The sequence below is a fragment of the Micromonospora sp. LOL_021 genome, from assembly GCF_048060215.1.
In the GTDB taxonomy this organism is placed as follows: Bacteria; Actinomycetota; Actinomycetes; order Mycobacteriales; family Micromonosporaceae; genus Micromonospora_E.
Genome location: NZ_JBHMIN010000037.1, coordinates 1 through 56,465 on the forward strand (window position 1 = coordinate 1; position 56,465 = coordinate 56,465).

The 56,465-nt window shown below is 70.9% G+C and carries 52 protein-coding genes and 3 pseudogenes (1 of these 55 running past the window's edge); 19 read left to right on the forward strand and 36 right to left on the reverse strand.

Annotation, left to right across the window (positions count from 1 at the left end; all coding sequences use genetic code 11):
- Positions 1-277: pseudogene (locus ACFHWT_RS21795) on the reverse strand (hypothetical protein); the annotation flags it as partial.
- Between the two features lie 130 nt (positions 278-407).
- On the reverse strand, positions 408-1,691 hold the full coding sequence (eno, locus tag ACFHWT_RS21800; protein WP_416596521.1) for a phosphopyruvate hydratase: 1,284 nt from the start codon (positions 1,689-1,691) through the stop codon (positions 408-410).
- Here eno and ACFHWT_RS21805 point away from each other — a divergent pair.
- From ACFHWT_RS21805 to nudC, 3 genes are read left to right on the forward strand one after another with little or no spacing between them, the layout of a single operon-like run.
- Positions 1,681-1,854, forward strand: a complete 174-nt coding sequence (locus tag ACFHWT_RS21805) for a hypothetical protein (protein WP_416596522.1) — start codon at positions 1,681-1,683, stop codon at positions 1,852-1,854. The genes eno and ACFHWT_RS21805 overlap by 11 nt on opposite strands.
- A gap of 53 nt (positions 1,855-1,907) precedes the next feature.
- Positions 1,908-2,618: a hypothetical protein gene (locus ACFHWT_RS21810; RefSeq protein WP_416596523.1), complete on the forward strand. Its 711-nt coding sequence runs from the start codon at positions 1,908-1,910 to the stop codon at positions 2,616-2,618.
- Positions 2,619-2,673: 55 nt separating this feature from the next.
- Positions 2,674-3,477, forward strand: coding sequence for an NAD(+) diphosphatase (gene nudC, locus ACFHWT_RS21815; protein WP_416596524.1), 804 nt, complete (start codon positions 2,674-2,676; stop codon positions 3,475-3,477).
- 7 nt (positions 3,478-3,484) lie between these two features.
- Here nudC and ACFHWT_RS21820 read toward each other — a convergent pair whose 3' ends face one another.
- From ACFHWT_RS21820 to ACFHWT_RS21830, 3 genes and pseudogenes are all read right to left on the reverse strand, one after another.
- Positions 3,485-5,101, reverse strand: coding sequence for a DUF885 domain-containing protein (locus ACFHWT_RS21820; RefSeq protein WP_416596525.1), 1,617 nt, complete (start codon positions 5,099-5,101; stop codon positions 3,485-3,487).
- A 185-nt stretch (positions 5,102-5,286) separates the two neighbouring features.
- Positions 5,287-5,412, reverse strand: a pseudogene (locus ACFHWT_RS21825) (zinc ribbon domain-containing protein); the annotation flags it as partial.
- Positions 5,413-5,442: 30 nt separating this feature from the next.
- Positions 5,443-6,882 carry a PLP-dependent aminotransferase family protein gene (locus ACFHWT_RS21830; RefSeq protein ID WP_416596526.1) on the reverse strand — a complete coding sequence of 480 codons (1,440 nt, stop codon included), beginning with the start codon at positions 6,880-6,882 and terminating at the stop codon, positions 5,443-5,445.
- Positions 6,883-6,955: 73 nt separating this feature from the next.
- Between ACFHWT_RS21830 and ACFHWT_RS21835 the strand changes: the two genes are divergently transcribed.
- Complete coding sequence (locus ACFHWT_RS21835) at positions 6,956-7,915, forward strand: DMT family transporter (RefSeq protein WP_416596527.1); 960 nt, start codon at positions 6,956-6,958, stop codon at positions 7,913-7,915.
- Between the two features lie 21 nt (positions 7,916-7,936).
- Here ACFHWT_RS21835 and ACFHWT_RS21840 read toward each other — a convergent pair.
- Positions 7,937-8,728 (reverse strand): annotated as a pseudogene (locus ACFHWT_RS21840) (Brp/Blh family beta-carotene 15,15'-dioxygenase); the annotation flags it as partial.
- A gap of 68 nt (positions 8,729-8,796) precedes the next feature.
- Positions 8,797-9,495, reverse strand: coding sequence for a bacteriorhodopsin (locus ACFHWT_RS21845; protein WP_416596528.1), 699 nt, complete (start codon positions 9,493-9,495; stop codon positions 8,797-8,799).
- 61 nt (positions 9,496-9,556) lie between these two features.
- Here ACFHWT_RS21845 and ACFHWT_RS21850 point away from each other — a divergent pair, with 61 nt between their 5' ends.
- On the forward strand, positions 9,557-9,910 hold the full coding sequence (locus tag ACFHWT_RS21850) for a hypothetical protein (protein WP_416596529.1): 354 nt from the start codon (positions 9,557-9,559) through the stop codon (positions 9,908-9,910).
- A gap of 52 nt (positions 9,911-9,962) precedes the next feature.
- A complete protein-coding gene (locus ACFHWT_RS21855) occupies positions 9,963-10,625 on the forward strand; it encodes a signal peptidase II (protein ID WP_416596530.1) in 663 nt (220 codons plus the stop codon).
- On the opposite strand, the gene ACFHWT_RS21860 is transcribed toward ACFHWT_RS21855, so the two are convergent.
- The 3 genes from ACFHWT_RS21860 to mfd are packed head-to-tail and all read right to left on the reverse strand — an operon-like array spanning position 10,569 to position 16,019.
- Positions 10,569-11,576, reverse strand: a complete 1,008-nt coding sequence (locus ACFHWT_RS21860; protein WP_416596531.1) for a MazG family protein — start codon at positions 11,574-11,576, stop codon at positions 10,569-10,571. The two genes, ACFHWT_RS21855 and ACFHWT_RS21860, sit on opposite strands and share 57 nt — an antisense overlap.
- On the reverse strand, positions 11,573-12,256 hold the full coding sequence (locus ACFHWT_RS21865; protein ID WP_416596532.1) for a hypothetical protein: 684 nt from the start codon (positions 12,254-12,256) through the stop codon (positions 11,573-11,575). Before ACFHWT_RS21865 ends, ACFHWT_RS21860 begins: the two co-directional genes overlap by 4 nt.
- A 13-nt stretch (positions 12,257-12,269) precedes the next feature.
- Complete coding sequence (gene mfd / locus ACFHWT_RS21870) at positions 12,270-16,019, reverse strand: transcription-repair coupling factor (protein ID WP_416596533.1); 3,750 nt, start codon at positions 16,017-16,019, stop codon at positions 12,270-12,272.
- A 154-nt stretch (positions 16,020-16,173) separates the two neighbouring features.
- On the opposite strand from mfd, the gene ACFHWT_RS21875 reads away from it, so the two are divergent.
- Entirely contained in the window at positions 16,174-16,899 is a 726-nt protein-coding gene (locus ACFHWT_RS21875; RefSeq protein ID WP_416596534.1) for a cyclase family protein, read from the forward strand.
- Positions 16,900-16,961: 62 nt separating this feature from the next.
- Here ACFHWT_RS21875 and ACFHWT_RS21880 read toward each other — a convergent pair whose 3' ends face one another.
- The gene (locus ACFHWT_RS21880; RefSeq protein WP_416596535.1) at positions 16,962-17,336 is read right to left on the reverse strand and encodes a hypothetical protein; all 375 of its coding nucleotides are present in this window, start codon (positions 17,334-17,336) and stop codon (positions 16,962-16,964) included.
- 209 nt (positions 17,337-17,545) lie between these two features.
- Between ACFHWT_RS21880 and ACFHWT_RS21885 the strand changes: the two genes are divergently transcribed.
- The 3 genes from ACFHWT_RS21885 to ppc all read left to right on the forward strand — a co-directional run bounded on the left by ACFHWT_RS21885 (position 17,546) and on the right by ppc (position 21,990).
- On the forward strand, positions 17,546-17,770 hold the full coding sequence (locus ACFHWT_RS21885) for a winged helix-turn-helix domain-containing protein (protein ID WP_278173860.1): 225 nt from the start codon (positions 17,546-17,548) through the stop codon (positions 17,768-17,770).
- A 54-nt stretch (positions 17,771-17,824) separates the two neighbouring features.
- Positions 17,825-18,790 carry an endonuclease domain-containing protein gene (locus ACFHWT_RS21890; RefSeq protein WP_416596536.1) on the forward strand — a complete coding sequence of 322 codons (966 nt, stop codon included), beginning with the start codon at positions 17,825-17,827 and terminating at the stop codon, positions 18,788-18,790.
- Positions 18,791-19,065: 275 nt separating this feature from the next.
- A complete protein-coding gene (gene ppc, locus ACFHWT_RS21895) occupies positions 19,066-21,990 on the forward strand; it encodes a phosphoenolpyruvate carboxylase (RefSeq protein ID WP_416596537.1) in 2,925 nt (974 codons plus the stop codon).
- Between the two features lie 128 nt (positions 21,991-22,118).
- On the opposite strand, the gene ACFHWT_RS21900 is transcribed toward ppc, so the two are convergent.
- The 4 genes from ACFHWT_RS21900 to ACFHWT_RS21915 form a co-directional block, all read right to left on the reverse strand.
- Positions 22,119-22,817, reverse strand: a complete 699-nt coding sequence (locus ACFHWT_RS21900) for an ABC transporter permease subunit (protein WP_416596570.1) — start codon at positions 22,815-22,817, stop codon at positions 22,119-22,121.
- Positions 22,818-22,837: 20 nt separating this feature from the next.
- Positions 22,838-23,842, reverse strand: a complete 1,005-nt coding sequence (locus ACFHWT_RS21905; protein ID WP_416596538.1) for an ABC transporter ATP-binding protein — start codon at positions 23,840-23,842, stop codon at positions 22,838-22,840.
- Complete coding sequence (locus ACFHWT_RS21910; RefSeq protein WP_416596571.1) at positions 23,839-24,699, reverse strand: ABC transporter permease; 861 nt, start codon at positions 24,697-24,699, stop codon at positions 23,839-23,841. The genes ACFHWT_RS21905 and ACFHWT_RS21910 overlap by 4 nt, the downstream gene beginning before the upstream one ends.
- A 79-nt stretch (positions 24,700-24,778) precedes the next feature.
- Positions 24,779-25,702 carry an ABC transporter ATP-binding protein gene (locus tag ACFHWT_RS21915; protein WP_416596539.1) on the reverse strand — a complete coding sequence of 308 codons (924 nt, stop codon included), beginning with the start codon at positions 25,700-25,702 and terminating at the stop codon, positions 24,779-24,781.
- Between the two features lie 259 nt (positions 25,703-25,961).
- Here ACFHWT_RS21915 and cysC point away from each other — a divergent pair, with 259 nt between their 5' ends.
- From cysC to galT, 4 genes are all read left to right on the forward strand, one after another.
- Positions 25,962-27,491: an adenylyl-sulfate kinase gene (gene cysC / locus ACFHWT_RS21920; RefSeq protein ID WP_416596540.1), complete on the forward strand. Its 1,530-nt coding sequence runs from the start codon at positions 25,962-25,964 to the stop codon at positions 27,489-27,491.
- A 154-nt stretch (positions 27,492-27,645) separates the two neighbouring features.
- Complete coding sequence (locus ACFHWT_RS21925; protein WP_416596541.1) at positions 27,646-28,587, forward strand: sulfotransferase domain-containing protein; 942 nt, start codon at positions 27,646-27,648, stop codon at positions 28,585-28,587.
- A 118-nt stretch (positions 28,588-28,705) separates the two neighbouring features.
- Positions 28,706-29,485: a DeoR/GlpR family DNA-binding transcription regulator gene (locus ACFHWT_RS21930; RefSeq protein ID WP_416596572.1), complete on the forward strand. Its 780-nt coding sequence runs from the start codon at positions 28,706-28,708 to the stop codon at positions 29,483-29,485.
- 7 nt (positions 29,486-29,492) lie between these two features.
- A complete protein-coding gene (gene galT, locus ACFHWT_RS21935) occupies positions 29,493-30,584 on the forward strand; it encodes a galactose-1-phosphate uridylyltransferase (RefSeq protein ID WP_416596542.1) in 1,092 nt (363 codons plus the stop codon).
- Positions 30,585-30,840: 256 nt separating this feature from the next.
- Here galT and ACFHWT_RS21940 read toward each other — a convergent pair whose 3' ends face one another.
- The 10 genes from ACFHWT_RS21940 to purN form a co-directional block, all read right to left on the reverse strand.
- Positions 30,841-31,032, reverse strand: a complete 192-nt coding sequence (locus ACFHWT_RS21940) for a hypothetical protein (protein ID WP_416596543.1) — start codon at positions 31,030-31,032, stop codon at positions 30,841-30,843.
- A 98-nt stretch (positions 31,033-31,130) separates the two neighbouring features.
- Positions 31,131-31,586, reverse strand: a complete 456-nt coding sequence (locus ACFHWT_RS21945) for a hypothetical protein (protein WP_416596544.1) — start codon at positions 31,584-31,586, stop codon at positions 31,131-31,133.
- A 28-nt stretch (positions 31,587-31,614) separates the two neighbouring features.
- On the reverse strand, positions 31,615-31,857 hold the full coding sequence (locus ACFHWT_RS21950; RefSeq protein ID WP_416596545.1) for a hypothetical protein: 243 nt from the start codon (positions 31,855-31,857) through the stop codon (positions 31,615-31,617).
- 480 nt (positions 31,858-32,337) lie between these two features.
- Positions 32,338-33,183: a helix-turn-helix domain-containing protein gene (locus tag ACFHWT_RS21955; protein WP_416596546.1), complete on the reverse strand. Its 846-nt coding sequence runs from the start codon at positions 33,181-33,183 to the stop codon at positions 32,338-32,340.
- A gap of 498 nt (positions 33,184-33,681) precedes the next feature.
- The gene (locus ACFHWT_RS21960) at positions 33,682-34,899 is read right to left on the reverse strand and encodes an NADP-dependent isocitrate dehydrogenase (RefSeq protein WP_416596547.1); all 1,218 of its coding nucleotides are present in this window, start codon (positions 34,897-34,899) and stop codon (positions 33,682-33,684) included.
- A 151-nt stretch (positions 34,900-35,050) separates the two neighbouring features.
- Positions 35,051-36,001 (reverse strand): malate dehydrogenase, encoded by a 951-nt coding sequence (mdh, locus tag ACFHWT_RS21965; protein WP_416596548.1) that lies wholly within the window; start codon positions 35,999-36,001, stop codon positions 35,051-35,053.
- Between the two features lie 128 nt (positions 36,002-36,129).
- Positions 36,130-37,002 carry a bifunctional methylenetetrahydrofolate dehydrogenase/methenyltetrahydrofolate cyclohydrolase gene (locus tag ACFHWT_RS21970; protein WP_416596549.1) on the reverse strand — a complete coding sequence of 291 codons (873 nt, stop codon included), beginning with the start codon at positions 37,000-37,002 and terminating at the stop codon, positions 36,130-36,132.
- 84 nt (positions 37,003-37,086) lie between these two features.
- On the reverse strand, positions 37,087-37,686 hold the full coding sequence (locus ACFHWT_RS21975) for a pentapeptide repeat-containing protein (protein WP_416596550.1): 600 nt from the start codon (positions 37,684-37,686) through the stop codon (positions 37,087-37,089).
- 16 nt (positions 37,687-37,702) lie between these two features.
- Positions 37,703-39,283: a bifunctional phosphoribosylaminoimidazolecarboxamide formyltransferase/IMP cyclohydrolase gene (gene purH / locus ACFHWT_RS21980; protein ID WP_416596551.1), complete on the reverse strand. Its 1,581-nt coding sequence runs from the start codon at positions 39,281-39,283 to the stop codon at positions 37,703-37,705.
- Positions 39,280-39,894: a phosphoribosylglycinamide formyltransferase gene (gene purN, locus ACFHWT_RS21985; RefSeq protein WP_416596552.1), complete on the reverse strand. Its 615-nt coding sequence runs from the start codon at positions 39,892-39,894 to the stop codon at positions 39,280-39,282. The genes purH and purN overlap by 4 nt, the downstream gene beginning before the upstream one ends.
- Before the next feature lie 164 nt (positions 39,895-40,058).
- Here purN and ACFHWT_RS21990 point away from each other — a divergent pair, with 164 nt between their 5' ends.
- Positions 40,059-40,649, forward strand: a complete 591-nt coding sequence (locus ACFHWT_RS21990; RefSeq protein ID WP_416596553.1) for a DUF4190 domain-containing protein — start codon at positions 40,059-40,061, stop codon at positions 40,647-40,649.
- A gap of 24 nt (positions 40,650-40,673) precedes the next feature.
- Here the strand turns inward: ACFHWT_RS21990 and ACFHWT_RS21995 are convergent, their stop codons facing one another.
- Positions 40,674-42,020: a DUF6350 family protein gene (locus ACFHWT_RS21995; protein WP_416596554.1), complete on the reverse strand. Its 1,347-nt coding sequence runs from the start codon at positions 42,018-42,020 to the stop codon at positions 40,674-40,676.
- Positions 42,021-42,184: 164 nt separating this feature from the next.
- On the opposite strand from ACFHWT_RS21995, the gene ACFHWT_RS22000 reads away from it, so the two are divergent.
- The gene (locus tag ACFHWT_RS22000) at positions 42,185-42,433 is read left to right on the forward strand and encodes a hypothetical protein (protein ID WP_416596555.1); all 249 of its coding nucleotides are present in this window, start codon (positions 42,185-42,187) and stop codon (positions 42,431-42,433) included.
- Positions 42,434-42,493: 60 nt separating this feature from the next.
- On the opposite strand, the gene sucD is transcribed toward ACFHWT_RS22000, so the two are convergent.
- From sucD to ACFHWT_RS22020, 4 genes are all read right to left on the reverse strand, one after another.
- A complete protein-coding gene (sucD, locus tag ACFHWT_RS22005; protein WP_416596556.1) occupies positions 42,494-43,381 on the reverse strand; it encodes a succinate--CoA ligase subunit alpha in 888 nt (295 codons plus the stop codon).
- A 5-nt stretch (positions 43,382-43,386) separates the two neighbouring features.
- Positions 43,387-44,583 (reverse strand): ADP-forming succinate--CoA ligase subunit beta, encoded by a 1,197-nt coding sequence (sucC, locus tag ACFHWT_RS22010; protein ID WP_416596557.1) that lies wholly within the window; start codon positions 44,581-44,583, stop codon positions 43,387-43,389.
- Between the two features lie 59 nt (positions 44,584-44,642).
- Complete coding sequence (locus ACFHWT_RS22015; protein WP_416596558.1) at positions 44,643-44,810, reverse strand: hypothetical protein; 168 nt, start codon at positions 44,808-44,810, stop codon at positions 44,643-44,645.
- Between the two features lie 206 nt (positions 44,811-45,016).
- Complete coding sequence (locus ACFHWT_RS22020) at positions 45,017-45,439, reverse strand: cobalamin B12-binding domain-containing protein (RefSeq protein ID WP_416596559.1); 423 nt, start codon at positions 45,437-45,439, stop codon at positions 45,017-45,019.
- 387 nt (positions 45,440-45,826) lie between these two features.
- On the opposite strand from ACFHWT_RS22020, the gene ACFHWT_RS22025 reads away from it, so the two are divergent.
- Both ACFHWT_RS22025 and ACFHWT_RS22030 read left to right on the forward strand, forming a co-directional pair.
- Positions 45,827-46,591 (forward strand): M23 family metallopeptidase, encoded by a 765-nt coding sequence (locus tag ACFHWT_RS22025; protein ID WP_278173823.1) that lies wholly within the window; start codon positions 45,827-45,829, stop codon positions 46,589-46,591.
- 284 nt (positions 46,592-46,875) lie between these two features.
- Positions 46,876-47,820, forward strand: coding sequence for a peptidoglycan DD-metalloendopeptidase family protein (locus ACFHWT_RS22030; RefSeq protein WP_416596560.1), 945 nt, complete (start codon positions 46,876-46,878; stop codon positions 47,818-47,820).
- Between the two features lie 22 nt (positions 47,821-47,842).
- Here the strand turns inward: ACFHWT_RS22030 and pcrA are convergent, their stop codons facing one another.
- Entirely contained in the window at positions 47,843-50,332 is a 2,490-nt protein-coding gene (gene pcrA / locus ACFHWT_RS22035) for a DNA helicase PcrA (RefSeq protein WP_416596561.1), read from the reverse strand.
- Between the two features lie 333 nt (positions 50,333-50,665).
- On the opposite strand from pcrA, the gene ACFHWT_RS22040 reads away from it, so the two are divergent.
- Entirely contained in the window at positions 50,666-51,052 is a 387-nt protein-coding gene (locus tag ACFHWT_RS22040; RefSeq protein ID WP_416596562.1) for a chorismate mutase, read from the forward strand.
- A gap of 114 nt (positions 51,053-51,166) precedes the next feature.
- On the opposite strand, the gene ACFHWT_RS22045 is transcribed toward ACFHWT_RS22040, so the two are convergent.
- The 5 genes from ACFHWT_RS22045 to ACFHWT_RS22065 form a co-directional block, all read right to left on the reverse strand.
- Positions 51,167-52,177: an ABC transporter ATP-binding protein gene (locus tag ACFHWT_RS22045; protein ID WP_416596563.1), complete on the reverse strand. Its 1,011-nt coding sequence runs from the start codon at positions 52,175-52,177 to the stop codon at positions 51,167-51,169.
- Positions 52,170-53,213: an ABC transporter ATP-binding protein gene (locus ACFHWT_RS22050; RefSeq protein WP_416596564.1), complete on the reverse strand. Its 1,044-nt coding sequence runs from the start codon at positions 53,211-53,213 to the stop codon at positions 52,170-52,172. Before ACFHWT_RS22050 ends, ACFHWT_RS22045 begins: the two co-directional genes overlap by 8 nt.
- A gap of 8 nt (positions 53,214-53,221) precedes the next feature.
- Positions 53,222-54,154: an ABC transporter permease gene (locus ACFHWT_RS22055; protein ID WP_348775294.1), complete on the reverse strand. Its 933-nt coding sequence runs from the start codon at positions 54,152-54,154 to the stop codon at positions 53,222-53,224.
- Between the two features lie 71 nt (positions 54,155-54,225).
- The gene (locus tag ACFHWT_RS22060; protein ID WP_416596565.1) at positions 54,226-55,236 is read right to left on the reverse strand and encodes an ABC transporter permease; all 1,011 of its coding nucleotides are present in this window, start codon (positions 55,234-55,236) and stop codon (positions 54,226-54,228) included.
- A 104-nt stretch (positions 55,237-55,340) separates the two neighbouring features.
- A protein-coding gene (locus ACFHWT_RS22065) for a peptide ABC transporter substrate-binding protein (RefSeq protein ID WP_416596566.1) crosses the window boundary here: on the reverse strand, positions 55,341-56,465 show its 3' portion. 477 nt of this gene lie beyond the right edge of the window; only the last 1,125 of its 1,602 coding nucleotides appear in the window; the start codon falls outside the window, past its right edge; the stop codon is at positions 55,341-55,343.

A 56,465-nucleotide genomic window follows, 5' to 3' on the forward strand; every position in this document is an offset into this window, starting at 1 on the left:
CGGTCAGACAGAGCGGGCAGTTGCCGCACGAGGTGAAGCTCATCGCCACGTGATCGCCGGCAGCGGACCGGGGCGTGCCGGATCGGGGCGCGGCGGGCCGGTCGGCACCGGCCGACCGGGTCGGTCGGCCGCGCTGGTCGGCCCGGGATCCGCTGTCGGGACCGGTGTCCCGGCCGGCGAGCCGCAGTGGCCCGCGCGAGCCGGACCGACCGGGCTGTCCTGGCCGGCGGGCCGGGCCCTGACCACTCGGTGTGCGCCGTTGCGGCACCGTCGTCACACCCCTCCCCGGGCGGTTGGCTGTACGGGACCGGTCGCGGTGCGCCGACGGCTGGTCGAACCGTCGGCGCGCCGGGACCGGTCGGACCGGACCCGGTCACCAGGACCGGGCCGGTCGAACCGGCGGGACGCTAGGCGGAACGGTACCTCGGGAACGCGCCCGCCCCGGCGTAGCGCGCCGCGTCGGCCAGCTCCTCCTCGATCCGCAGCAGCTGGTTGTACTTGGCCACCCGCTCGGAGCGGGCCGGCGCACCGGTCTTGATCTGGCCGCAGCCGGTGGCCACCGCGAGGTCGGCGATCGTGGTGTCCTCGGTCTCGCCGGACCGGTGGCTCATCATGCAGCGGAAGTTGCTGCGGTGGGCCAGCTCAACCGCATCGAACGTCTCGGTCAGCGAGCCGATCTGGTTGACCTTGACCAGGACGGCGTTCGCCGCCTGCTCGGCGATGCCCCGGGCGATCCGCTCCGGGTTGGTGACGAACAGATCGTCGCCGACGATCTGGATCCGGTCGCCGAGCGCGGCGGTCATCGCCGACCAGCCGGCCCAGTCGTCCTCGCCCAGCGGGTCCTCGATGGACACGATCGGGTACTCGCCGACCAGCTTGGTGTAGTAGGCGACCATCTCGTCGGAGCTCTTGCCGGCGCCTTCGAAAACGTACGCGCCGTCACGGTGGAACTCGGTGGCGGCGACGTCGAGCGCCAGCACGATGTCGGTGCCGAGCTGGTAGCCGGCGGCGCCGACCGCCTCGGCGATCAGGTCCAGCGCGGCGGCGTTGGTGGGCAGGTCCGGGGCGAAGCCACCCTCGTCGCCGAGGCCGGTGGCCAGGCCCTTCTTCTTCAGCACCGACTTGAGCTTGTGGTAGACCTCGGCACCGCAGCGCAACGCCTCCCGGAAGGTCGGCGCGCCGATCGGGGCGATCATGAACTCCTGCACGTCGACGTTGGAGTCGGCGTGCGCGCCGCCGTTGAGGATGTTCATCATCGGCACTGGCAGCAGGTGGGCGTTCGGCCCGCCGAGGTACCGGAAGAGGCTCAGCTCAGCGCTGTTCGCGGCAGCCTTCGCGACCGCCAGGGAAACGCCGAGAATGGCATTCGCACCCAGCCCGGACTTGTCCGCGGTGCCGTCCAGATCCAGCATCTTCTGGTCGATCAGCCGCTGCTCGCTCGCCTCGAAACCGACCAGCTGGTCGACGATGCGCTCCTCGATGTTGGCCACCGCCTGCTCGACGCCCTTGCCGGAGTAGCGGTTCGCGTCGCCGTCACGCAGCTCGATCGCCTCGAAGGCCCCGGTGGACGCGCCGGACGGCACTGCGGCGCGGGCGATGGTGCCGTCGTCGAGCCCGATTTCGACCTCGACGGTCGGATTACCGCGCGAATCGAGAATCTCCCTGGCGACGATTCCCTCGATGGTAGCCACTGTGTCGCTCCTCGTGATCAAGTCCCGCAAGGCCGCGACGGTGCGGCCGACCGTTCCGGTGGCAGCGTATCGGGCGACGGTGACGCTGCGGGCGCTGGCTTCCGAAACGCGGGATGTACGCGTCGGGAACCACCCGGATCCGGCATCGATCCCCATTTACTGACATTGATGGCAATCGGTTTGCGGCGGGTGGACAGGATCGGTCACCCTGTCACCATGCGTGCAACGGAGAACTGGTTCCGCCGCGCCGCGGCGGCCATCGCCGCCGGCACGCTGCTGCTGGTCACCGGCTGCCAGACCATCGCCGACGCCGGCCAGACCATCGAGCCGGCCGACCTGGTCAACGAGCTGGCCGCCCGACTCGACGGGGCCAGCGCGTTGACCTACTCGGCCGAGTACCAGTTGGTCGGCGGGGCCAGTGCCAGCATCGTGCAGGCGCAGACCCCGCAACGTACGGCGTACGTCTACCCGGGCGGCAAGCTGATCGTCACCGACGAGACCACCACCGAGTGTGACACCGACGACTCCCCGCCGGTCTGCACCCTGACCAGCGGGCCGTCCCCGTCCGCCCAACCAGATCCGGAGCTGTTCACCGACGCCAACGCCGGCGGCCTGGTGACCCCGCCGGTGGTGATCACGCTCCTCAACGCCGCCGCACTGGATCCGGCGGCTGTGGTGAGCCAGAACGACACCACGATCGCCGGCCGACACGCCACCTGTGTGCAGGTCAGCCAGGTGCAGGGGGCGGCGGCGTCCCGGTTCGACGTGTGTGTCACCACCGAAGGCGCGCTGGGCAGCTTCACCGGGGTGGTCGATGGACAGGCCGTCGAATTCGCGATAAGCCGGTACAGTGACACTGCCGACGAGACCGCCTTCACGCTCCCCCGCGGGGCCCGGTCCGTCGACCGTCGACCCGGCCCGGCGTAACGGGTCGTCCGCGGCCGATCCGGCCCCGCCTACCCGATTCGTACCCGACGCCCGGGTGGGCTCGGGTGCCGCTCCAGCCGATCCGTGTCTGGTGGTGGCCGGCCGCCGACTGCTGGTCGGCGCCGACGGCCGACTACCGTCGGTGGCCGATCTACCAGCCAGCACCGAGTGGGTGCCGCTGGGCAGCCTGGACGGCACCCGGGTGTGGGCAGCCGGCCTGCCCGCCGTCGACGACCAGCTCGGCGGCTGGCGAACCTGGCCGGCGATGGCCGACGAGCTGGGTGAACCACTCGCCGCGCTCGCCGGACGCGCCCTACAGGTAATCACCTGGCGGCGTACCCACCGGTTCTGCGGAGCCTGCGCCACCGAGTTGGCCGAGGTGCCCGGCGAGCACGCCCGCCGCTGCCCCGGCTGCGACCTGTACGTACCGATGCAGCTCTCCCCCGCCGTGTTGGCTGCGGTCACCCGCAGCCCCGGCCCCGACGGTGACGAGTTGCTGCTGGTCCGGCACACCTACGGGCCGACCGCCGTCTGGGCCCTGGTCGCCGGGTTCGTCGAGGCCGGCGAGACGCTGGAGGAGGCGGTGCACCGCGAGGTCGCCGAGGAGGTCGGCCTCGACGTGCACGAGGTGGAGTACTTCGGCAGCCAGCCGTGGGCGATGTCCGGCCCCGGCGTGGTGCTCGCCGGGTTCACCGCCCGCGCCGCGCCGGACGCCGAACCGGTCGTCGACGGCCGGGAGATCGCCGAGGCCCGGTGGTTCGCACTGGACGACCTGCCGGTCGAGCTGCCGGCGACGTACTCGATCTCCCGCTGGCTGATCGAACATCAGCGCAACGGCCGGCCTCCAGCGGCCCGTTAACCGTGCCTCAGCAGCCCAGTAGCGCCGACAGGTGCCGCGGCGGCGGGGATCCGTGCGCCAGCATCGCGTCGTGCCACTGCCGTGCCGGTACGCCGGCCGGCCGCGCCGCCGCCACCTGCGCCACCTCGGCGTACCCCACGAAGTACGTGGACAGCTGGGTGGAGGTCAGCAGTGCCCGACGCCACTTGCCGGCCGCCTCGCCCTCCTCCTGGAATCCCCGGCCGGTCATCAACGCCATTGCCTCGGCCTGCGGCAGCTCCTCGCAGTGCGTCAGCTGGTCCAGGATCGCGTTGATGGTCATCCGCAGCTGCATCTTCAACTGCTGCAGCCGTACCGGTAAGCCACCGAAACCGGCGTCGACCATCATCTCCTCGGCGTACACCGCCCAGCCCTCGACGAACGGCCCGGACCGCCCCACCGCACGCGTCCGGGTGGTGCCGAGGAACCGGCGGGCGTGCGCCAGCTGCAGGAAGTGCCCCGGCACTGCCTCGTGCACGGTCAGGTTACGTACCATGTGGTCGTTGTACTCGCGGTAGAACGACTCGACCCGCTCGGGCGGCCAGTCCGTCGGCGTCGGCGCGATGCAGTAGAACGTCGGCACGTCGGCCCGCTCCAGCACCCCGGGCGGGTCACAGTAGGCCACCGCGACGCCCCTGGCGAACTCCGGCATCTCCTGGATCACGCACCGGTCGTCCACCATCGATACCAGGTCGTGGGCGGCGACGAACTCGATGGTCTCCCGCATCGCGCTTTCCGCCAGCGGCACGATGGACGAGTCGTCCGGGTGCTCGGCGCCCAACCGGGACAACGCTGCGCGCACCGTGTCGTCGGTGGCTGGCCCACCGGTCAGCTCGGCCGCCGCCGCCCGGATCTCGTCCGACACCCGCTCCAGATTCGCCCAGGCCCGGTCCAGCACGTCGGTGGCTGTCAGCTCGGTGTCCAGAGTGTGCCACAGCTGGGCCTCCCACAGCCGCCGACCCAGCCGCGGATCCCGCCGGTCGACGTCGCGCTCCAGGCCGTCGCGCAGCCAGCCGGCGAACTCGTCCAACGCGTACGCCGCCTCGGTCGCCAACGGCTCGACCTGGTCGCGCAGCCCAGGCTCCTCGGCCAGCAGCACCGGCACCTGGTCACGAACCAGTGCGGCGGTGCCGGCGAACTGGCCGGCGGCGGTCTCGGCGTGGATGGCTGGCACGCCGCGCAGCGTCTCGCGGGCGGTGGCCAGCACGTCCGGTACGGCGCCGAGCCGCCCGGCCAGACTGGTCAGCCGCTCGGCGGCCGGTGCGAACGGGCGGGCGATCAGCCCGTGCAGCAGCGGCCCCGGGTTGTAGATCAGCGGATTCCACTCCCGGGCACGCACCTCGGTCAACTCGAACAGCCGCCGGTCGACGATCGCCGACAGGATCGCATGGTCGACACGTTCCTGAGTGGATAGCGCGTCCGCGTCGACCTCGGCGAGCGCGTTGGTGGCGTCCAGCAACATCGTGGCGGTGGCGGCAACCCCGTCGACCGACAGGTCCGGCAGCCGGTCGTCGTGGCGGTGGTCGCCGGTCGACGACGCCAGGGCGGGGTCGCTGGCCAGCAACGCGTCGATGATGCGTTCAGCCAGAGGTACGAACGACGCCATGCCACCGACAATATGCCATCCCACCGACACCGGCGCGGAGGTCGGTTCGGCCCCGGGCCCTTCGCCAACCGCTCCGTCACGCGATACGGCTCGGCGAGGACGGGCGTCGGTCCGGGATCCCGGCGTGGATGTCCCACGTCGTCAGCGCTGGCACGGTCGCGTTCGGCCGTGCCGAGGACCGTCCTCGCGGCGTCGAGTTCACGGTCGGCGGTGAACCCGCAGACCGCGCACTCGAAGTCGCGTACGCCCAGTCCGAGGCGGTGATTGGCTCTCGTGCCACAGCCGGAACAGGTTGCTCGGACCGGGTGCAGCGCTCCTCACCGCCACGATTCCGGTCCTGATCAGGCCATCAGCCCGGCGAGCAGCTGGACCGCCGACGCCAGTTCACCCGGTGAGTGTGCGGCGTAGCCGAGCACCAGGCCCGGTTCTGCGGCTGTCGTCCGCCCGCCGGACGGGCGGCCGGCGGGCGACAGGTCGAGCCGGGTGGCCGACAGTGGGACCGGCCCCAGGCCGGCCCGGGTGGCGGCCGCCGCCAGTGCCGTGTCGTCGACTCCGGCCGGCAGCCTCAGCACCAGGTGCAGACCGGCGGCGATGCCGGAGACCTGAGCCTGCGGCAGGTGTCGACGCAGCGCAGCGATCAGGGCGTCCCGTCGCCGCCGATGCACCAGTCGGGAGCGACGCAGATGCCGGTCGTACCCGCCGGAGCCCAGCAGTTCGGCGAACGCGAGCTGCTCCAGGACCGGTCCGCCGAGGTCGGCCGCTGCCTTGCCGGCCAGCACCGCCGGCCCAAGATCCGGCGGTACGCTGAGCCAGCCCAGCCGCATCCCAGGTGCCAGGGCCTTGCTGACCGAGCCGATGTGCGCCACCAGGTCCGGTGCCAGCCCTTGCAGGCAGCCGACCGGGTCCCGGTCGTAACGGAACTCGGCGTCGTAGTCGTCCTCGATGATTAGCCGGCCGCTGCGCCGAGCCCAGGCGAGCAGTTCATGACGGCGGTGCGGGGCCAGCACCACCCCCGTCGGAAACTGGTGCGCCGGAGTGACCAGCACCGCCGCCACGCCACTGGCGGCGAGCGCTGCGACGTCCAGGCCGTCGGCGTCGACCGGCACCGGCACCAGCCGCAGTCCGTTCGCCGTCAGGTGGCCGCGGACGCCGGGGCTGCCCGGGTCCTCGATGCCGACCGTGGTCGCGCCCCGCTGCCGCAGCGCTCCGGCGAGTAGACCGAATGCCTGCGCGGCACCGGTGGTGACGAACAGGTGGTTGGGATCGATCCGGGCGGCTCTGACTCGACCGAGGTAGCCGGTCAGTTCGGCACGCAGCTGAGGTGCCCCGCGCGGATCGCCGTAGTCGAGGTCAGCGTCGCGGGCGGTGCGCAGTGCCCGCTCGTATGCCCGCCGCCAGTCGGCGCGCGGGAACATCGCCAAGTCCGGCACGCCGGGCCGCAGCACCGCCACCGGGTCTGCCCGCGGCGATCTTTCCGTCCCACCCGACGGTGATTGCGGCTCCGCTGTCCCGGAAAGCGTCCCGGCTGTTCTCGGCGGTCTCCCGGCGACCGTGGTGCCCGCACCACGCCGGGCCAGCAGCCAACCCTCGGCGCTCAGCTGCTCGTACGCCTCGACGACGACGCCCCGGGACAGCGCCAACTCACCGGCAAGGTCACGGCTGGACGGCAATCGGGTGCCGGCGCTGAGCCGCCCGTCGCTGATTGCCGCCCGCAGGGCACATGTCAATTGACCGGCGAGCCCTGGACGGGTCCGGTCCAGCTCGACCAGCACCTCCGGCATCCAGATTGGTCCTCTCTCAAGCACTGCAAATGGCACTCAAGATTGGACCACTTGCTGCGTAGCGTCAACCGTCGTGAACCTCACCGGAGCGCTGCTCTGCACCGCCGGCATGATCGTGCTCGGCAGTTCGGTCGCGATCAGCCGGCTCGTCCTGGACTACCCGACGCTGACCGGCCAGACCCTGCGGTACGCCGTCGCCGCCGCGCTACTGGCGGCGCTGGTCCGCTATGTTCCCTGGCTGAACGACGGCCACCGCCCGGTAAGGCACAGGCGACTCACCCGTCAGGACTGGACACTGCTGGCCGCGCTCGCCGCCAGCGGCCTCGTCGCGTTCAACATCTGCGTGCTGACCGCACTGCGGCACGCCGACGCCGCCACCGTCGGCACCGTCGTCGGCGCTGCCCCGCTCGCGTTGGCGCTACTCGGCCCGCTGCTGCGCGGCGTCCGACCGGCCGGCCGACTGGTGCTCGCCGCCGGGATCGTGGTCGCCGGCACAGCAGCGGTCCACGGCTCCGGCACGGCGGACGCCCTCGGGCTGGTCGCCTGCTTCGGGGCGCTCGCGGGTGAGGTCGCGTTCTCGCTGTTCGCCGCGGTCCTGCTGGACCGGCTCGGGGCGGTACGGGTCTCCGCGTACAGCTGCGGCTTGGCCGTGCCGATGTTCGCGCTGGCCGCGCTGGTCGCCGGCGAGGCGGACCGCTGGCGGCTACCGACGGCGGCCGAAGCTACGGCGCTGGCCTACCTGGCGGTGATGCTGACCGTGGTGGCCTTCCTGGCCTGGTTCACCGGGCTGCGCCGGCTCGGAGTGGAACGAGCCGGCATGTTCATCGGCGTACTGCCCGCCACCGCACTCGCCTCGGCCGCCCTACTCGACCAGGTGCCCCCATCGGCCGGGCAGAGCGTCGGCGTACTGATCGTCGCGGCCGGCCTTGCCATCGGGATGAGTTGGAAGCCGCCGGTCCGGGACCCGTCCCGCCAGGTCGTCGACGCCGCACCGGTCGAGCCAGAACACCAGCATGGCGTGCGGTACGGTTAGCCCGGCCAACACCGCGAAGCTGGTGGACAGCCCTACTTCCGGCGTGGCCGAGACGGCGAACGGCACCAGCACAGCCAGCACGATCCCGGTGGGGATCGCCGCTTGGGCCGTGAACCGCAGCAGCGCCGGGCCGAGTCGCCCGGCGGCCAGGGCGGCAGCGTTGCCGGGGTCGGCCAGCAGCAGCCGAGCCACATGCCGCACCGAGTGACCCGCCGCGAAGTACGTACCGAACGCCCACGCGGGCGGCACCAGCACGAACACGGTGATCAGCAGCCCGAGGTATCCGGCGTCACCGCAACGCCCAGCCCGCAGGTCGTTGACCATGGTGGCGACCACCGCCGCGCTCGCGAGCGCGACGGCCATCACCCGGGCCTCGGTGTTCAGCAGGTACGCCGAACCGGCGCCGAGGCTCTCCAGCAGCGGATCAACCTGGTCCTGCCAGAGCGTCAACGGCAGCAGCACCGGCGGCGCTCCGTAGGCGAGCACGGCGTACGGCCGAATCCGGCTCCGTCGTGCGTCCCGTTGCTGGTGGAACGCCTCGTCACCGGCGCCGAAGTGGACGATCGCGAGGATCAGGAAGGTGACGAGCGCCGGACCGGGGGCGCGGTGGCAGATCCACCAGACGAGGACCACCGTGCCGGCGTACCCGGCCAGCAGGCACATCCGTGGACGCCAGCCGCCGGCTCCGGATCTCAGCCAGGCCGGTACCAGGTGATCGACGGCGCCGTGGGGTAGGCCGAGCAGCAGCCCCGCCAGCAACGGCAGCGGCGAATCAGCGGCCGGTCCGGCGTGGCTCAGCACAGGCAGGTGCATCAGCAGCACCGCGCCGAACGCCAGCACGGCGACCCACCCGGCGCGACGCAGCAGCCATTGACCGCCGTTCACACGACTTGCAGATGGTCACGGTCGGCAAGTAGGCGCAACTGCCGCAGGTCGAGCGCGCTCCAGACGACTTTCATCAGGACCGTCAGAACGACGAACACCGCGGTCGTCGTCGTCTCGTCGACCATGCCGAGGCCGGGATGCCCCAGCAACCAGACCAGGGTGAAACCGAGCCACAGTGCGCTGAGCAACGCGGCCAGTGGGACGAAGTGTGCCGCCATCGGCGCCGGCTGCCGGATCGCAGCCCTACGCAGCGGCCCCCAGATCACCACGAAGTTGGCCACGAGCGCGAGAACGCCGACTCCGTAGGCGAGATACCGTGTGGTCGGTTCAAGTGCCAGGTCACCGACCAGTCCGCAGACGATCATGGGGACGCTGGTCACTGCCACGAGCGCCGCCAGATCGGTTCTCTTGCCGGTCAGAGCGTGCGTCCCAGTCCGGATCAGCGCGTAGCCGAGCAACGGTGCGGTGACGATCCAGTCGGCGTAGTACCCCCAGTGCACGTCATGGTCGCCGACGGTCGTGTGTGCGCCGCCGAGTGCCATCACGGCGTGCCAGATGGCGGACCAGATCAGGATCACGATCGCGAGCAGGTACACGGTGATGGGTACGCCCTTAGGTTCCCGCGACCAGCGGACGAAGTACAGCACGGCGCCGAGCGCGACCACCACGAAGGACCACAACCACCACTGCGACACCACGAACCCCCTGAGGTCGGAGAGACTACCGAAGGTACTGTCGCACTATTTCCCTGTTTTCTTGCTTGATGAGCTGTTTCAGCCACCGGACGACGGTCGTGTGTTCAGCCCGAACCCCGTTCAGCGCTTCGCGCTCGACGTCGATGCCGTGACCGGTCCAGACGACGGCGACGAGGAAGGCGAGAAGGGCAGCCGCGAAGAGCGGCGTGAACAGCCGGATGAGGACGGCGCGAGGTTCTCGACGACAATCTGCTTGGCCTTGACGAGCTACCCGGCCGCGAGGGCTGCGGCCGCGGCACCGCAGGGCAAACGCCTCGTCCGGGCTCAAGCCCACAACGGCGAGCACGTCCACGACCTTGTTCCACTGCCTGCGCCGCTCGGCCAATGCAGCCAAGCCCCTGTTCACGACGAGTAGTGACCCTTACCCACCGAACGCCACCGGCATTCGTCGGGGAGAATCACCGATCATGAGCGAGCAGGCTGGCACCGACGAGACCATCCACGAACCGACCGACGGCGGTACGGCAGCACGTGCGCCCCGGCGGCAGCGGTGGACCCGCCGCGCCCCATGGCTCGCCTTCGGCATCGCCGCCACGGTGCTCGTCGTCGACCAGCTGACGAAGATGTGGGCGGAGGCGACGCTGACCCGGGGCGAGCGGACCCCGCTGATCGGCGACGCCCTCGGCATCCAGTTGATCTACAACCCGGGTGCGGCGTTCTCCTTCGGTGGAAACACCACCTGGATCTTCACCATCGCCGCCGCGATCGGTGTCGGCGTGACCGCCTGGTTCGCGTGGCGGGCCCGCTCCCGGGCCTGGGCGACGGCGCTCGGCCTGGTACTCGGCGGGGCGTTCACCCACCTGCTGGACCGGCTGTTCCGCGAGCCGTCGTTCGGGCAGGGCCACGTCGTCGACTTCATCGCATACTTCGACTGGTTCATCGGCAACGTCGCCGACATCGCGCTCTTCTTCGGGGTCGTCACGTTCCTCACCCTGGAACTGATCGGCATCCGGCTCCGACCCGAGCCGTCCGAGTCGGCAGAGCCGTCCGAGTCGTCGGTGCCGCCGAAGCCGTCAGTCGCTGGCGGCGGCGCGGACGGCGGCGACGTACGCGACGGCGACGCGGCGTAGCGCGCCCTCGGCGTCGAGACCCTCGGCGCGGGCCTGGGCGACCAGCGCGAGCAGGTTCGCGCCGAGCCGCGTCGACGGGTCCGGGGCCGCGCCCGGCTCCGGCAGCGGCACGTCGATCCCGGCGCGCCCGACCCGCTGCAGCACCTTGTCGGCCAGCGACAGCGCCGGCTGGGCGAGCACGATCCCGTCCATCGGTGACGGGCGGTCGCCCACGCCGGAGGCGGCACCCGACGCGGCCCGCTCGGCGGCCTTGATTCGCTCCCAGTTGTCGACGATGTCGTCGATGCCGTCGACCTGCGCGCCGGCGAAGACGTGCGGGTTGCGGCGGATCATCTTCGCCACCAGGCCACCGGCCACGTCGTCGACGTCCCACCGTTCGCCGTCCGGCAACTCCTGCGCCAGCCGGGCGTGCAGCACCACCTGCAGCAGCACGTCCCCCAACTCGTCACGCAGCGCCGTCAGGTCACCGGCGGCGATCGCGTCGTACGCCTCGTAGCTCTCCTCCAGCAGATACCGCGCCAACGAGTCGTGGGTCTGCTGACGCTTCCACGGATCGCCGCCGGGTGAGACGAGCCGGTCAATGACCTCGACCGCGTCGAGCAGCCGGGCACCGGGCGGATCCCAGGAGCCGTACATCAGCTCCAGCTCGGCCAGGCCGGGCTCACGGGCCAGCCGCAGCCCCAGCCGGCGGGCCAGGTCCGCGTCACCGGCCGGACCGGCCAGCCAGACCGCCGTACCGTGCTCGGCGGCCGCCGCCAGCAGCGTCTCCTCAGCGGGCTCCGGAGCCGGCGCGGTCACCGGCGAGCCACCGGCGACACGGATCGCCGTGGCCAGCTCACTGTCCGCGCCGGCGAACACCGGAAACCGGCGTACGACGTCCCAGGCCTGCGCCGTCAGCAGCCCGGCCGGCAGCCGGGGCGAGGTGACCAGCAGGACGATCCGGGCGGTCACTGCCGTTCGGAAACCGTGCCCGAGTCGCCGTCGCCCAGCGGGATGCCGACCGCGATCACGTTGCCCTGAGGCGCCTGGAAGCTGAGCACCGGGAACTCCAACGGGCGGTAGCGCGGGTTGACCGTGACGTCCTGCTCGGCGACCGCGTCGGCGACCACGTCGCGGGCGGCCAGCGAGGACCGCAGCTGCTCACCGTCGAGCTGACCGGCGGCCTCCTCGTCGGTCACGTCGTCCGGGATCACCCCGGCGGCCCGGCCCTTTTCGACCAGGTCGAACAGCTCCTCCTGGGTCGGCTGCACCTGACCGCCGGCCTGCAGCCCGGTGATGCAGGTCCAGGCCTGCGCCGCCGTCTGCGCGTACTCCGATTCGGGCGGCAGGCCGAACTGGTCCGGGGAGATCGGCTGTGCGCCGCCTGGCACGTCGAGCTGGGCGCAGACTTCGGCGAGCACCAGGGCGCTGACCACCTGTTGCCGGGTCGGCAGCGGCGGGGCGCCCTGCTGACCGGCCTGCTCGCCGAGCCGGTCGCTCAGGTCGTCGATGACGCTGGTCACCTGCTCCTCGGTGTACTGCTCGTCGCCGACGTAGGCGGCGACCCCGGGCTGCGACCGGCAGGCGGACAGTGCGGCGACCCCGAGAAGGGCAATGGCGGTGATCGACGCCAGGCGACGGACACGCTGCATGGACGACACTCTCTCACGCACCCCTGCCGGCCGGTGCACCGACCCGGGCACTGTCCGTCGACGGTGCGGCGCCGGAAGCCGCCTGGGCCGGCGGGTCACCGAGTACGTCGCGCAGCAGCTGGGCGCACCAGTCCAGCAGCGTCTGGTCGCGCAGCGGCTCGCCGCCGATTCGCCGGGTCGTCGGCCGGGGCACGCTGACCTGGTCGGCGGCCGACTTGTAGACCGAGTCCGGGTGGTAACGCTTGAGCCGCAGCTGCTTCGAGTCGGGCAGCACCAGCGGGGCGAACCGGACATGCTTGCCCTGCATCGACACGTCGGTCAGTCCGTACGACTTCGCCAACAGCCGGAACCGCGCCACCGCGACCAGGTTGCCGACCTGCGTCGGTGGTTCGCCGTACCGGTCGGTCATCTCGGCGGCGATCTCCTGCAGCGCGGCGGCGTCGCGGGCCCCGGCAAGTTTGCGGTACATCTCCAGACGCAGCCGCTCCACCCCGATGTAGTCGTGCGGCAGGTGCGCGTCGACCGGCAGGTCGACCTTCACCTCGGCGGTCTCGGCGTCGTCGGGTGTCTCACCCTTGAAGTTCTGCACCGCCTCGCCGACCATCCGTACGTACAGGTCGAACCCGACGCCTTCGATGTGGCCGGACTGCTCGCCGCCGAGCAGGTTTCCGGCACCCCGGATCTCAAGGTCCTTCATCGCCACGTACATGCCGGCGCCCAGCTCGGTGTGCTGGGCGATGGTGGACAGCCGCTCGTGGGCGTGCTCGGTCAACGGCTTCTCGCGCGGGTAGAGGAAGTAGGCGTACGCCCGCTCCCGGCCCCGGCCGACCCGACCCCGGATCTGGTGCAGCTGGGCCAGGCCGAGCAGGTCGGCCCGCTCCACGATCAGCGTGTTCGCGTTCGGGATGTCGATGCCGGATTCGACGATCGTGGTGCAGACCAGGACGTCGAACTCCTTTTCCCAGAAGCCGACCATCACCTTCTCCAGGGCGTCCTCACCCATCTGCCCGTGCGCCACCGCGACCCGCGCCTCCGGCACCAGCTCGCGCAGCCGCCGCGCCGCCTTGTCGATCGACTCGACCCGGTTGTGCAGGTAGAAGACCTGGCCGTCGCGGAGCAGCTCACGGTGGATCGCGGCGGCGACCTGCTTGTCGTCGTACGCGCCGACGGCGGTCAGCACCGGATGCCGCTCCTCCGGCGGGGTGGCGATGGTCGACATCTCCCGGATGCCGGTGATCGCCATCTCCAGGGTCCGCGGGATCGGCGTCGCCGACATGGTCAGCACGTCCACCGAGGTACGCAGCGACTTCAGGTGCTCCTTGTGCTCCACCCCGAACCGCTGCTCCTCGTCGACGATGATCAGCCCGAGTGCCTTGAAGCGGGTGGCCGACTGCAGCAGCCGGTGGGTGCCGATGACGATGTCGGCGGTGCCCTCGGCGGCCATGGTCAGCGTCTGCTCGGTCTCCTTCGGGGTCGCGAACCGGGACAGTTGCCGGATCTCGACCGGGAACTGGGCCATCCGCTCGGCGAACGTGTTGAAATGCTGCTGGGCGAGCAGCGTCGTCGGCACCAGCACCGCCACCTGCTTACCGTCCTGCACCGCCTTGAACGCCGCCCGTACCGCGATCTCGGTCTTGCCGTAGCCGACGTCGCCGCAGATCAGCCGGTCCATCGGAGTCGACTGCTGCATGTCGCCCTTGACCTCGTCGATCGCCGCCAACTGGTCCGGGGTCTCGGTGTACGGGAAGGCGTCCTCCAGCTCCCGCTGCCACGGGGTGTCCGGGCCGAACGCGTGCCCCTTGGCGGCCTTGCGGGCCGCGTACAGCTGGATCAGCTGGGCGGCGATCTCCCGGACCGCCTTGCGGGCCCGGGTCTTTGCCTTCTGCCAGTCCGAGCCGCCCATCTTGTGCAGCGTCGGCTGCTCCCCGCCGACGTAGCGGGACAGCTGGTCCAGCTGGTCGGTCGGCACGAACAGCCGGTCGCCGGGCTGGCCGCGCTTGGCCGGGGCGTACTCGATGACCAGGTACTCCCGGTCGGCACCGTTGACCTTGCGCTGCACCAACTCGACGTAGCGGCCGATGCCGTGCTGCTCGTGCACCACGTGGTCGCCGGCGCGCAGCTCCAACGGATCGATGGTGTTGCGCCGCCGGCTCGGCATCTTGCGCATGTCCTTGGTGGACGCGCCTCGGCCGCCGCTGATGTCGGCGCCGGTGACGATCGCCAGCCGGGCCCGGTCGGCGACGAAGCCGTTGCCGAGGCTGCCGCAGGTGACGACCAGCTCGCCGGGGGTCGGGGCGGTCGGCAGGGTCTCGACGAGCGTCGCGCCGAGGCCGGCGTCGCGCAGCACGGCGACCGACCGCTGCGCCGGCCCGTGCCCTTCGAAGACCAGCACCACCGACCAGCCGTCGCCGGTCCAGCGTTTCAGGTCGTCGACGACCCGCGCGGTCTCCCCGTGGTACAGCGGCGCCGGGACGGCGGCCAACGCCACCGCGTCCCCGGCGTCCGGGGTCACACTCACCGGTGTCGGCGCGTCCTCCCAGGGCGCGACGTCAGCGGTTGAGGCAATCTCCGCCTCGGTCAGCCCGAACGGCGACAGCGTCCACCACGGCTGGTCGAGCGTCGCGGCCACCGCGCGTACCTCGGCCAGCGTGCGGAAGGCGGCCGCGCCCAGGTCGATCGGGGCCTGGCCACCGACGGCGGCCGCGGCCCAGCTGGCTTCGAGAAACTCCGCCGAGGTACGGACCAGATCGTGCGCCCGGGTGCGGATCCGCTCCGGGTCGCAGAGCAGTACGTGGGTGCCGGCCGGCATGCAGTGCAGCAGCAGCTCCATGCTGTCGGTGCCGTCCAGCAGGGCCGGGGCGAGGGACTCCATGCCTTCGACCGGGATGCCCTCGGCCAGCTTGTCCAGGATCTCGCCGAGCTCGGGGTGCTGCTGCGCCAGCTCGGCGGCCCGCTGGCGCACCGGGTCGGTGAGCAGCAGCTCCCGGCACGGCGGTGCCCACAGCCGGTCGACGGCTTCGATGGTGCGCTGGTCGGCGACGGCGAAGGTACGGATCTCCTCGACGTCGTCGCCCCAGAACTCGACCCGGGACGGGTGCTCGTCGGTCGGCGGGAACACGTCCAGGATGCCGCCCCGGACCGCGAACTCGCCGCGCTTGGTGACCAGGTCGACCCGCGCGTACGCCATCGCGACCAGCCGGTCGACGACCTCCTCCAGGCCGCCAGTAGCACCGCCCGAGCCGCCGGAGTTGCCTCCTGCCGTCAACTGGACCGGCTCCAGATCACCGAGCCCTTTGAGCTGCGGCTGCAGCACGGAGCGGACCGGCGCCACGACCACCCGCAGCGGCTCCTGCCGCGTGACGTCACCGCTGGCCGTCGGTCCGGTGTCCGCGTCGGGGTGCGCCAGCCGGCGCAGTACGGCGAGCCGCCGCCCGACAGTGTCCGAACGCGGCGACAGCCGCTCGTGCGGCAACGTCTCCCAGCTGGGGAAGACCGCGACCTGCCCGGCCGGCAGCAGGTCGCCGAGGGCCGCGGCCAGGTCGTCGGCCTCCCGGCTGGTCGCGGTGACCGCCAGCACCGGCCGCCCCGCGCCGCTGGTCCGCGCTTCGGCGGCCACCGCAGCGACCGTGAACGGGCGCAGCGCCGGCGGCGCGGTGACGTCCAGCCCGTCCTTTTCTGGCGTGGCGATCCTTGCCAGATCCCGTACCCGGGTCAGGGCGGGATCGGCGAGAGCGGCACTGAGCAGGCCAGCGAGCGCGGTCATGGTCACAACCTTCGCGGTGGGAAACGCCTTGCTGTGCGGCGGTGCACGCTTGGGGCGCGCACGCGACGACAACCCCGCGCCCGGTCCGGGCGGGGGGTCAGGCTTCCAGCCTATCCGCCCGCCGATCGGCCCTCAGCCACTAACCTCGCCGGACATGGGCACATCGACCGAGCAACGGTTCGTCGAACTCAGCCATGTCATCCGGGACGGCATGGTCACCTATCCAGGACTGCCTGCCCCGGCGATCACCGAGTGGCTCAGCCGGGAAGCGTCGGCCGAGCGGTACGCGGCCGGCACCACGTTCCGGATCAACCAGATCACGATGATCGGCAACACCGGCACCTACCTGGACGCCCCGTCGCACCGCTGGCCCGACGGGGCGGACCTGGCCGGACTGCCCCTGGAGAAGTTGGCTGATCTGCCGGGCGTGGTGGTCCGGGTACCGTCCGCCGCGCGAGCGGTGGACGCCGCGTTGCTGCGCCCGCACCTGGCCGGGGCTGCCGTCGCCGACGACGCGGCTGCCGGCGGCGCGGTGGCGGGGCGCGCGGTGCTGCTGGACACCGGCTGGTCGACGCACTTCGGCACCGAGCGGTACGCCGCCCCGGACCACCCCTACCTGACGGCAGACGGGGCGGAACTGCTGGTCTCGGCAGGAGTCGCCCTGGTCGGCATCGACTCGATCAACATCGACGACACCGCGCCCGCGGCCAACGGTGCCCGGCCGGCGCACAGCATCCTGCTGGCCGCCGGGATCCCGATCGTCGAGCACCTGCGTGGGCTGGGCGAGCTACCGGCGTACGGGTTCCGGTTCAGCGCCGTACCGCCGATGTTCGCCGGGCTGGACACCTCGCCGGTCCGCGCGTACGCCATCGTCGACTGACCTCACTGAACCTACGGTCGCCGACCGGCGACGCGCCGGCCTCGACCGTCAGCCGGCACCCGTCAGGCTGCGCGGCGGCGTCGGGGCGCGACGTCGTCGCGCAGCAGTCGCGGGATCAGCCAGGTCAGGGCGAGCGCCTGCGCCCGGTCTACCGGCCACTGGTCGACGTCGTCACCGAGCCGAAATTCCAGCAGTACGCCGCCAGCCAGCACCGCCGCCGTACCGGTCATGCCGATCGGCTGCTTTCGGGCCACCTGCGCTGGTTCGGCCGGATCGAGTTGCCAGCGGCCGACGGCGACGTCCACGCAGGGGTGCACGTCGGCTGCGGGGACGCGGAGCAGGCGAGAGGAGTGCCAGGCGGCGCTGTCGGGCGCGGTGGCGCAGTCGGCGCCGCGCAGACACCACGGCGGATGGGCACGCTTCGGTAGATTGCTCATGGGCCGGGGTCCTCTCCCGGTCAAGGCCCGGGAGCCTGGAGCGCCAACTCCACCCGGGCCGCCTACAAAGTCCTGCTCCACCCGGTTGCGAGCCAAGGAGAGCAGTACCGAGGTTACGACAGAGCGACATTGTCGACACTGTCGACGTGATAGACGCTGTCGATCTTCAGTGGTCTACTTGGCGCTGCGAGCCAGGGAGACCAACCGACATGACCACGCCGAAGTACGAACGGGTGGCTTCCGCCATCCGAGCCCAGATTCGCTCAGGCGAGCTACGACCCGGTGACCAGCTGCCGACGACGCAAGGGCTCATCGAGCACTACGGCGTGTCGTACGGCTCGGTCAGGACGGCTCTGCTGATCCTCAAGGCCGAAGGTCTGATCGAAGGCCGCCAAGGCGAAGGTGTCTTCGTGCGGGAACAGTCGGATCGGTGACGTAACCGGCCGCCGGGGCAGCGGGAAGTCGTCCCTGGCCGGCAGGCTCTGCCGATGCCGGTCGCCGCCAGAATCCCCCGCGAGTTGTGGTTCGCCCCGTTCTCCGGCAGCCGAGCGGTGGCTGCTGGCCTGATCACCTGGCGGATGCTCCGCGGCCCTGCCTGGCAACGGCTGCTTCCCGACGTCTACGTGGAGGCAGCGTCGTACGACCCCGACGACCACCGGATGTGGTGCGAGGCGGTCGCGGTGAAACTGCCGATCGGCGGGGCGATCAGCGGGCTGAGCGCCGCGCACCTGTGTGGTGTCGACCTGCTCCCCCGCCGCAGCCCGGTGCACGTCACCCTGCCCCGATCGACTCGACCGAAACCCAACCGGCAAATCGCGGTCACCTACGCCACGCTCGCTCCGACCGACGTCACGACGTTGTTCAACGGCATACCGATGACCACCGAGGTGCGCACCGCGTTCGATCTGGGCAGGCTGCTGCCCCGCGCCGACGCGCTCGCCGCACTCGACGCCATGTTGCACCGGCACCTGCTGAGCCGCGAGGTCCTCGCCCGCTACCTCGACACCAGAGCGGGTGCGCGCGGCGTTGCTCAACTGCGCGAACTCGTCGCGCTCGCCGAGCCGCTGGCCGAGTCGCCGATGGAGTCACGGCTCCGGCTCCTACTGCACGACGCCGGCCTGCCTCGCCCGACCCCACAGTACGAGGTGCGCCTTCCGCCGCCAGGGGTGACGCCGCCGACGGCGCGCCCCGGATCGCGAGGCCGCTTCATCGCCCGCGTCGACCTTGCTTATCCGCAGTGGCGAATTGCCATCGAATACGAGGGTGACCACCACCGGGGACGCATGACCTTCCGCCGGGACGTGACTCGCTACAACGCGCTGCAGGCGGCCGGCTGGTTGGTGGTGCGCTGCACGGCCGACGAGGTGCTCCGACAAGAAGAACAACTCGCCCATAGTATCCGTCGGGCGATCGCCGGACGATCGCCGACCACAGCCGACGCCAAGATCATGTGAGCGCTATGGACGTCTCGGCGACCCTGAAGAGTCCATAGCGCTCACATGATCTTGGAGAGCTCGGACCGACCTCGCCCAGACAACGGACAACAGGGGCGGAAGCTCCGGGGAGCGCAGGAGGCGCAAGCAGCGGGAGGGGCGCTATTGGGATATTTCGGGACGGTACGCCGAACGTTGAGACAAGACTCACCAGTTTCCCCGTGGCCGGGGGGACGGCCGATAACATCCAAGTTGTCGGACAGCGCCGTCCTTCGTACTCGCGTGAGGAGCGCCCAGTGACTGAGCTGTCCGCAAACCCGATGCCCGACGCCCAGCAACTCGCCGCCACCCAGCACCCGCAACCCGGCAACTCGCAACCCGATGCCACCCAGGCCGGCGCCGCCCAGGCCGGTAGCGCGCAGACCGACACTGCCGGCAGCGGTCAGGATCAGGACGGGCCGGACGCGGCGCTGCGGTCCGACATCCGCCGGCTCGGCACGCTGCTCGGCCAGACCCTCGCCCGGCAGGAGGGTCAGCCGCTGCTCGACCTGGTGGAGGAAATCCGTACCCAGGTACGCAGTGACGCCGAGGCCGCCGCGGCCCGGCTCGCCGCGATGGACGTCACCACGGGTACGAAATTGGCCCGGGCCTTCTCCACCTACTTTCACCTGGCGAACATCACCGAGCAGGTGCACCGGGCCCGGGACCTACGCCGCCGCCGGGCCACCGAGGGTGGCTGGCTGGACAAGGCGGCGACGTTGATCTCCGCCCGCGGGGTGTCGGCCGACGAGATCGCCGCCGCCGCCCGCCGACTCGCGGTACGTCCGGTGTTCACCGCGCACCCGACCGAGGCGGCCCGTCGGTCGATCCTGTCGAAGCTGCGGGCGGTCGCCGACGAACTCGACGTGGAGATGTCCGAGGCGGTGCTGTACGGGGCCAGCGAGCACGCCTCGACGAGCAGTCGGCGCCTGGCGGAGCTGCTGGATCTGCTCTGGCAGACCGACGAGTTGCGGCTGGACCGCCCAGACCCCACCGACGAGGCCCGTAACGCCGTCTACTACCTGCGCGACCTGTACGCCGATGCCGCCCCCCAGGTGCTCGACGACCTCGCCGACACGCTGCGCCGGCTGGGCGTGGAGACCGCCCCCACCGCCCGGCCGTTGACCTTCGGCAGCTGGATCGGCGGCGACCGGGACGGTAACCCGTACGTCACCCCGGCGGTGACCCGGGACGTGCTGATGATCCAGCACGAGCACGGCATCCAGGCCACCGACGAGGCGATGGACGCGCTGATCAATGAGGTGTCGGTCTCCCGGCGGCTGCGCGGCGTCTCACTGGACCTGTCGGCCAGCCTGGCCAAGGACCTGGACGCGTTGCCCGAGGTGGCGCCCCGGTTCCGGCGCACCAACGCGGAGGAGCCGTACCGGCTGAAGGCCCGGTGTGTGAAGGCGAAGCTGGCGAACACCCGGCTGCGGCTCAACCGGGGCACCGCGCACGTGCCGGGCCGCGACTACCGCGGCTCCGACGAGCTGTTGTCCGACCTGGAGCTGATGCGGGCGTCGCTGGCCCGCAACTCGGGGCAGCTGACCGCGGTCGGCAAGCTGGCGTCGGCGATCCGTACGGTGTCGGCGTTCGGTCTGCACCTGGCGACGCTGGACGTACGCGAGCACGCCGAGGCGCACCACGCGGTGCTGGCCCAGATGTACGCCCGGGTCGGCGAGGTGCCCGACTACAACTCGTTGAGCCGGGCCGAGCGGACGAAGCTGCTGGCCGACGAGCTGACCGGCCGACGGCCGCTGTCCAGCATGGATGCTCCGTTGACCGAGTCGGCGCGCAAGACGTTCAACGTGTTCGGCACGATCCGCGACGCGCAGCAGCGGTTCGGCTCGGAGGTCGTCGAGTCGTACATCATCTCGATGACGTTGGGCAGCGACGACGTGCTGGCCGCCGCAGTGCTGGCCCGCGAGGCCGGTCTGGTCGACGTGCACAACGGGCTGGCCCGGGTCGGGTTCGTGCCGCTGCTGGAGACCCCGGCCGAGCTGGACTCCGGTGGCGACCTGCTGGACGAGCTGCTGTCGCTGCCGGCGTACCGGGCGATCGTGGCCGCGCGTGGCGAGGTGCAGGAGGTGATGCTGGGCTATTCCGACTCCAACAAGGAGGCCGGCATCACCACCAGTCAGTGGAAGATCCACCGGGCGCAGCGGGCGCTGCGGGACGTGGCGGCCCGGCACGGCGTACGGCTGCGGCTCTTCCACGGCCGGGGCGGCACCGTCGGCCGGGGCGGCGGGCCCACGCACGAGGCGATCCTGGCCCAGCCGTACGGCACCCTGGACGGCTCGATCAAGGTGACCGAGCAGGGCGAGGTGATCTCCGACAAGTACACGATCCCTGCCCTGGCCCGGGAGAATCTTGAGCTGACCGTCGCCGCGGTGCTGCAGGCGACGCTGCTGCACACCGAGCCGCGCCAGCCGCTGGAGCTGCTGGAGAACTGGGACGCGGCGATGGACGTGGTTTCCGACTCGGCCTACGCCTGCTACCGCTCGCTGGTCGAGGACCCGGACCTGCCGGCGTACTTCTGGGCGGCGACGCCGACCGAGCTGCTCGGCGCGCTCAACATCGGCTCCCGGCCGGCGAAGCGGCCGAACACCGGGGCCGGGCTGGGTGGGCTGCGGGCGATTCCGTGGGTGTTCGGCTGGACCCAGTCGCGGCAGATCGTGCCCGGCTGGTTCGGGGTCGGCTCCGGGCTGGCCGCCGCCCGCGAGGCCGGCCTGTCCGACGTGCTCGGCGAGATGTTCGAGCAGTGGCACTTCTTCCGCACGTTCCTGTCGAACGTCGAGATGATGCTGACCAAGACCGACCTGGGCATCGCGCGGCGCTACGTGGAGACGCTGGTGCCGGGTCCGCTGCAGCCGATCTTCGACAAGATCACCGAAGAGTACGAGCGGACGGTACGCGAGGTGCTGGCGATTACCGGCTCGTCGAGTCTGCTGCAGAACAACAACGTGCTGCAGCGCACCCTCGCGGTCCGGGACACCTACCTGGAGCCGCTGCATCACCTGCAGGTCGCGTTGCTGCGGCAGTACCGCGACTCGGGGGCGGCGACGCGGACGGTGGCGACCGCGCCGGGTGCCCGGCGGGCGCCGAGCGACAACACCGCGCTGGAGCGGGCCCTGCTGACCACGGTCAACGGCATCGCCGCCGGCATGCGCAACACGGGCTGAATCCGGCTCACCACAGACGCGAACGGCTGGCCCGGCTCACGGCAGACAAGGCCGGGCCGGCCGACCAGCGGGGAGACTGGTCGGCCGGCGCGGGCACCCCCCGATGCGAGCCGCTCGGTACGGTCGGTTCAGCTGGTCTCGCCAGCCACGCTGAACGAGCGGAGCCGGTCGATGGCCAGCCCGGTGAAGGCGACGGCGATGACCGCGGTCATGATCACCGATACGGTGACTGACACCTGGCCGTCGAACAGTGTGGTGGCGGCCATCCGGTCGGCGAAGGTGACCACGTACTGCTGGACGGAGAGCACCTGGGTGCCGGAGACGATGTTGCCGAGCAGGCCCTCCCAGATCAGGACGTAGACCAGGCCGAGCAGCACCGGGCGGCGGGTGACCAGGCTCAGCGCCACGAACAGCGCCGAGTAGGCCAGCGCGCCGGCTGCGCTCGCGGCGGCTAGGGCCAGGCCGAGGCGTACTGATTCGGCGAGCACCCCGGCGACGTACAGCGGCACCGCGACGGTCAGCGTGGTGACGCCGAACGCGACGACGAGCTTCGGCAGCACGATCTGCCAGCGCGGCAGCGGCTTGCTGAGCACGTGCACGATGGTGCCGTCGTCGATCTCCGAACCGAGCACCCCGGTACCGACGATCAGCGCCACCACCGGCAGCACCACGGCCAGGCCGAGCGCGATCAGGACTGGCTGGGCCCAGTTGCCCGGCGCGACGCCGAGCCACCGGCACAGTACGGCGAGAGCGATCACCAGCACCGGCAGCGGCAGCAGGAGCAGGAACCGGCGGCGGCCGAACAGCCCTCGCGCAGTGATCCACATGACAGTCGAGTTCACGGCTCTCAGGCCTCCACGAGGTAGGAGAAGACGCTCTCCAGGGATTCGTCCGACGGCAGCAGGCGGTGCACCCGGATCCCTTCGCTGAGCGCGATCCGGGGCAGGGCGCGGGTGAAGCTGCCGTAGTCACCGGCCCGTACGGTGATCCCACCGCCCTTGGGCAGATCGACGCCGGTGACCGAGTCGTGGCGCAGCAGCGCCACCGCCAGGGCCCGGTCGTCGCTGGACTGGACCGCGAACACGTGCGGCCGGTTGGTCATCAGCCGCCGGATGCTGCGGAAGTCACCGGAGGCGGCCAGCCGGCCGGCGACCATCACCTGGACGGTGCCGGAGACCTGCTCGACCTCCTCCAGGATGTGCGAGCTGAACAGGATGGTCCGGCCGGCGTCGCCGAGCGAGTGCAGCAGCGTCATCATGTGCATCCGCTGGCGCGGGTCCATGCCGTTGAACGGCTCGTCGAGCAGCAGCACCGTCGGGTCGTGCACCAGTGCGGCGGCGACCCGGGTGCGCTGGCGCATCCCCTTGGAGTAGGTGCTGATCCGCCGGTCCTGCGCCGGGGTCATCTCGACCAGCTCGATCGCCCGCCGGGCGGCGGCCGCCGGATCGGTCAGCTTGTGCAGTCGGGCGCTGGCCAGCACGAACTCGTACGCGGTGAGGAAGCCGTGCACCGCCTCCCGCTCGCTGACCAGACCGAGTTTGCGGTAGACGCCCGGGTTGCGCCAGGTCGGCTCGCCGTCGACGGTGACGGTGCCCCGCGATGGCGGCAGGAAGCCGGCCATCATGTGCAGCAGGGTGGTCTTGCCGGCACCGTTCGGGCCGAGCAGGCCGGTGACCCCGGCACCGAGGGCCATGCTGACGTCGTTGACCGCGACGACGTTGCCGTACCAGCGGGACACCCCGGCGAGCTCGATCGCGGCGGGACGGCCGGTGGGGCCAGTGGCGGCGGGCGCGGCGGCGGGCGCGGCCGGGGGCGTGGCAGCCGGGCTGGAGGTCGAGGTTGAGGTGGTCATCGACGGGCCGCCTTCCGGTAGCGGGCGATCAGGGCGGCGATGCAGCCGGCGATCAGGACGACGGTGACCAGCCCGTACAGCGGCCCGAAGCCGCCGATGTCCAGGCCGGTTCCCGCCTCAGGGACCAGCGCGTCGCGGAACAGCCAGATACCCGTCCCCTGCACCAGGATGGACGGGGTAGCCAGGCCGGAGAGCTGGTTGGCGGTGACCGACGGCAGCACCGAGAGCACCCCACCGATCGGGATGGTCATCAGGAAGACGGCGACGATCCCACCGGCGGCGAACGCCCGCTTGCCGGTGACCGAGGCGGCCGCCAGCCCGATGGCGCTGAACACACCGGCCCACAGCACGGCGTACGCCAGGCCCGGCGCGAGGTCGGTGACCTCGTCCCAGACCCCGGACCAGCCGGCATCGGTGGTGAACGCGCCGCCGAGGAACATCACCAGCTGCGGCGCGCCGAGCAGCATGAACACGGCGGTGGCCAGGGCGGCGAACTTGGCCAGCGGGTAGTCGACGAGCCGCAGCGGCCGGGAGAAGTACAGCGGCAGCACACCGCTGCCCAGGTCACGGGAGACCAGTTCGGGAGCGACCACCGCGACGAAGAAGATCACCAGCCAGCTCATCGTGTCGGCGAACTGCGCGTAGGTGAGCAGCACCTGGCCGATCTGGGCGCGGACCGCCACCAGGCCGGCGGCGGCGACCACCACCACCCCGACGATGAACCAGGGAAAGATCTTGGCCTTGGCGCTGCGACCGAGCCCGAACGCGGTACGCAGACTGTGTGCGTAGAGCGCGCCGACGACGTGTCGTCGACCGAGCCGGGTTCCGGTGTAGCGCTGGTAGCCGATGTCGTGGATGACGCCGCCCGGCGCGCCGTTCGAGGTGGTGGCCGGGCCGGCCGGCGGCGACCCGGTGCCGCGGGCGGCGGTGAGCTGGTCAGACGTTGACACGGGAGTCCTCCGTGGTGGCGAAGAGTTCGGCGACCCGGTGCCGGCGCTGGTCGAGCCGGTGCAGCGGCAGGTCGAGTTCGACGACCGCGGTGAGGATCCGGTCGTACACGTCGGAGCCGGTCTCGGCGGGCACCAGCAGCAGCTGGCCTTCCCGGCTGACCGGCAGATCGGCCGCGGCCAGCCGGGCGGCCAGCGCCTCGGTGCCCTCGCTGACCTCGATCGCCAGCACGTCACTGGCGGTGGTCATGTCGGACAGCTGGGCGGACCGCAGCAGCCGGCCGCCGTCGATGGCGATCAGCGAGTCACAGATCCGCTCCACCTCGCCGAGCAGGTGCGAACAGACCAGCACCGAGATGCCGAACTCGGCACCGATCCGGTGCACCAGGGCCAGCATGGCGTCGCGGCCGGCCGGGTCCAGGCCGTTGGTCGGCTCGTCCAGCAGCAACAGGTCGGGGTCGTGCACCAGCGCCTGGGCCAGCTTGACCCGCTGCTTCATGCCGGTGGAGTAGCCGCCGATCTGCCGGTACCGCTCCTCGTAGAGCCCGACGTGGCGCAGCGCTTCGGAGGCTCGTTCCCGGGCCGCCGCCCGCGGCAGGCCGCTGATTCGGCCCAGGTGGGTGACGAATTCGGCGGCGCTGAGGTCCGGCGGTAGGCAGTCGTTCTCCGGCATGTAGCCGACCCGGGCGCGGACCGCGTCGGCGTCGGTGGTGGGGTCCAGTCCGAGCACCCGGGCCTGTCCGCTGGTCGGCGCGAGCAGGCCGAGCAGGATCTTGATCAGGGTCGACTTGCCGGCACCGTTGGCCCCGACCAGGCCGACGATGCCGGGCTGGACCTCGACGGTCAGGTCGGCCAGGGCCGTCACCCGCCCGCCGTACGTCTTGGTCAGCGCATCGGTCGCGATGAGAGTCACCTGGCCAGGGTATGGACTGCCGGCACGTCGTGGGATGGGGTTTCCCCCTGGAGGTTCCCTGAAGAGCACCCCACGCCCTGCCATTAGGGGTGACACCACGGCACCCGAAACCAAGCGTTGCTCTGGTTCGGTCCCGGACGAGACGTCGACATCCCGCGATGGTGGTCGACATCCCGCGATGGTGGCAGAACTCGCCGTGCCAGTCTCGACCGACGGCCGGACGGCTGCGAAACTGTGAGTTCGATCCATTGGGGGTGTGATGACCGACGGCTGGGTGCTGCCTGACGACGTGCTGCGGGACGCGCCGGCGTACACGCCGCGGCCGTTCGAGCTGGCCGACCTTGAGCTGATCCTGTCCGAGGCGTACGCCCCGCTGACCGGCTTCCACACCCGCGCCGATCTTGCCTCGTTGCGTAGTCGCGGCCGACTGGCCGACGGTACCGCCTGGCCGGTGCCGGTCACCCTGGAGGTGCCGGCCAGCCTGGTCGCCGGGCTCGACCTGACGAACCCGCTGCTGCGGGTGCTGGTGCTCACCGACCCGGAGGGTGCTCCGGTGGCCGCGCTGGACGTCGTCGACGCCTGGCCGAGCCGGGACGGCTTCTCGGCGGTCGGCGGCCGGGTGCGCCGGCTCGGCGACGGCACCGGCGGGCCGTTCCAGCGGCTGCGTCGCAGCCCGGCGGAGGTACGCGCGCTACTGCCCCCGGGCCGGGTGCTCGGCGTGATCGCCGACCGCCCGCTGCACCGCCCGCAGCTGGCCCAGATCGCGCACGCCGCCCGTACCCTCGCCGCGCATCTGCTGATCCTGATCCCGGTCGCTGACAGCGGGGTCAGCGGGCTGCCGCCGGAGGTGCTGGTCCGCAGTGTCTTCGCGGCCCGGGACCGGATGCCGCCGGCGACGCTGGTCGCGGTGCCGTTGACCCGGCACGGTGACGAGATCCGGGACGCGCTGCTGCGGGCCCGGGTGGCGGCCGCGTACGGCGTCACCCACCTGCTGTCCACCGGCGAGATGCTCTCCGGCGGCGGCCCTCGGGTGCTGGTACCCCGGGAGCTGGCCTACGACAACCGGGACGGTCAGTGGCGCTGGCGCGACGACATTCCGCCGCGCAACCGACGGCTGGCACTCGGCCAGGAGGAGATCGACGATCTGCTGGACCGGGGGTTTCCGCTGCCGGAGTGGCACACCCCGCCGGCGGTGGCCCGGGAGCTGGCTCGGGCCCGGCCGCCGCGTCGGCACCGCGGCCTGGTGGTGTTCTTCACCGGGCTGTCCGGTTCCGGCAAGTCGACCATTGCCCGGGGAGTGGCGGACGCGCTGCGGGAGAGCGGCGACCGGACCGTCACGCTGCTCGACGGGGACGTGGTACGCCGTGAGCTCTCCGCCGGGTTGACGTTCTCCAAGACGGACCGGGACCGTAACGTCCGCCGGATCGGCTGGGTCGCGTCCGAGGTCGGTCGGCACCACGGGGTGGCGATCTGCTGCCCGATCGCGCCGTACGCCCAGCCCCGGGCGGTGGCCCGGCAGATGGCGAACGACGCCGGCGCCGGTTTCCTGCTGGTCTGGGTGGCGACCCCGTTGGAGGTCTGCGAGGCCCGCGACCGCAAGGGGTTGTACGCCAAGGCGCGGGCCGGCCAGCTGACCGGGATGACCGGGATCGACGATCCGTACGAGGAGCCGACCGATGCCGACCTGGTGCTGAACACCAGTGAGATGAGCATCGAGCAGGGCGTGCAGACGGTGCTGCACCACCTCACCGAAACGGGTTGGGTGGAGCCTCGACTGAAGCCGGCCTGACCGCCGCATCCTCCTTTGTCGCCTTTTCTGCAGATGACGGCAAGTCGGACGAGAAGCCGCTCTTGCCCGGGTAGCGGCGACGTTATCCGGTAGATAGCGTTTTGCGCCGCCCAGGCAGGCAGAACAGCCGCCCAAGCAGAACAGGAGAGGCGACATGCCGCTACGCAGTCGGATCCCGGGGCCGCTCCGCCGGATGGTGCCCACCCGGTCCTGGTCATACGGGCGGTGGACGGCCCCGAGCCGGGTGCTGCCGTCGTTCCTGATCTGCGGCGGGCACCGGTGCGGGACGGCCGGGTTGCACCGGATGCTGGCTGCTCATCCGCTGGTGCTGCGGGCGGCCCGGCGCGATGGGGTGAGCTTCTTCGATACCTCGTACGAGCGGGGCATCGACTGGTACCGGGGGCACTTCCCCCGCCAGCGCACCGCCCGCCGGTTGCAGCGACGCCACGGCGGCACCGCCAGCGCCTTCGAGACCAGCACCTACTACCTCTACCACCCGTACGCGGCGCTGCGGATCGCCCGAGACCTGCCGGACGTGCGGCTGCTGGTGCTGGTCCGCGATCCGGTGGACCGGGCCTGGTCGCACTTCCGGGTGGAACGGCTGGCCGGGCACGAGCCGGAGCCGTCGTTCGCGCGGGCGCTGGCGCTGGAGTCGGCACGGCTACGCGGGCAGGAGGAACGCCTCGGGGTGGAGGCCGGGTACCGCAGTTTCGCCCACCAGCATCACGCGTACCGGCAGCGCGGCGAGTACGCCACCTACCTGGACCGGTTGGCCGGCCAGGTGGGTCGAGAGCGGATCTGCCTGGTGGAGGCCGAACGGCTGTGGACCACGCCGGCCAAGGTGTACGGCGAGGTGTTGGACTTCCTCGGCCTGCCGAGGCTGGACGAGGTGCCGCCGTTGCCGCCGCCGACCGCCCCGCCGGCCCTGGTCGAGGCGGCGCCGGACGCGCCGACCGACGGTCTGCCGGTCGAGCCGCCCGGTGCCCGTACCCGTCGGGAGTTGGCCGACCACTTCGCCCCGCACGACGCGCGGCTCGCCGGCTGGCTCGGCCGGCCGCCGGTCTGGCGCAGCGCGGTGGCGGAAGCGTTCCGCTGACCCGACCCTACGCAGGCACCTACCTGGCCGGGGCGTACTTCCATTCGACCACACCTGCGCGATAGTGTTCGCATCTGTTGGATTGAGTGCGAGCAGGTGGGAGCCGGACGTGGTGCTGATGCTCGCGCCGCAGCGCCAGGCGGCGATCCTGGACCGGGTCCGGGCCGCTGGCGGGGTACGGGTCACCGACCTGGCCGTCGAGTTCGGCGTCTCGGACATGACGATCCGCCGGGACCTGGACGTCCTGGCCGACCGAGGGCTGCTGGCCAAGGTGCACGGCGGGGCCACCCTGGTCGATCCCGGGGCCACCGACGAGCCGGGGTTCGCGGCGAAGTCCGCCCGGCAGCAGGCCGAAAAGGCAGCGATCGCTACCCGCGCCGCCGACCTGGTCGTCGCCGGCGGGGCGGTGGCGTTGTCGGCCGGCACCACCACGGTGGAGCTCGCCCGTCGGCTGGTCGAGGTCCCCGGGCTGACGGTGGTGACCAACTCGATCCCGGTGGCCGACGTGTTCTACCGGGACGGTCGGGGCGACCGGACGGTGATCCTCACCGGCGGGGTGCGTACCCCGTCGGACGCGCTGGTCGGGCCGGTGGCCGTGACCGCCCTCCGCGACCTGCACGTGGACCTGCTCTTCCTCGGTGTGCACGGGATGAGCGAACGGGCCGGCTACACCACCCCGAACCTGATGGAGTCCGACACCAACCGTGCCCTGATCACGGCGGCGGCCCGCCTGGTGGTGCTGGCCGACCACACCAAGTGGGACGTCGTGGGGATCTCCTCGATGGCGGAGCTGGCCGCCGCCCAGGTGGTGGTCAGCGACCCCGGACTGCCCGCGACGGCCCGCGACGTCCTGGCCGGACACGGCGTCGAGCTGTCGATCGCCGACCCACACCGATAGGAACTCCGTGAAACGCAGTGCGGTACGGCTCGCCGACGGGCGGGAACTCATCTACTTCGACGAGCGGGACGACGCTGTCCGGGAAGGACCGGACCGGCGGGAGCTGCCGCCCCCGCCGCCGGCCTCGGAGCTTCGCCACGACCCGTTGACCGACGAGTGGGTGGCGATCGCCGCACACCGGCAGACCCGGACCTTCCTGCCACCGACCGACCAGTGCCCGCTGTGCCCGTCGCGGCCCGGTCGGTCCAGTGAGATCCCGGCGTACGACTACGACGTGGTGGTCTTCGAGAACCGGTTCCCGTCGCTGAGCGACCGGGTGGGTGAGGCGCCCGCCGGCTACCCCGGTGGTACGCCGTTCACTCCGACCCGGCCCGGTCTCGGGCGCTGCGAGGTGGTCTGCTTCACCGCCGAGCACGGCACCTCGTTCGCCGCGCTGACCCCGGCCCGGGTCCGCACCGTCGTCGACGCGCTGGCCGACCGGACCGCCGAGTTGTCCGCGCTGGACGCGGTGGAGCAGGTGTTCTGTTTCGAGAACCGGGGCGTGGAGATCGGGGTCACCCTGCACCACCCGCACGGGCAGATCTACGCGTACCCGTTCGTGCCGCCGCGTACCCGGTCGATGCTGGCCGCCGCCCGACGGCACGCCGAGGCGACCGGCGGGCGGAGCCTGTACGCGGACGTGCTGGCCGCCGAGCGGGCGGCCGGGGTGCGGGTGGTGGCGGCGAACGACCGGTGGACGGCGTACGTGCCGGCCGCGGCGCGCTGGCCGTTCGAGGTGCACCTGGCACCGCACCGCCGGGTGCCGGACATCGCCGGGTTGGACGACGCCGAACGGGACGCCTTCGGGCCGCTCTACCTGGACGTGCTGCGCCGCTTCGACCGGCTCTTCGACAGCCGGCAGGGTACGCCATACATCGCGGCGTGGCATCAGGCTCCGGTGCGTCACGAACGGGAGTTGGGTTACCTGCATCTGCAGGTGTTCACCATCCGACGGGCGGCGGACAAGCTGAAGTACCTGGCCGGTTCGGAATCGGCGATGGGCGTGTTCATCAACGACGTCCGGCCCGAACAGGCGGCGGCGCTGCTGCGCGACGCCTGACCGGCACCGTTTTCCGTCACTGAGGGCGCTGGCGTCGGTCGATGTCGCCGGCTCGGCTGATCCGGTCGACGACAATCCTTCCCATAATGGGATTCCCGAATTAGGATCGCTGGGTGCCCACTCAGGAACGCTGGGTACTCACTCAGGAAGACAGGTCATTGACGTCGGCAGGGAGGTAACAGAGTTGTCCTGGTTCGCCCTGGGCTTCCTCCTGGCGCTGGTCGCCTCCAGCGCGTACGCGATCGGTCGCCTGCACCTACGGTTCGCATATCGGGTTGGATACCGACAGGGCCATGCGGACGGCGCCCATCGACAGTTCGGCACCGCAGTACGGATGCTGGAAGAGGTTTCCCGCAACGGCAGTGCGGTCTTCGCCCGACAGCAGTCGGTCGGCCAGCACGGTGGCGCCATTCCGCGCGGAAGGCAGCCGGCCGGCGTCGCCCGGCATCGACGGGAAGATTGACGTACGGGTCGGTCCTCCAGCCGTTCGGCTGGAGGACCGAGTGCCCGTTCGGCTGGAGGACCGAGTGCCCGGACCAGGTCGGGTCACGACCGCTGGTCGGCGTCCGGATCCACGATGGTTCCAGGTAGCAGCCGCAGCCCCGCCTCGATTCGCTCCCGGTAGCTTTCGGGCACGGTCGGCTGGACCGCCGAGGCGACGTAGCGCACCAGCCGGTGGCCCGGGTCCACCGGCCCGTCGCCGTCCACCATCCAACCGATCAGCTCGGCCAGCGTGGCGTCGGCGCGTAGCCCGTCGATCCGGGTGCGTTCGACCGGTGTCCAGTGGCCGGCCGTGAGAAGTTCCCGGATCAGGGTCTCCACCAGTTCCTGGATCGGGGTCTGCGTTGGTTCCTGGACCGGGGTCCGCGCCTGCCCGCCGAGTGGCGGCCGAGATCCGGCGGTGAGCTGATTGACCAACGCCCGCACCGCGACACGCACCGCCGGCTGCCCTGCCGGGTCCATCGTCAACACCACGCAGAATGGGCCGCCGCTGGCGGTCACCGGTCGTCGGTGTGACTACCACCGTCGGTCATCGTCGGAAACTGTCCCGGTCCTCGGTCATCGCCTCGGCGAACGCCTCGGACAACAGGTGGGCCCAGCTCACCCCGAAGACGTCGACACCACCGCGCATCATGCTCATGATCGTCGAGACCAGCGCTTGCCGGGTGAACAGTAGCGTGGTACCGGGTACCCGTCGGCCGAGCCGGTCCCAGCCGCCGAACTCGGCGTACAGGAAACGGTCCCGACCACCGGTGCGGTCGTCGGCGGTCATCAATCCGGTCCGCAGGCTTCGCGCCCACACCGCGGTCTCCGCGTCCGGCGGGTCGGCCGACCCGGGTCCGCCGACCGGCTCCGCCGACCCGTCGCCATTCCCGCCACCCAGATCATTGCCGTTCGTCGATCGAAAAGCCACCGTCGGCCCCCCAACTTCTCACATCCGCAATGACTCACGCCACCGCTGCCGTCATCGAAATCGCCAGTCGACGCGCAGCCGCCAGCAGGCGGGGGCCTCCACGCGGCGGCCGCGAAGCGAAGATTGATCACATCCACCGCAGCGGCCGGCTATCCCACCTGCACCCAATCCCATAATGGAACATACAAAGAGGAACTCCCAGTGTCACGAACAGCGCCAGCCGGCCGCCTGTGACTTGGATCACAAAAAAGCGGAGAGTTCGATCAGGCACGCCCAACGGAGCGATCGAGCCACGGGCCGTGGGTCGCAGATCGGCACCGACCCGACCTCAGCCGGTGGTCACAGTGACTTCGCGGTACGGACGAGAAAGTCGTTCGTCTCCTCGGGCCCCAATGCGGCGGCCGAGACGAGATCAAAATGCCGGCGGAATCGCTCCAGGTACGCTTCGCCCTCGACGAACTGGGCGATCTCGTACGCCTCGAGGAAAGCCAGCGGCGGATCCGGATCCAGATCGAGCAGCACGAAGCCACCGCCCGCCGACAGAACGGGCCCCGCCGAGAACGGCAGAATCCGAAGCATCACATTGGGCAGGTCGTTGGCCGCCGCCAGGGCGAGAATCTGATTATGCAACACCGAACGGTCCCCGACGTGGCGTTGCACCGCAGACTCGTCGACGACAGCGGAGATTTCCGTCGTCGCGGCACCTCCGGTCAACAACTGCTGCCGGGCGATCGTCAACCGCAGCCGCGCCTCGACCGTTTCTGGGTCATGCCCCTCGGCGACCAGGGTCGTCCGGGCGTACTCGGGAGTCTGAAAGAGCGACGGGACGAAAAGACTGTAAATGGACAGCAACCTCGCGGTCGCCTCAAGACCGACATAGGACCGAAGCCATTCCGGCACCTCGACACCCTCGCCGAACAGGGAAGCCCGCCAGCCCCGTCGCCCCGCGTCCCTGGTCAGGTCCTCGAGCTCGGCGCGCAGCGAGGCGGACGCGCCGTAGACCGCCATCAACGCCCGCAGGGTATGGATCTTCGGGGCCGAGTGGCCATTCTCGAATCGGGAGAGCGAAGACTTGGTCACCTCGGCCCGCTGGGCGGCCGCCTCCAGAGTGAGCCCTTTGCGCTCACGGAGCGCACGCAACTCCGAGGCGATGCGGCGCTTCAGGGCAACGGGCGTTCGGGTCATGGCAGACAGTCTGACACGGCGGCAGGGACCGTACCACGCTCGGCGCGACCGTCATGGGCGTACCAATGGAAATTCCATTCGCGGAATTTCCACAGCGCTGCGCGCAGAACCTACCATGCGACCCGAAACACATCACCGAGACGTCCCATGCCGGGTGACTGGACCGGCCGGACTGGGCACTCCCGACCGACCGAACAAATCGGTCAAAGCCCGGATAACTACCGGCTACCCCGGAAAGGACCGACGGCCGAGCGCGATCGATCCGATTCGAAATGCGAAAGCCGGGCCCCGACATGGTTGCGGGGGGCCCGGGACAGGGCCCCCCGCAGGGAAGGGACGGCAGGCTGCTGGTTCACAGCCGAGGATCCACCATCAGCGTCATGTTGCTCAGGGCGACCGCCACCGGAAGATCCCCTTGGACGCGACTGGCACCACGTCCACCCTGTTCAACGATCTGCCGGAGGAACCGGTGACGGTACCGGCCGCGAACTCAGGCGCTCAGCCGCCCAGCCGCTTGGCCAGGTTGCCGTCGAGAGCCGCCATGAACTCGTCGGTGGTCAGCCACGGAGCGTTGCGGTCGATCAGCAGCGCCAGGTCCTTGGTCATCTGCCCCGCCTCGACGGTCTCGATGCAGACCTGCTCGAGCGTGTTGGCGAACTCGGTCACCGCCGGAGTGCCGTCCAGCTTGCCGCGGTGGGCCAGGCCCCGAGTCCAGGCGAAGATCGACGCGATCGGGTTGGTCGACGTCTTCTCGCCCTTCTGCCACTGCCGGTAGTGCCGGGTGACCGTGCCGTGCGCGGCCTCCGCCTCCACCGTACGGCCGTCCGGGGTCATCAGCACCGACGTCATCAGCCCCAGCGAGCCGAAGCCCTGGGCGACGGTGTCCGACTGCACGTCACCGTCGTAGTTCTTGCAGGCCCAGACAAAGCCGCCCTCCCACTTGAGCGCGGCGGCGACCATGTCGTCGATCAACCGGTGCTCGTAGGTGATCCCGGCGGCGGCGAACTCGGTGGCGAACTCGGCCTCGTACACCTCGGCGAAGATGTCCTTGAACCGGCCGTCGTACGCCTTGAGGATGGTGTTCTTGGTCGACAGGTAGACCGGGTAGCCGCGGTCCAGTCCGTAGCGCAGCGAGGCGCGGGCGAAGTCGCGGATCGACTCGTCGAAGTTGTACATCCCCATCGCGACGCCGCCGCCGGGGAAGTTGGCGACCTCCATTTCGACCGGGGCGCTGCCGTCGGCCGGGGTGTAGGTGATGGTCACCGTGCCCGGCCCGGGCACCACGAAATCGGAGGCCTTGTACTGGTCGCCGTGCGCGTGCCGGCCGATGATGATCGGCTTGGTCCAGCCGGGCACCAGCCGGGGGACGTTCGACATGATGATCGGCTCGCGGAACACCACGCCGCCGAGGATGTTCCGGATGGTGCCGTTCGGGGAACGCCACATCTTCTTGAGGCCGAACTCCTCGACCCGGGCCTCGTCCGGAGTGATGGTCGCGCACTTGACGCCGACGCCGTGCTGCTTGATGGCGTTCGCGGCGTCCACCGTCACCTGGTCGTCAGTCTCGTCGCGGTACTGGATCGACAGGTCGTAGTAGTGCAGGTCGACGTCGAGGTAGGGCAGGATCAACTGCTCCCGGATCTGCTTCCAGATGATCCTGGTCATCTCGTCGCCGTCGAGCTCGACGACCGGGTTGGTTACCTTGATCTTCGCCATCGACCGGCGCTCCTCTCGGAAACTCGTGTTAGCAGTACGAGCGTACTGGATTGCGGAACCCGGTGCGCAGCGGGCGGGACGAACGAGGCGCGACACACGTCGGGGCGGGCACCCGGCCGGATGCCCGCCCCGATCGTCACGCCCGTACGGCTCAGAGGTCGGCCACGTCAGCCTGCTTGGCCCGGACCGCCTCGGCGGCCTCCTTCAGCGCGGCCAGCTCCGTGTCGGTCAGGTCGGTGGTCACCACCCGACGGACACCATCGGCCCCGAGCTCAGCCTCCACCCCCAGGTAGACACCGTCGATGCCGTACTCCCCGGTGACCCAGGCGCACACCGGCATCACCGCGCCGGAGTCCTCGGCCACCGCCTTGGCCATCCGGGCCGCCGCCGCCGACGGCGCGTAGTACGCCGACCCGGTCTTGAGCAGGGCGACGACCTCGGCCCCACCGTTGCGGGTACGGACCACCAGCTCCTCGATCTTGTCCGCCGGCAGGAGCTCGGTCAGCGGCTTGCCGTTGACGGTGCACCGCGACGGCACCGGCACCATGGTGTCACCGTGCGAGCCGAGGGTCAGCGTGCGTACCGTCGCCACCGGTACCGCGAGCGTCTCGGCGACGAAGTGGGAGAACCGGGCGGTGTCCAGCATGCCGGCCTGGCCGAGCACCCGGTTGCGCGGGAACCCGGTGGCGATCTGGGCCAACGCGGTCATCTCGTCGAGCGGGTTGGACACCACGATGACCACCGCGTCCGGGGCGTACCGGGCGATGTTCTCCGCCACCCCGCGGACGATCTTGGCGTTGACCTCCAGCAGGTCCATCCGGCTCATCCCCGGCTTACGCGGCAGGCCGGCGGTGACGATGACGACGTCCGAGCCGGAGATCACCTCGTAGCCGGAGCCGTCCACCCCGGTGGTCGCACCGACGACCTTGGTCTCGAAGCCCTCGATCGGCCGCGACTGGTTGAGATCGAGGGCCAGTCCCTCGGGCTTGCCCTCGATGATGTCGGTCAGCACGACGGTGTCGAAGACGTCGTACTCGGCCAGGCGCTGCGCGGTCGTCGAGCCGTAGAAGCCGGCCCCGACGACGGTGACCTTCTTGCCCATTGTCGTCTCACTCCCTGCTACCGGGCGAATTTGACGGGACCGTATCAGCCAGGTAACGGCTGAGCGGGCCAGGGGCGCGCCCGGAGACCCACCTCACGCCCGCCACACCGGCCGGCCCACAGCTCGGCTCATCGGTCGGCGAGGCCGCGTTCCGCCAACTCGACGACGTTGGTCAACAACATGGCCCGGGTCATCGGGCCGATCCCGCCGGGCACCGGGGCCAGCGCACCGGCCACCTCGGCCACGTCCGGTGCCACGTCACCGGTGTACTGGCCCTTGCCGTTCTCGCCGAGCACCCGGGTGATACCGACGTCCACGACCGTCGCCCCCGGCGTGATCATCTCTGCGGTGACCAGCCCCGGTACGCCCGCCGCAGCGATCACGATGTCCGCCCGACGGGTGTGGTCGCCCAGGTCCAGGGTGCCGGTGTGGCACAGGGTCACCGTGGCGTTCTCGCTGCGCCGGGTCAGCAGCAGACCCAGCGGCCGGCCAACAGTGGTGCCCCGGCCGATCACCACCACCTCCGCGCCCCGGATCCGGATCTCGTTACGGCGCAGCAGGTCGACGATGCCGCGCGGGGTGCAGGCGACCGGCGCGTCGAAGCCGAGCACCAGCCGGCCCAGGTTCACCGGGTGCAGCCCGTCGGCGTCCTTGTCCGGATCGACCCGCTCCAGCACCCGCTGGGTGTCGATCTGCGCCGGCATCGGCAGCTGCACGATGTAGCCGTGGCAGGCCGGATCGGCGTTCAGCTCGGCGACCACCGCCTCCACCTGCTCCTGGGTCGCGTCGGCCGGCAGGTCCCGGCGGATCGAGGCGATGCCGACCTCGGCGCAGTCCCGGTGCTTGCCGTTGACGTACGCCTGGGAGCCGGGATCCTCACCGACCAGCACGGTGCCGAGACCGGGCACCACCGACTGCTCCGCGAGCGCCTTGACCCGGGCACGAAGGTTGTCCTTGATGGCGGAAGCCGCCGCCTTGCCGTCCAGAATTGTCGCCGTCACGTCACCGATCGTCTCACGTCGCCCGATCCGCCCCGGTTGGCACCTCACGCGGGCCAGCCGGTCAGGGCCGCAAGGACCTGCCGGTCAGGGCCGCACGTCGGCGCCGTACGCCGCCGCGACCTGCACCGCCTGGGCCAGGTCGATCCGCGCCCCGGTGAGGTCGAGGCCGCGCAGCTCGACCCCGGCCAGATCCGCGCCACGCAGGTCCGCGCCACGCAGCTTCGCGCTGGTCAGCCGGGCATAGCCGAGGTCCGCCCCGGAAAGATCCACCCGGCTCAGGTCCGCCTCGGTCAGGTCGGCCTCCCGTAGCCGCAGCCCGGACAGCTTCGTCCCGGTCAGGTCCTGGCCGCGCAGCAGCACGAACCCCCAGTCCCCGCCATCGACGTGCAGCGGACGCAGCGTGCAGTCGAGGAACTGGGTGCCGGTCAGTTTGCAGTCGGCGAAGGTCGCGTCGAAGAACGACGACCGCCGGATCACGCAGTGCAGCAGCGCGCAGTGGGTCAGCCGGGCCGCGTTGGCCCGCACGTTCGCCAGAACGCAGTTGGTGAAGACGCAGCCGGTCAGCACCGCCTCGGTCAGGTCGACGTCGACGAGCTCACAGCGGTCGAAGTGCACCCGGTCGAACTCGTCGAGCGCCCAGTCGGCACCGACGATCCGCTCCTCGACGCGCTGCTGCGGCGACACGACCACGGCCCGCCGGTCAGTGGAAGAAGTGCCGGGTGCCGGTCAGGTACATGGCGACCCCGGCGGCGTTCGCCGCCGCGACCACCTCGTCGTCCCGGATCGAACCACCGGGCTGCACCACCGCGCGTACCCCGGCGTCGATCAGCACCTGCAGGCCGTCCGGGAACGGGAAGAACGCGTCGGAGGCGGCCACCGCGCCAGCGGCCCGGCCGGCGCCGGCCCGGCGTACCGCCAACTCGGCGGCGTCGACCCGGTTGACCTGGCCCATGCCGACCCCGACGGTGGCACCGTCGCGGGCCAGCAGGATCGCGTTGCTCTTCACCGCGCGTACCGCCCGCCAGGCGAAGCCCAGGTCGGCCAGCAGGTCCGCGTCGGCCGGCTCACCGGTGGCCAGCCGCCAGCTCACCGGATCGTCGCCGGCGGCGTCGATCCGGTCGGCGGTCTGCGCCAGCCGGCCGCCGGTGACCTCCCGCCACTCGACCTCCGCCGGCTGCCACGCCGGGGCGAGCAGCAGCCGCAGGTTCTTCTTCCGGGCCAGCACCTCGACCGCGGCCGGGTCGAACCCGGGGGCCACCACCACCTCGGTGAAGATCTCCGCGACCTGGTTGGCCAGCTCGACGGTGACCGGCCGGTTGACCGCGATCACCCCGCCGTACGCGGAAACCGGGTCGCAGGCGTGCGCCTTGCGGTGTGCCTCGGCGACGTCGACACCGACCGCGATGCCGCACGGGTTGGCGTGCTTGATGATCGCCACGGCCGGGGCGGTGAAGTCGTTCGCCGCCCGCCAGGCGGCGTCGGCGTCGACGTAGTTGTTGTACGACATCTCCTTGCCATGCAACTGCTCGGCCTGGGCCAGCCCAGCCGGTGCCGCCGGGTCCAGGTAGAGGGCCGCCCGCTGGTGCGGGTTCTCGCCGTAGCGCAGCACGGCGGCCCGGCGCAGCGCGGTGCCGGCGAACTCCGGCCAGTCCACCGGCTGGTCGGTGTCCGCGCCGACCAGGGTCCGGGCGCACCAGTCGGCGACCGCGACGTCGTACTCGGCGATGTCGGCGAACGCGCGGGCGGCGAGGGCGCGCCGCTGCCGCAGGGTGAAGCCACCGTCGGCGAGGGCCTGCTCGATCAGCGGGTACGCCGACACCGAGGTGACCACCGCGACGCTGGCGTGGTTCTTCGCCGCCGCCCGCACCATCGCCGGGCCACCGATGTCGATCTGCTCCACACAGCCGTCCAGGTCGGCGCCGGAGGCCACGGTCTGCTGGAACGGGTACAGGTTGGACACCAGCAGGTCGAACGGGGCGACGCCGAGCTCGGCCAGCTGCGTGGTGTGGTCGGCGGAGCGCAGGTCGGCCAGCAGCCCGGCGTGCACGTGCGGGTGCAGCGTCTTGACCCGGCCGTCCAGGCATTCCGGGAAGCCGGTCACGTCCTCCACCCGGACCACCGGCACGCCGGCGGCGGCGATGGTGGTCGCGGTCGACCCGGTGGAGACGATCTCCACCCCGGCGGCGTGCAGCATGGTGGCCAGCTCGACCAGGCCGGTCTTGTCGTAGACGCTGATCAACGCCCGGTGCAGCGGGCGGCGGCCGTCGATGCTCGGGTTCATCCGATGGTGACCTTTCGATGCGAGATGGTCCAGCCCTGCCGGACCAGCCGGCCGACGTACTCGACGAGCTGCGCCCGTTCCGCTTCCTTGATCCGCTCGGTCAGGCTGGCCTCGTCGTCGTCCGGCTCGACTGGGACCGCGACCTGCGCGACGATCGGTCCGGTGTCGACGCCGGCGTCGACGAAGAAGAGCGTGGCACCAGCCAGCTTGACCCCGTAGGCGAGGGCGTCACGCGGTCCGTTCATGCCGGGGAACGCGGGCAGCAGCGAGTTGTGGGTGTTGACGTAGCGGTCCCCGAAGGCGGCCAGGAACCGGGCGCCGACCAGCTTCAGGAAGCCGGCCGAGACGATCAGGTCCGGCTGGTACGCGGCGACCTCGGCGGTCAGCGCGGCGTCCCAGTCCGCCCGGCTGGCGTGGTCGGCGACCCGGGCCACGAAGGTGGGCACCCCGGCGGCCTTGGCCCGGTCCAGCCCGGCGATCCCGTCCCGGTCCGCGCCGACCGCGACGACGACCGCGCCGTACGCGGGGTCCTCGGTGGCGTCGAGCAGCGCCTGCAGATTGGTGCCGGAGCCGGAGACGAGCACCACGAGTCTGGCCGGGGACGAGGTCACCCGAGCACCCTACCCGGCCGCCGACGAGGCCCCGTCCAGGTCCCGCCCAGGTCCCGCCCAACGCGACGGGCGGGCGCGACGGGCGGCAGGATTTGCGCTGACCAGATACGCTGCCCGACGCTCGGGCAAAAACACGATCTCCGACCGCCCTGAGCGTCGTCGTCATGAAGGAGCTCTCTGTGCAGCCCGGCTACCCAGGCCAAGATCCGTACGGCCAGCAGCCCCAGCAGCCCCAGGACCCGACCTCGTCGCCACCGTCCGACCCGTACGGTCAGCAGCCGCCGTCCTCGGGGCAGCCGTACTCGGACCCGTACGGCCAGCAGCCGCCGTCCTCGGGCCAGCCCTACTCCGACCCGTACGGCCAGCAACCGCCGGGGCAGCCGTACCCGCAGCAGCCGATGCAGCCCTACGGTGACCCGTACGCGCAGCAGCCGGTGCCGGGCCAGCCGTACCCCGCCGGCGGCTACGGCATGCCGGGCCAGCAGAAGAACAACCACCTGGGCCTGATCGGCATGATCGTCGGCATCACCTCGCTGGTGCTCGCCGTGTGCTGCCCGCTACTCGGCATCCCGGCCGGGATCGCCGGCGCGGTGCTCGGTTTCCTCGGCAAGAACAAGGTCGACCAGGGCCTGGCAGACAACCGTGGCCAGGCGATGGCCGGGCTGATCTGCGGCGCGATCGGGGTGGTGCTCGGCATCGCGAACTCGATCCTCGGCGTCCTGCTGGACTTCGGCAGCGGGTTCAACAGCATCTGAGCCAGCCGTCGTGACGCGGCCCGATCAGGGCGTCCCGGATCGTCCGGGGCGCCCTGTTCCGTTGCCGGACCGTCCCGGACGCGGGGCGGACCGGTCCGCCGGAGGAGCCGCCACCGCCCGCGCCGCCACCGCGCCGACCACCGCCCCGACCGCGAGGACCGCGCTCGACACCGCCGCCACCTGCCAGGCGACCGGGCCGACGTCGGCGAGCCGTCCGGCGCCGAGCGGACCGCCGGACACGCCCGCCGCACCGCCCAACAGCAGACCGGCCACCGGCCCGCTGATCAGAGCGGCACCGATCAGCACCGGCCAGCCGGGCAGCCGGGCACCGCCCCGGGCGGTCACCGTCGGCCAGCGGCGGGCCAGCACCCAACCGGTGGTCATCCCGGCCAGCACCGGCAGGGCGAGCAGCGCCGCGCTGAGCCCGCCGGCCGGGCCGTTGGGCAGCCCGGCGAACAGTGGCACCGCCGGCAGGCTGCCGAGGGTGACCTCGGTGGTCCGTACCGCCGTGTCGGATCCCAGCGCGAAGCCCGGCCCCAGTAGGTAGGCGGTCGCCCAGATGGTGGCGTTCGGCGCGTATGCGATGCTGAGCAGCGTGATCCCGGCCTGCCCGGCCACCCCGGCCCGGTACACCCCGATGGTGTCGGCGGCGTCCCCACCGCTGATCGCCACGGACAGCCCGGCCACGGCGGCGCCGGCGCCGAGCACCAGCAGCGCGGCGGCCAGCCCGGCCCGCGTCGCGTGCCGGAGCAGGTCGGGGCAGCGCGCCGCCAGTCGGCGCAGCGTACCGGTGGTTTGACCGGCTCCGAGCAACGCGCCGACCGCGCCGAACACCGCCAGCGTGGCCCCGGCCCGCAGCGGCTCGATCCCCGTGGTGGCGCTGCCGGCGACGTGCGCGGCGGCTGCCCCGAGCGCGCCGTACGCGGTCGCGACGGCCAACGCGACGACGATCGCCCGTACGGCGGATCCGCGGTGCCGGGCACCGACCGCCCGGGTGGTGTGCACCCCGGCCCGGTAGATCCGCCAGGCAGCGAACGCGCTGAGCAGCAGCGGCGGCAGACCGAGCGGACCGGTCGGGGTGTCCAGCGGTACGCCGTGCCCGAGCAGCCAGGCGGCCAGACCGATCCGGGCCGCGCCAGGCACCGACGAGTCGCCTTCGGCGAGCCGGATCAGCCACATCACCACCGCGACCGGCAGGTACGACACCACGGCGGCCCACAGGGTGGTCACCGAGGCCGCGACGACCAGCGGAGCCCGGCCACGGCGGGCGGCGCCGGGTCCGGGGCCGGCACCGGGGTCGCGGCGCCGAACGGCGTCGACCGACGCGGTACCGTCCGCCGTCCGTGGCGGATCCGGGGGGTGGGCTGCCATCGTGCCTACTTTGGCACGTGGGCGCACTGATCCGGCGGCAATATCGCCGTGGCCTGGCCGGTCACCTGCCGAACCCGCCGACATTCCGGTCATTTGGCCGTACGCTCGGTGCTGAACCGCGCCGTCGACGACGGCGGCTGTCGAGTTGACGGGGGACCCTGCCAATGGCCCAGTATCCACCGGCCGCGGCGTCGGCCGGCAGCGACCGCAGCACCCTGTGGGGTGTGCTCGGCATCGTGGTCGGCCTGCTCTGTTGCGGCATCCTCGGCATCGTCTTCGGCGCACTGTCGATCCGCGACGCCAACCGCTTCCGTAAGTCCCCGGTGCTGGGCTGGGTGGCGATCGTGCTGAGCGTGCTGAACATCATCGCCAACGCCAGCTTCTGGGCCACCGGGACCTACCCGATCGGCTGACCACACGACGACGGCCGTCGACCGGTCCCCCGACCGACGGCCCGTGTCGGTTGTGGCCGGTCAGCCGCCGGTGATCACCTGGCGCATCAGCCGGGCGGTCTCGCTCGGCGTACGGCCGACCTTGACGCCGGCCGCCTCCAGCGCGACCTTCTTGGCGTCGGCGGTGCCCGCCGAGCCGGAGATGATCGCACCGGCATGGCCCATCGTCTTGCCGGGCGGGGCGGTGAACCCGGCGATGTAGCCGACCACCGGCTTGGTCACGTTCGCCTTGATGAACTCCGCAGCCCGCTCCTCGGCGTCGCCGCCGATCTCGCCGATCATCACGATCGCGTCGGTCTCCGGGTCCTCCTGGAAGGCGGCCAGCGCGTCGATGTGGGTGGTGCCGATGACCGGGTCACCGCCGATGCCGACGCAGGTGGAGAAGCCGATGTCGCGCAGCTCGTACATCAGCTGGTAGGTCAGCGTGCCGCTCTTGCTGACCAGGCCGATCCGGCCAGCCGGGGTGATGTCCGCCGGGATGATGCCGGCGTTGGAGGCCCCTGGGGAGGCGATGCCCGGGCAGTTCGGTCCGATGATCCGGGTCTTGCCGCCCTTTGCCGTGTTGTGGGCCCAGAAGGCGGTCGAGTCGTGCACCGGGATGCCTTCGGTGATCACCACGGCGAGCGGGATCTCCGCGTCGACAGCCTCGATCACCGCCGCCTTGCAGAACGCCGGTGGGACGAAGATGACCGTGACGTCGGCCCCGGTCTCCTTCATCGCCTCGCCGACGTTGGCGAACACCGGCAGTCGGGTGTCGCCGAACTCGACCTGCTGTCCGGCCTTGCGTGGGTTGACCCCGCCGACGACGGTGGTGCCGGCGGCAAGCATCCGCCGGGTGTGCTTGGAGCCCTCGGAGCCGGTCATCCCCTGCACGATGACCTTGGAGTCCTTGGTCAGCCAGATCGCCATCTCGATCACTGTCCTTCCGGGCGGCCGGACGCCGCTGCGGCGAGCTGCGCGGCCCGCTCGGCCGCTCCGTCCATGGTGTCGACCCGCTCGACGAGGGGGTTGGCGGCCGAGTCGAGGATCGCCCGGCCCGCCTCGGCGTTGTTGCCGTCCAGCCGGACGACGAGCGGCTTTGTCACCGTCTCTCCGCGCTGTTCGAGCAGGGCCAGCGCCTGGACGACGCCATTGGCCACCTCGTCGCAGGCGGTGATCCCGCCGAAGACGTTGACGAACACGGTCCGCACGTCCGGGTCGGAGAGCACGATCTCCAGCCCGTTGGCCATCACCGCCGCGCTGGCGCCGCCGCCGATGTCGAGGAAGTTGGCGGGTTTGACGCCGCCGTGCGCCTCGCCGGCGTACGCCACCACGTCGAGGGTGGACATGACCAGGCCGGCCCCGTTGCCGATGATGCCGACCGAGCCGTCGAGCTTGACGTAGTTGAGGTCCTTCTCCTTGGCCCGCTGCTCCAGCGGGTCAACCGCCGACTGGTCGACCATCGCCTCGTGGTCGGGGTGCCGGAAACCGGCGTTCTCGTCCAGGGTGACCTTGGCGTCGAGGCAGAGCACCCGGCCCTCGGGGGTCCGGGCCAGCGGGTTCACCTCGACCAGGGTGGCGTCCTCGGCGATGAACGCCTGCCAGAGGCGGACCGCGATCTCGGTGATCTGGTCGGTGAGCTCGGCCGGGAAGCCGGCGGCGGCGGCGATCTCGGCGGCCTTGGCCTCGTCCACCCCGACGTTGGCGTCGATGGCGATTTTCGCCACCCGCTCCGGAGTCTCGGCGGCGACCTGCTCGATGTCCATCCCGCCCGCGACACTGGCGATGCAGAGGAAGGTGCGGTTGGCCCGGTCCAGCAGGTACGACAGGTAGTACTCGTCGGCGATGTCGGCGGTCACCGTCAACATCACCTTGCCGACGGTGTGCCCCTTGATGTCCATACCGAGGATGTTGGTGGCGTGACTGACCGCCTCGTCGGCGTCCTCGGCCAGCTTCACGCCGCCGGCCTTACCTCGACCACCGACCTTGACCTGGGCCTTGACCACGACACGGCCGCCGAGGCGCTCGGCGATCGCGCGGGCCTCTTCCGGGGTGGTGGCGACGCCGCCGGCGAGCACGGGCAACCCGTGTCGCTCGAACAGCTCGCGCCCCTGGTACTCGTACAGGTCCACGTTTGCGCGTCCCGTTCCGTCTCTGCGGCGCGCCGTCGCGCCGCCGCCAGCGTGCAGAATCAGATGATTTCCCGGTCACGAGCGGTGACCGGCCATTGGCGCAGCCTAACCACCCGGCCCCGGGACGCCAGTAGGCGGGCGGACGGTGTGCGCAACTGCACACATCCGGCGAGTCCGGCGAGCCGCCCACACAGCCGTACGGCGAGCTGGTCCCCGATCACCGGCACGGCCCCCGAAAATAAGGTGTGCCGGCGACGTAACCCCCGGTGACAGGTGTCGTTGAGTGAGGTGTCGGAAACGCAGCGCGGGGCCGACGGAAAGCGGCCGATGCCCTGTCGGTCGAGGGGTGGCGGCGGGGCATCGTGCATGGAGAGGCCGGACGTGTGAGGGGTGCGTCCGGCCTCTCACCCTTTCAGTGACCTTCTCACCTTCTTCACTGGTCAGGGACGTTGCCAATGCAGTGGGTGGGGACGTTGCCGCGGACCCAGTCGACGATGTCGGCGGTGCTCGCCCCGGGGGTGAAGATCCTGGCCACGCCGAGCGCGCTGAGTGCCGCGACGTCCTCGTCGGGGACGATGCCTCCACCGAAGACCACGATGTCGTCCGCACCCCGCTCGCGCAGCAGGTCGAGCACTCGGCGGAACAGCGTGAGATGCGCGCCGGACAGCACGGAGAGCCCGATGGCGTCGGCATCCTCCTGGATGGCGGTCTCGACGATCTGCTCCGGTGTCTGGTGCAGACCGGTGTAGATGACTTCGATGCCGGCGTCCCGCAACGCCCTGGCCACCACTTTGACACCGCGGTCGTGGCCGTCGAGGCCAGGCTTTGCCACCACCACCCGGATCCGAGTCTCCATCGCTGCGCGCCTCCTGCCGACCGGTCGATCCTTAACGAAGGTTAACCAACCTCGGCACATCGGCGGCAGCCCGGCCGACCCTGAGCCGCAACCCCGATCCACCCTGACTGAACGCACGATAAGTATTGCTCAATGTAACCAGCAGTTACCAACGAGTGGCCCGATAAAAGGTTACGAAATCGGGCAATACACAACGGACGGTCGCAGATCGTCAACAGTTTTTCGCGAGTCGGGTTGTGGCGGCCCTAGGGGTTGGCTACCGTGTCCACGGTTGTCCTCTGGCTCCGGCCAGAACCAACCCGGCCAACGAGCGTTAATCCCAGGTTCCGCAACGAGGGTCCCGGATGCTCGCACCGCCGCCGAACTACCCGCCGATGGAGGGTGTGCGTGCGCCAGCGCCTGTCGTCAGAGCCCGATCGATATCGGGGTCGTCGCCGCGTACCGACTCCACCTCGTAGCCGCTACGCGGCGGTCATGACCACCGCCGTCGTCGGCGCGGGTGTCGTCGCCCTCGGGGCCAGCGCGATGCCCGACGCCAAGACACTCAGCCCGTCGGCCCTGGCCGACCTGGAGAACAGCGTCGCGCTGAGCGACCAGGCCCTGGAGATCGACGACCAGGCCCTCGACCTGGACAGCCAGATCAGCGAGCGGGCCGAGGACGCCGAGCGCGCCTCCCGGGACGCCGACCGGACGCCGGCCACCTCGATGACCCAGGCCGCTCCCGACGTCTGGATGCTGCCACTGCGCGGCTACACCTTCACCTCCCCGTACGGCATGCGCTGGGGGAAGCTGCACGCCGGCGTCGACCTGGCCGCCGCCGAGGGCACCCCGTTCCACTCGATCCACGCCGGCACGGTCACCCTCGCCGGCTGGAACGGCGGCTACGGCTACTGCGTGATCGTCAAGCACGACGACGGAACCGAGGCCGTCTACGGCCATGCGTCCCGGCTACGGGTCACCGCCGGTCAGCGAGTGGAAGCCGGTGACCTGCTCGGCGACGTCGGCAACACCGGCCACTCCTACGGTGCCCACCTGCACCTCGAGGTGCACGTGGACTCGGAGCCGCAGGACCCGATCACGTGGCTGCGGGGCAAGGGAGTGGACCTCAAACTGCAGGTCGAGGCGATCTACGGCGGCGTCGTCGAGCCCTGACACTGACTGACTGACAAAAACCGCTCAGACCGTACGGTCTGAGCGGTTTTTGTGCAGTCCGCTCGCACCTAGCAGCGAGAATATGTCCTACGTCACATTGGATTTTGTGAGCTGCACCACTGTCGTCCCGGCCAGCAAATCCCCCATCTGACCACGGAGAGTCACGAAATTCCGGCCTCCGGGCAGTACGCGCCGACTTCTCCGGCTACCCGGTACCCACCCTCTGTGCCTGGCACACCACCATTTCCGGGTCCGTGCCCCCCTTAACCACGGAGGTCACCCCCGTGTCGCACCCTGAGCCCACGGAGCGCAGCGAGCCCTCGACCCGGCGTCGGTCACCAGGGCTGCACCGGCTGGTTCCGCCCGGCAGGCACGCCCAGGTGGCGGAGTTCGGCCGCCGGACCCGTACCGCCGCACTCACCGTGCTGGCCGTCGCGGCCCTCGGTATCGGCGGCGCCGCCACCGCACTCAACTCCGCCCCCGACCCCACCGCGACCGATCCGGCGACGACCTCGGCCCTCGCCGACCGGGCCGACTCGGCGGGACGCGCCGACCGGAGCACCCGTCAGCCGACGGCCACCCCGGACAGCAGCGGGGACGAGACCGGCTTCGGCCCGGCGCCCACGGACAGCAGCACCAGCCGCGCCGAGGAGACCGGTCAACCGGCGGACCCGACCGAAGCAGCCGGCGACGCCACGCCGACCGGGACCGACGACGAGACCGCGAGGTCGGCCGACGACGCCGCGAGGCAGACCGACGGCGACAGTGACGGCAATGACCCGGCCACGACCGCAGCGGCGGCGCAGCCGAGTACAGCGGCCAGCACGGCCGACTGGGTCACCCCGATGCCCGGCGCCCAGATCACCTCCTGCTACGGCCAGCGCTGGGGCGTGCTGCACGCCGGGATCGACCTGGCCCTGCCGGCCGGCACCCCGGTGCTCGCCGCCGGCGCCGGGACGGTGCAGGTCGCCGGCTGGGCGTACACCGGTTACGGCATCTCGGTGGTGATCGACCACGGCGGGGGTGTGCTCACCCACTACGCGCACCTCTCCGCGACCAGCGTCTCGGTCGGCGACCGGGTGGCCCCCGGGGACACCATCGGTGCGGAGGGCTCCACCGGCGACTCCACCGGCCCGCACCTGCACTTCGAGGTGCACGTCGGCGGGCTGTGGAGCCAGGTGGACCCGGCCCCGTGGATGCGCGAACGCGGCGTCGACCTGGGCTGCTGACCGCTGCGGTACGGGCCCGGGGTCAGACCTTCTCGATCGGCGCGTGCCGCAGCACCAGCCACATCGTCTGGTCGCCGAAGTCGACCTGGGCCCTGGCGCCCGGCCCGTGCCCCTCCACCGCCAGCACCCGACCCAGCCCGTACCGCTGGTGGTTGACCCGCTCCCCCACCGTCACCTTGGGCGCGGTGTGCAGCTCGCTGGCGGTGCTCAGCCGGCTCGGGTCCACCCCGAGCCGCTGGGCGAGGCGGGCGGCTTTCGGCGTGCCGCCGGCGAAGCCGCCGCCGCGGGCGACCGGTGACCGGTCCGCGGCGGCCGACCGCCCACCGACCCCGCCACCCGTGCCCGACCAGGAGGTGTACGCGGCCTCGGTCCGCTCCCAGCGGACCAGCTCGGCCGGCAGCTCGGAGAGGAACCGCGACGGCGGGTTGTACGCCGGCTGCCCCCACGCGGCGCGGGTCACCGACCGGGACAGGAACAGGCGCTGCCGGGCCCGGGTGATCCCGACGTACGCCAGCCGCCGCTCCTCCTCCAGCTCCCCGGTGTCGCCGAGGGCCCGCAGGTGCGGGAAGACGCCGTCCTCCAGGCCGGTCAGGAAGACCACCGGGAACTCCAGGCCCTTGGCGGTGTGCAGGGTCATCAGGGTGACCACACCCTGGTGGTCCGGATCGTCGTCGGGCACCTGGTCGGCGTCGGCGACCAGCGCGACCTGCTCCAGGAAACCGGCGACCGTCGCCGGCTCGTCGGACGCCTCGACCCGCTCGGTGTACTCGCGGGCCACGCTGACCAGCTCCTGCAGGTTCTCCACCCGACCGGCGTCCTGCGGATCCAGGCTCTCCTCCAGCTCGGTCAGGTAACCCGAGCGCAGCAGCACCGACTCCAACGCCTCCTCCGGGGTGGTGGTGGCCAACTGCTCCCGTACCCCGTCGAGCAGCGCCACGAAGTCGGCGATTGCGTTCACCGCCCGGGTCGAGATCCCCGGTGCCTCGGCCGCCCGCCCCAGCGCGGCACCGAACGAGATCCGTTCGCGGGCGGCCAGCGCCTCGATACACGCCTCGGCCCGGTCGCCGATGCCCCGACGCGGCGTGTTCAGCACCCGCCGGATGCTCACCGTGTCGTCGGCGTTGACCACCGCCCGTAGGTAGGCCAGCGCGTCGCGGACCTCCTTGCGCTCATAGAAGCGCACCCCGCCGACCACCTTGTACGGCAGGCCGACCCGGATGAAGACCTCCTCGAAGACCCGGGACTGCGCGTTGGTGCGGTAGAAGACCGCCACGTCGCCCGGCCGGGCCGCGCCGTCGTCGCACAACCGGTCGATCTGCCGGGCCGCCCAGTCCGCCTCGGCGTGCTCGGTGTCGGCGACGTAGCCGACGATCCGCTCGCCGTCGCCCTGGTCGCTCCACAGCCGCTTCGGCTTGCGACCGGCGTTGTTGGTGATCACCGCGTTGGCGGCGGTCAGGATCGTCTGGGTGGAGCGGTAGTTCTGCTCCAGCAGGATCGTGCGGGCCTGGGCGAAGTCCCGCTCGAACTCCAGGATGTTGCGGATGGTGGCGCCCCGGAACGCGTAGATGGACTGGTCGGCGTCGCCGACCACGCAGAGCTCCCCCGGCGGTACGTCGTCCGAACCGTCCCCCACCAGTTCCTTGACCAGCTGATACTGCGCGTGGTTGGTGTCCTGGTACTCGTCGACCAGCACGTGGCGGAACCGCCGTCGGTAGCTGCCGGCCACGTGCGGGTGGGCCTGCAGCAGGTGCACCGTCGTCATGATCAGGTCGTCGAAGTCGAGCGCGTGCGCCTCGCGCAGCCGACGCTGGTAGAGCGTGTACGCCTCGGCCAGAGCCCGCTCGTTGGGGCCGGCCGCCCGGTCAGTAAACGTCTCCGGGTCGACCAGCTCGTTCTTCAGGTTCGACACCTGGGTGGCCAGCCCCCGGGCCGGGTAGCGCTTCGGATCCAGGTCGAGCTCCCGGGCGACCAGTTGCATCAGTCGCCGTGAGTCGTCCGCGTCGTAGATGGAGAACGTCGACTTCAGCCCGGCGTGCTCATGCTCGGCCCGCAGAATCCGCACACAGGCGGAGTGGAAGGTGGAGACCCACATCATCCGGGCCCGCGGCCCGACCAGGTTGCCGACCCGCTCCTTCAGCTCACCGGCCGCCTTGTTGGTGAAGGTGATCGCCAGCACCTCACCGGGGTGGGTCTGCCGGGCCGCGAGCAGGTACGCGATCCGGTGGGTGAGCACCTTGGTCTTGCCGGAGCCGGCGCCGGCCACGATGAGCAGCGGGCCACCGGCGTGGGTGACCGCCTCCCGCTGCGGGCCGTTGAGCCCGGTCAGCAGCGCGGCGCCGGCCAGATTGGGCTCAGCCGGCCCCCGGCCGGCCGCACGGGGCTCAGCCGGCCCCCGGCCGGCCGCACGGGGCTCAGCCGGCCCCCGGCCGGCCAAATTGGGCTCAGCCGGCGGACCGCCCCGATCCGTGGCTGGTGCGGATGGGGCCGCTGGGGTTTCGAAGAGTGGATGCATCGCACGGCGAGTCTATGCCGCACGACCGACAGCCCCGCGCCGCCAGGCCCGCCACGCGTGCGCGGGTCGCCCGGCCCGGGGCCACCGCCAGCACACCCTGGGCGCCTTCCCAGAGGATGGCGGAATTCTTGCGCTGACGTTGCCAGCCTGGGCATACTCGTAGCGTGATCCGCCAGGCACGATTTTTCTTTAGCTACGGTTCCGGGAGTCCGGTTGCCGTAGGTCGCGCCTGATCATCAGACCTACAAGTGCCCCGGGCTCTCGCGAGAGCCCGGGGCACTTCGCGTTCCGGGTTCCGCGTCCACCGGGGCCGGACAGTCCAGGAGGCAGGACATGGGGACCAACGCCGTTGCGCACACCGCCGACAGCAGCGCGACGCCACCGGCCGGGACCGCCGAGGAGGCGAGCCAACCCGGCGCGACCGGCTCGGCAGGGCGATCCGACGGTCGGCAACAGACCGGGACGGACGCGCCGGAGGCGGCCGACCGCATTCTGGCCATCCGGAACAGGATCAACGAGATCGACGACGCGCTGATCGCGCTCTGGAAGGAACGGGCCGAGCTGTCGAGGCAGGTGGGCGCGGTCCGGATCGCCTCGGGCGGCACCCGGCTGGTGCTCTCCCGGGAACGCGAGATCGTCGACCGCTACCGGTCGGAGTTGGGTGCCGACGGCATCCAGCTGGCGCTGCTGGTGCTGCGGGCAGGCCGCGGCCCGCTGTGATCACCGGCCGGCGCTCACGGTAGCCCGCCGGCCAGAACCCACGTGGGCGGCCGGCCGGCCCACTCCTGCCATGCGTCGACGTGACGCGCGGCGACGAGCGGGCCGGCGCCGGGACTACTCGGTGACGTGCACGACGTCGCGCACCTCGGCGAAGTGGCAGGCGCTGGGGTGCGCCGAAGTCGCCCGTACCGTCAGGGTCGGCTCCTCGGCGGCGCAGATGTCCTGTGCCTTCCAGCAGCGGGTCCGGAACCGGCAGCCCGACGGCGGGTCGGCCGGTGACGGCACGTCGCCTTCCAGCACGATCTGGTCCCGCAGGCCGCGTACCGTCGGGTCGGGCAGCGGGACCGCGGAGAGCAGCGCCTGGGTGTACGGGTGGGTCGGCTGCTCGTAGATCTCCTCCTCGGTGCCGATCTCTGCGATCTTGCCGAGGTACATCACGCCGACCCGGTGCGCGATGTGCCGCACCACCGACAGGTCGTGGGCGATGAAGATGTACGACAGCCCCAGTTCCTTCTGCAGCTGCTCCAGCAGGTTGATCACCTGAGCCTGGATCGACACGTCCAGCGCGGAGACCGGCTCGTCGCAGAGGATGATCTCCGGGCGCAGCGCGAGCGCCCGGGCGATGCCGATCCGCTGCCGCTGCCCGCCGGAGAACTGGTGCGGGTAGCGGTTGATGTGGTCCGGGTTGAGACCGACCAGCTCCAGCAGTTCCTGGACCCGGCGGCTACGGTCGCTCTTCGGTGCCACGTCCGGGTGGATCTCGAACGGCTCGCCGATCAGGTCGCCGACCGTCATCCGCGGGTTCAGCGAGGTGTACGGGTCCTGCATCACCAGCTGGATGTTGCGCCGGGCCCGGCGCATCTCGGCACCGCTGCGGCCGGCGATGTCCGCACCGTGCACCACGATCGAGCCGGACGACGGGGTCTCCAACCCGACCAGTAGCTTGGCCAGGGTGGACTTGCCGCACCCGGACTCGCCGACGATGCCGAGCGTCTCGCCCCGGTGCAGCTGCAGGTTGATCCCGTCCACCGCGCGGACCGCGCCGATCTGCCTTTTGAACAGGATGCCCTGGGTCAGCGGAAAGTGCTTGACCAGGTCCTTGGTCTCCAGGACAACGTCACTCATCGCCCTTGACCTCCTTCCAGAAGTGGCAGGCGGAGGTCCGGGTCGGGGCCACCGCGAACCGCGCCGGCTCCGGGTCGACCCGGCAGACGTCCTGCGCGTACCGGCAGCGCGGGTTGAACGAGCAGCCGGCCGGAATGTTCGTCAACGCGGGCGGCAGGCCCTTGATGACGTTCAGCTCCTGGCCCTTGAGATCGATCCGGGGGATCGATTCCAGCAGCGCCTTGGTGTACGGGTGGGCCGGCGAGGCGTAGATGTCCCGTACCGGCGCCTCCTCGACGACCCGGCCGGCGTACATGACCGAGATCCGGTCGGCGACGTCGGCCACCACCCCCATGTCGTGGGTGATCAGCACCAGGCCCATGTTGCGTTCCCGCTGCAGCTCCGCGAGCAGGGCCATCACCTGGGCCTGGACGGTGACGTCGAGGGCGGTGGTCGGCTCGTCGGCGATCAGCACCTCGGGGTCGAGAGCCAACGCCATCGCGATCATCACCCGCTGGCGCATGCCGCCGGAGAACTGGTGCGGGAAGTCGCTGACCCGCTGTTTGGCGGCCGGGATCTTCACCAGGTCGAGCAGTTCGACCGCCCGGGCCTTACCGTCGGCCCGGGACATCCCCCGGTGCTTGCGGAACAGCTCGGAGAGCTGGAAGCCGACGGTGAACACCGGGTTCAACGCCGACAGCGCGTCCTGGAAGATCATCGCGATCCGGTTGGCCCGGATCTTGCGTCGCTGCGATTCGGGCAGCTTGAGCAGGTCCACGCCCCGGTACTTGATCTCGCCGCCGGTGACGAACCCGGGCGGTGAGTCGATGATCCCCATGATCGCCTGGGCGGTGACGCTCTTTCCGCAGCCGGACTCACCCAGGATGGCCAGGGTCTCGCCGGCCTGCAACGAGAAGCTCACCCCGTTGACCGCGCGGGCGATGCCGTTGCGGGTGCGGAACTCGACCTGCAGGTCGTTGACCTCCAGCGGCGGTGCGCTGGCGTCGAGCCCGGGCAGCGCGTCGATGGTGGCGGTGATGTCTCTGTCTGTCGCCATGGCTCACCTCACCGCAGCTTCGGGTCGAGGGCGTCGCGCAGCGCGTCGCCCATGAGGATGAAGGAGAGCACCGTGCCGACCAGCAGCCCACACGGGAAGAGCAGCAGCCACGGGTGGTCCAGGAAGTAGACCTGGTGCTGGGAGATCATGATGCCCCAGGACTCCTCCGGTGGCTGCAGGCCGACACCGAGGTAGGTCAGCGTCGCCTCGGCGGAGACGAACGCACCCAGGGTGATCGTCGCGTAGACGACCAACGGGGCGATCGCGTTCGGCAGGATGTGCCGGAACATCAGCCGGCCGTGCCCGGCCCCCATCGCCTTGGCCGCCTGCACGTAGTCAAGGCCCTTGGAGGAGAGCACGCTGCCGCGCATGATCCGGGCGATGGTGGTCCAGCCGAGCACGATCAGAACAGCGGCCAGCGTCCAGACGTTCTGCTGCTTGATCACGGTCAGGAAGACGATCGCACCGAGCAGGAACGGCAGCGAGAAGAAGATGTCGGTGATCCGCGAGATGATCGCGTCCACCCAGCCGCCGAAGTAGCCGGCGAGCAGCCCGGCGGTGCCGCCGAGAAGGACGATGCCCAGCGTGGCGAAGATCGCGATCTGCAGCGACGGTCGGGCCCCGTGGATGGCGTGCGAGTAGTAGTCGCAGCCCAGGTTGTTGAACCCGAACGGGTGCTCCCAGCTGGGCGCGATCCGGGTCCGCTGGACGTCACAGGCGCGCGGGTCCTGCCGGGTCCACAGGGTGGGGAAGGCGGCCATCGACGCGACCAGCAGCACGTAGATCGACGCGGCGATGAAGACCGGGTCACGCAGCAGTTGCCGCCGGGCGTCGGCCCACAGGCTGGCGTTGCGTTCGGTGGTGGCCGGGGCCGGTTCGGGTGGCGGTGGTGCCACCTCGGTGCCGCCAGCGGGGGCAGTGGGATGGGTCGGGTCACTCATGGTGGCACCTCGCTACGCTCGGTCCGCCGTGGATCGGCACGGCACCGGGCCGGATGTTCGGTCCATTGCGATCACTCATAGCGGATCCTCGGGTCGAGGACCGCGTAAAGCAGGTCCACCAGCAGGTTCACCAACAGGAAGACCATGACCAGCATGGTCACCACGCCGATCGCCACCGAGGCTTCACCGGAGGTGGCGGCCTGGGCGACCAATGATCCGATACCGCGTACGTTGAAGATCCGCTCGGTGACCACCGCGCCGCCCATCAGGCCACCGATGTCGACACCGAGGTACGTGATCACCGGGATGAGCGAGTTGCGCAGCGTGTGCACGCCGATGACCCGCCGGTTCGCCAGACCCTTGGCCTTGGCGGTACGCACGTAGTCGGCCCGGATGTTCTCCATGATGCTGGTCCGGGTGAGCCGGGCGGTGGTGGCCAGGGAGATTGCGCCGAGCACCATGCCGGGGATGACCAGGCTGGCGGTCGGATAGTCGGCGATGAACCCGGCGCCGAAGACCCCGCGCGAGATCACCTCGGGTATCCAGGCCTGCTCGCGCAGGACGTTGCCGAACTCGACGCCGACGTACTGGCGGACCACGACACCGAGGACGAAGATCGGCACAGAGATGACGAAGACCGTGGAGATCTTCACCAGGTAGTCCCAGAAGCTGCCGTTACGCAGACCGGCCAGGACGCCGGCGAAGATGCCGATGATCGCCTCGAAGACGATGGCGATGAGCACCAGCTTGAGGGTGTGCGGCAGGGCCCGGGAGACCAGTTCGGTGACCGGCTCCTGCTGCAGGTTGATGCCGAAGTCGAAGCGCAGGAAGATGTCCTGCAGGCGGTCGAAGAACAGACCGAAGCACGGGTTGCCCGGCTGCTCCAGGCAGGGGTCGCCGAAGCCGAGCTTCTCGGTCATGGCGGCGAGCTGAGCTTCGGTCGGCTTGCGGTCGCCGAAGATCGCCCGGACCGGGTTGCCGCTGAACTGGATGCCCAGCGACGTGACGTAGTGCAGTAGGAACATGGTGCCCAGCACGGTGGGGATGAACTGGAGCAACCGTCGGATGACGTAGCGCCCCATCTGGGGGGTCTCCTCTCGGCGCTAAACGTGGCGGCAACAGGCCCCTCGTGGGAGTTCCCGTTGCCGCCACGTCGCGTTACGACTTGATCAGTCAGACTCGCAGGTCAGGAGTTCTTCAGAGTGATCTTGCCGTACTCAGCGTCCGAGATCTTGTTCCAGTGGAACTCGTCGACGTTCTCGCCGTACAGCGCGGCGATCTTGCTGAACCACATCGGGATGACCGGCATGTCCTCCACGATGATGTCCTCGGCCTGGTTGTAGAACGGGATCGCCGCCTCGAGGTCCGCCGCGGCGTCGCCCTGGGCGATCAGCGCGTCGAAGTCGGGGTTGTTGTAGCCGGACGCGTTGCTGTCCGAACCGGAGCCGTAGAGCGGGTAGAGGTAGGTCTCGACCACCGGGTAGTCCGGGCCCCAGCCGAGCCGGAACGGACCGGTGAACTCCTTCTCGTCGGCGGTCGCCAGGTACTCGGGGAACTGCAGGTTGACCTTCAGCTCGTAGTCGATGCCCAGCGCGGCCTTCAGCTGGTCACCGACCGCCTGCAGCCACTGCTCGTGACCGGCACCGGCGTTGGCCCACAGCACCAGCGGCTCGCCGTCCCAGCCGCCAGCCTCTTCCAGCAGCTCCTTGGCCCGGTCGACGTCCTGGGTGCAGTACTCGCAGACACCCGGGCGGTAGCCGTCGAAGGTCGGCGCCACGACGCCCTCAGCGGGGGTGAACCGGCCGTCGAAGACGGCGTCGATGATGCCCTGCCGGTCGATCGCGAGCGAGAAGGCCTGCCGGACCCGCTTGTCGGCGAAGCGCTCGTCGTAGGTCGGGAAGCCGACGTAGGTGAAGCTGTCGCCGGGGGCCTCGTACATCCGGTCGCCGTACTGCTGCTTGGCCTCCTGGTACCGCGCCGGCGGGATGGTGTACATCACGTCCAGCTCGCCGGACTGGAAGGCGGCGTAGCCGGCGTCCACATCGGCGTAGATCTTGTAGTCCAGGACGTCGGCCGCGCCCTCTTCCTCACCGGCCCAGGTCTCGCTGCGCGCCAACTGGATCCGCTGGTCGTGCTCCCAGCTGCCCTCGATCTTGTACGGACCGTTGCCGATCGGGGTCTCGTTGCAGGCGTCGGTGTCCGCGAGGCAGGCCTCGGCCATCGGGAAGAAGCCGGAGTAGCCGACGATCGCCGGGAAGCCGGCGAACGGCTCCTTCAGCTCGACGGTGAAGGTCAGGTCGTCGACCCGCTG

Bases quoted from the DNA above. Each gene is read 5' to 3' on its own strand.
- ACFHWT_RS21805 (WP_416596522.1), top strand. From the start codon at position 1,681: ATGGTAGCCACTGTGTCGCTCCTCGTGATCAAGTCCCGCAAGGCCGCG.
- ACFHWT_RS21810 (WP_416596523.1), top strand. From the start codon at position 1,908: ATGCGTGCAACGGAGAACTGGTTCCGCCGCGCCGCGGCGGCCATCGCC.
- ACFHWT_RS21820 (WP_416596525.1), bottom strand. From the start codon at position 5,101: ATGGCGTCGTTCGTACCTCTGGCTGAACGCATCATCGACGCGTTGCTG.
- ACFHWT_RS21830 (WP_416596526.1), bottom strand. From the start codon at position 6,882: ATGCCGGAGGTGCTGGTCGAGCTGGACCGGACCCGTCCAGGGCTCGCC.
- ACFHWT_RS21855 (WP_416596530.1), top strand. From the start codon at position 9,963: ATGAGCGAGCAGGCTGGCACCGACGAGACCATCCACGAACCGACCGAC.
- ACFHWT_RS21865 (WP_416596532.1), bottom strand. From the start codon at position 12,256: ATGCAGCGTGTCCGTCGCCTGGCGTCGATCACCGCCATTGCCCTTCTC.
- mfd (WP_416596533.1), bottom strand. From the start codon at position 16,019: ATGACCGCGCTCGCTGGCCTGCTCAGTGCCGCTCTCGCCGATCCCGCC.
- ACFHWT_RS21875 (WP_416596534.1), top strand. From the start codon at position 16,174: ATGGGCACATCGACCGAGCAACGGTTCGTCGAACTCAGCCATGTCATC.
- ACFHWT_RS21880 (WP_416596535.1), bottom strand. From the start codon at position 17,336: ATGAGCAATCTACCGAAGCGTGCCCATCCGCCGTGGTGTCTGCGCGGC.
- ACFHWT_RS21885 (WP_278173860.1), top strand. From the start codon at position 17,546: ATGACCACGCCGAAGTACGAACGGGTGGCTTCCGCCATCCGAGCCCAG.
- ACFHWT_RS21890 (WP_416596536.1), top strand. From the start codon at position 17,825: ATGCCGGTCGCCGCCAGAATCCCCCGCGAGTTGTGGTTCGCCCCGTTC.
- ACFHWT_RS21900 (WP_416596570.1), bottom strand. From the start codon at position 22,817: ATGTGGATCACTGCGCGAGGGCTGTTCGGCCGCCGCCGGTTCCTGCTC.
- ACFHWT_RS21905 (WP_416596538.1), bottom strand. From the start codon at position 23,842: ATGACCACCTCAACCTCGACCTCCAGCCCGGCTGCCACGCCCCCGGCC.
- cysC (WP_416596540.1), top strand. From the start codon at position 25,962: ATGACCGACGGCTGGGTGCTGCCTGACGACGTGCTGCGGGACGCGCCG.
- ACFHWT_RS21925 (WP_416596541.1), top strand. From the start codon at position 27,646: ATGCCGCTACGCAGTCGGATCCCGGGGCCGCTCCGCCGGATGGTGCCC.
- ACFHWT_RS21930 (WP_416596572.1), top strand. From the start codon at position 28,706: ATGCTCGCGCCGCAGCGCCAGGCGGCGATCCTGGACCGGGTCCGGGCC.
- ACFHWT_RS21940 (WP_416596543.1), bottom strand. From the start codon at position 31,032: ATGCCGGGCGACGCCGGCCGGCTGCCTTCCGCGCGGAATGGCGCCACC.
- ACFHWT_RS21950 (WP_416596545.1), bottom strand. From the start codon at position 31,857: ATGACCGCCGACGACCGCACCGGTGGTCGGGACCGTTTCCTGTACGCC.
- ACFHWT_RS21955 (WP_416596546.1), bottom strand. From the start codon at position 33,183: ATGACCCGAACGCCCGTTGCCCTGAAGCGCCGCATCGCCTCGGAGTTG.
- ACFHWT_RS21960 (WP_416596547.1), bottom strand. From the start codon at position 34,899: ATGGCGAAGATCAAGGTAACCAACCCGGTCGTCGAGCTCGACGGCGAC.
- mdh (WP_416596548.1), bottom strand. From the start codon at position 36,001: ATGGGCAAGAAGGTCACCGTCGTCGGGGCCGGCTTCTACGGCTCGACG.
- purH (WP_416596551.1), bottom strand. From the start codon at position 39,283: ATGAACCCGAGCATCGACGGCCGCCGCCCGCTGCACCGGGCGTTGATC.
- ACFHWT_RS21990 (WP_416596553.1), top strand. From the start codon at position 40,059: ATGAAGGAGCTCTCTGTGCAGCCCGGCTACCCAGGCCAAGATCCGTAC.
- ACFHWT_RS21995 (WP_416596554.1), bottom strand. From the start codon at position 42,020: ATGGCAGCCCACCCCCCGGATCCGCCACGGACGGCGGACGGTACCGCG.
- ACFHWT_RS22000 (WP_416596555.1), top strand. From the start codon at position 42,185: ATGGCCCAGTATCCACCGGCCGCGGCGTCGGCCGGCAGCGACCGCAGC.
- sucD (WP_416596556.1), bottom strand. From the start codon at position 43,381: ATGGCGATCTGGCTGACCAAGGACTCCAAGGTCATCGTGCAGGGGATG.
- ACFHWT_RS22020 (WP_416596559.1), bottom strand. From the start codon at position 45,439: ATGGAGACTCGGATCCGGGTGGTGGTGGCAAAGCCTGGCCTCGACGGC.
- pcrA (WP_416596561.1), bottom strand. From the start codon at position 50,332: ATGCATCCACTCTTCGAAACCCCAGCGGCCCCATCCGCACCAGCCACG.
- ACFHWT_RS22040 (WP_416596562.1), top strand. From the start codon at position 50,666: ATGGGGACCAACGCCGTTGCGCACACCGCCGACAGCAGCGCGACGCCA.
- ACFHWT_RS22045 (WP_416596563.1), bottom strand. From the start codon at position 52,177: ATGAGTGACGTTGTCCTGGAGACCAAGGACCTGGTCAAGCACTTTCCG.
- ACFHWT_RS22050 (WP_416596564.1), bottom strand. From the start codon at position 53,213: ATGGCGACAGACAGAGACATCACCGCCACCATCGACGCGCTGCCCGGG.
- ACFHWT_RS22055 (WP_348775294.1), bottom strand. From the start codon at position 54,154: ATGAGTGACCCGACCCATCCCACTGCCCCCGCTGGCGGCACCGAGGTG.
- ACFHWT_RS22060 (WP_416596565.1), bottom strand. From the start codon at position 55,236: ATGGGGCGCTACGTCATCCGACGGTTGCTCCAGTTCATCCCCACCGTG.